This is a genomic window from Streptomyces sp. NPDC098789, assembly GCF_044759975.1.
Taxonomy (GTDB): Bacteria; Actinomycetota; Actinomycetes; order Streptomycetales; family Streptomycetaceae; genus Streptomyces.
The window spans coordinates 56,432-96,881 of record NZ_JBIWAJ010000028.1 but is presented as its reverse complement, the minus strand read 5'-3'; the positions used below and the strand labels follow the sequence as shown (position 1 = coordinate 96,881).

The window sequence follows — 40,450 nt, the reverse complement described above, 5'->3', positions numbered from 1 at the left end:
TTCGCCGCCAGCCCCGTCTCGGTCCCCTCGGATATCCCCATAGCACAACAACGACGAGCAACGACGGAAGCAACGACTTGTTTCTCCGCAGGCCCTAACCCACGGGAGGACCGGCCCGGGACGCGCCGGGGGCGGGGGAGCGGAGCTGGCGGGGGAGGGCCGGTGGGGCGTTCGTATGATGCCGGGATGATCAAGCCGATAGAACTCGTGATATTCGACTGCGACGGGGTGCTCGTCGACAGCGAGCGCATCGCCCTGCGCCTCCAGGTCGCCCTCGGGGCGGAGTTCGGCTGGCCGCTGACCGCGGCCGACGTCGTCGACCGCTTCATCGGGCGCTCCAAGGAGTCCATCTGCGAACAGATCGCGGAGCGGCTCGGTGAGGAGACGGCCGCCGTGTGGTGGGAGCGGCTCATGCGGCGCCATCGGGAGGCGGTGGACGCCGGACTGGAGGCGGTCGACGGCCTGCCCGAGGCGCTGGCCGCGATCACGCTGCCGGTCTGCGTGGCCTCCAGCGGCTCGCACGAGAAGATGCGGCACACGCTCGGCGTCACGGGGCTGCGCGAGCGCTTCGAGGGGCACGTCTTCAGCTCCAGCGAGGTGCCCCGGGGCAAGCCCGCCCCCGACCTCTTCCTGCACGCGGCGCGGCGGATGGGCGTGGACCCGGCCGCCTGCGTGGTCGTCGAGGACAGCCGACCGGGGGTCCAGGCGGCCCGCGCCGCCGGGATGCGCTCCTTCGGCTATGCGGGCGGACTCACCCCGGCCGAACGGCTCGCGGGCCCCGGCACCGTCGTCTTCGACGACATGCGCAAGCTGCCCGTTCTCATCGCGGAACAGGGGGTGTGACGGGGCGGGGGAACGGGTGTGCGGTCGTGTTAATGTCGCGCCATGTCCAAGACCGAGATCGATCGGGTGACCGCGGAATTCTTCGGTGCGTTCGACAACCGGGGCGGTAGGACAGCCGACTTGGAGCGGCTGCGACGGCTGGTCCTACCGGGTGGCGTGATCGTCATGACCGGACCCGACTTCACCGTCTACAGCGTGGACGAGTTCATCGAGCCCCGCCGCCGCTTGCTTACCGAGGGCCGGCTGGTCGAGTTCACCGAGTGGGAGACCTCCGAACGGACCGAGATCGCCGGCGACATCGCATCGAGGTTCGGCGAGTACCGCAAGTCCGGGATCCTGGACGGCGAGCCGATCGAGGGCGGCGGGACGAAGACGATCCAGTTCGTCCGCACCGCCGACGGCTGGCGCATCGCCGCCTTCTCCTGGTACGACCGGCCCGCCGCGTAGGCCGTCTGGTGCCGGCCGCCCTCCGCCTCAGAGCAGGCCGTGGTCCCGGGCGTACAGCGCGGCCTGGGTGCGGTCGCGCAGGCCCAGCCGGCCGAGGATGCGCGAGATGTGGTTCTTGACGGTCCCCTCGCTGAGGTAGAGGCGGGAGGCGATCTCGCGGTTGGTCGACCCACCGGCGATCAGCCGCAGCACGTCCACCTCGCGCCCGGTCAGGTTCTGCGACGGCTCCGGTGGGACGGGTCCGACGGCCGTCCGCACGGAGGCTGCCACCGGCGTGCTCGACGCGGCCGGGTCGGGAGCGGCCAGCGAGGCGGCCAGGCGGGCCATGACCGAGGCGTCGAGCTGGGCCACCCCGGCGTGCACGAGGCGCACCGAACGGGCGAGTTCGGCCGACGGCAGGTTCTTGAGCAGGTACCCGACGGCGCCGGCCCGCAGCGCCCGGGCCACGTAGTCCTGGTCGTCGAAGGTGGTCAGCATGACGATCCGGCAGGACGGCACCCGGGCCGTGAGCACCGCCGTGGTCTCGATGCCGTCCATGCCGGGCATCCGTACGTCGACCAGCGCCACGTCCGGGCGGTGTGCGACGGCCGCTTCCACGGCCCGGCGTCCGTCGGACGCGGTCCCCACGACGCTCACGCCGGGCTGGATGCCGAGCAGGGAGGCGATGCCCTCCCGGACGAGTTCCTGGTCGTCGACGACCAGGACCCTGACGGGCGCCGCCGCGCCGGTGTCCACCGCCGGGGCGCTCATGCGGGGCTCCCGGCGAGCAGCGGGGTGCGCGGGACCGTCATGGTGACGACGGCTCCGGACGAGCGGCCGACCGTCGGCCGGTCCTCGATGTCGACGCGCCCGCCCAGGAGTTCGACGCGCTCGCGCATGCCGCGGATCCCGTAGCCGGTCCGGCTCGGGCGGGCGGCGTTCGGGGATGCGGGGAACCCCCGTCCGTTGTCCGCGACGACCAGCCGGGCCGAGGACTCGCCGTAGGCGGCGCTCACCTCGATCCGGGTGGCCCGACCGTGCCGGTGGGCGTTGGTCAGCGCCTCCTGGGCCGCCCGGTAGAGGGCCGTGAGCGACGCGGCGTCGTAGCCGCTCTCGTCCCCGGTCACCTCCAGCGTCACCGTCAGCCGTTCGTCCCCCAGGTGGCGGACCAGATCGGCGAGCGCCCGGGTGAGCGAGAAGGGCCGGGCGTCGCGCAGGGCGCCGACCGACTCCCGTACCTCGCTCAGCGCGCGCCCGGCCGACCAACGCGCGTCGGAGACCGCCTTGGCGGCGGCCGGTGGATCGAGCGTGCGGAACGCCTCGGCCTTCTCCAACTGGATGGCGACGGCGGTGAGGTGGTGGCCGAGACTGTCGTGGATCTCCCGGGCGACCCGGCCCCGCTCGCTGGCCGTGGACAGCTCGGCCACCTGCAACGCGAAGTCGGACAACAGCTCGTGGGACTGCTCCAACTCGGTCAGGGCGCCTTCGAGTCGGGCCCGGCCCGCCTGTTCCCGCACGGCGACGGCCGCCATCGACAGCGCCAGGGCCAGCGCGAGCACGAACATCAACAGGTCGGAGACGTAGGCCGCCCGGACCCACCACGCGGGCACCCACACCGTGTAGCCGGTGACCAGGAGCACGACGCATCCAGCGCCCGAGAGCAGGCCCGCGCGCCGACCGAAGGCCAGGTGGGCCCTGAAGGGCACCAGGACGAACAGGGCCCGCGACACCCCCGACCCGTCCAACAGGGCCACCACCGAGAACAGGACGACCCGGACCGCCGCCAGGGCCGCCGCCGCACCCCGCGGCGTGCCGTGCCGGAACCGGCGGTGCTCGGCCGGTTCGAGGAGCAGCAAGAGGACCAGCCCGGACGCGAAACCGGCCGCGCGCGCCGTGTGCACGGGGCCGTCCGACACCGCCGCGTGGTAGCCGCCGCCGAGGAGGACGGCCGCGTAGAGCACGGGCGGTATCCACGGTACGGCGATGGGGGGCGAGGTCATCGGGAGTCCTCTCGACAGGGTGGCGCACGGGTCGCCGGCGCTCGCCGCGATCGGGCGCCGGCACCCGGATCCGCGCAGCACCCGGCTGTTCACCAGGAACGATACGTCAGCGCCGGTGGGCGTGGCCGTGCGCGGCGGGGCCCGTCCCAGGTGTGGCCGGAGGTCATGTGTCCTTCGGCAGGGGGGTGTTCGCGGCGGGTCATGGGGGTCGGCCCGCGGGGTGCCGGGGGATGGGCCGGTCGGCACTGCCGGGCGCCCCGCGGCGCGGCCTACGGTCGCCTCGTTCGATCACCGCACGGCCCATCCCAAGGAGCGTCCCTCGCATGTCCCCACACCGGCGATCACTGACAGCCCTCGTCACCGCCCTGTTGGCGGTCGCCCTCCTCCCCGCCGTCGACGCGAGCGCCGCCGATCCGTCGTACGCCGCGAACTCCGCGTGCCAGGGCCAGCGGCTGCGCGTTCCCGCAGCGGAGCGCTTGGTCAGCCACTGCCTGGACGACCTCACCACGGCCGCGCTCCTGCCGCGCGGTCTCACCGACGCGAACGACTACGGCGGCCTCCAGGCGGCCGGCACCGTCAACCCCTCGCACGTACCGGGCGTCCAACTGGACGGATACTTCCCGGACACCTCGACCACCAACGCCCTCCACGGCTGGAACCACGACAGCCAGTTCGTGATCCGGCTGCCCGAGCACTGGAACGGCGGCCTGGTCGTCGCGGGCCCGCCCGGCACCCGGAGGCAGTACGCCAACGACCAGATCATCAGCGACCAGGTGCTGGCCAAGGGCTTCGCGTACGCCGCCACCGACAAGGGCAACACCGGCCCCGAGCTGTACAAGGACGGCGACAAGCCGGGCGACGCGATCATGGAGTGGCACCTGCGGGTCGCCCAACTGACCGTCGCGGCGAAGGTGGTGGCCGCGCAGCACTACGGTCGCGCGCCCACGCAGACCTACGCCGCCGGGCTGTCCGCGGCGGGCTACCTGGTGCGCTGGCAGTTGGAGCACTTCCCGCAGCTGTACACCGGCGGAATCGACTGGAACGGCCTCCTGCTCACCCGGGACGCCCCGAACCTGCTGACCAACCTGCCGCCGGCGCTGCGTGCCTATCCCCGCTTCGAGCGGCGCGAGCCCGGCGCTGCGGAGGCGATGTACGCCGAGGGGTACCCGAAGGGTTCCGAAGACCTGTGGCGGGCGCACAGGGGCCTGTGGGATTCCCTCCAGCGCACGATCCGTGAGGAACTCGACCCCGATTACGACGGTCCCGTCCAGGGCGGCACCCCCTTCTGTCCCGAAGGGACGGGCGCCGGGTGCGACACCGACTACGACTACGCCTCCCGCCCCGCGGCCGTACACGACGCGGTCGAGCGGGTCTCCCTGACCGGCCGCATCTCCCGGCCGCTGATCACGCTCCAGGGGACGTACGACGTCCTGCTGCCGATCACCCGGACCGGGGACGTCTACGACAAGCTGGTCACCGACTCCGGCCGCGCGGACCTGCACCGGTACTACCGGATCGAGAACGGCACCCACACCGACGGCTTCCGCGACGTCGCGCCGAAGGCGGTCCGCTCGATGCAGTCCTGCTTCACCGAGGCGTTCGACGACCTGGTGAACTGGACGCGCGGCGGCGTCGCCCCGCCCCCCAGCCACACCGTGCCGCTGCCCGGCGAGCGCACGGCCAACGGCGAGATCCCCGCGGGCTGCACCCTCTGAAGCCCGCTCCGAACCCCTGACCCGTCGATCGCGGGCGTCGACCTCCGACGGGTCGACGCCCGCTCCGCCAACGCCCCGCCGTGCGCGCGGCGTTGACAAAATCGCCATCTGCTAGAAACCTGTGGCGCCATGGCCGCATATCTGCGATCAGATCACTCAAAAATCGTGGAATGAAGCGCAAGTTCCCGGCAGATACCCGTCGAGCCGGTCCCCCCATGGATGCAGAGGACAGCATGAGATGGATACAAGGCGGTCGGCGCCTGCTGGCCGGCCTGGTCGTCGGCGGGCTGATGGCCCTCGGACTCCTGCCCGCCGGCTCCGCCGCCGCCGCGGGCGGCCCCGACATCGCCCGGGGCAAGGCGGTCACCGCGAGCGGGTCCCTCAGCGGCTACCCGGCCGCCGGGGTCACCGACGGCAACCAGGCCTCGTACTGGGAGAGCCCCTCCGGCAGCTTCCCGCAATGGATACAGGTGGACCTCGGGAGCAGCGCCCGCGTCGACCAGGTGGTGCTGAAGCTCCCCGCCGCGTGGGAGGCGCGCACCGAGACCCTCTCCGTCCAGGGCAGCACCGACGGGAACACCTTCACCACCCTGTCGGGCCCGGCGGGTCGGGTGTTCGATCCCGCCCGCTCCAACACCGTGACCATCGGCTTCACCGCCGCCACGGTGCGCCAGGTCCGCGTCGCCGTCAGCGCCAACACCGGCTGGCCGGCGGCCCAGCTGTCGGAGTTCGAGATCTACGCCGCCGACGGCAGCGGTGACCCCGGCGACCCGGGTGATCCCGGTACCCCGCCCCCCACCGGCGTGAACCTGGCCAGGAACAAGCCGATCGAGGCGTCCTCCACCACCCAGTCCTTCATCGCCACGAACGCCGTCGACGACAGCGTCACCAGCTACTGGGAGGCGGCCGGCCAGCAGTCCACGCTGACCGTGAAGCTCGGGGCCAATGCCGATGTCACCGCACTGGTCCTCAAGCTGAACCCCGACCCCGCCTGGTCCACCCGTACGCAGAGCATCGAGGTGCTGGGCCGGGAGCAGTCGGCGAGCGGCTTCAGCTCCCTGCGGGCCCGCGCCGACTACGCGTTCAGCCCGTCCGGCAACCAGAACACCGTGACCGTCCCGGTCACCGGGCGCCTCGCCGACGTCCAGTTGAAGTTCTCCGGCAACACCGGTGCGGGCGGCGGCCAGGTGGCGGAGTTCCAGGTCATCGGCGCCGCCGCGGCCAACCCCGACCTGACCGTCACCGCCCTGAGCTGGTCGCCGTCGGCCCCGTCCGAGAGCGACCCCGTCACGGTCTCCGTCACCGTGCGCAACGCCGGTACGCTCGCCTCCGCCGCGACCACGGTCAACGTCGGCGTGGAAGGCGCGGTCGCGGGCAGCGCCCCGGTCGGCGCCCTCGCCGCCGGCGCCTCGGTGACCGTCCCGGTCGCCGTGGGCAAGCGCCCCGTGGGCAGCTACGGCGTCTCGGCCGTCGTCGACCCCACCGGCACCGTCCCCGAGCAGGACGAATCCAACAACAGCCGTACCGCCGCGACGAAGCTCGTCATCGGCCAGGCCCCCGGACCCGACCTGGAAGTCCTCTCCATCACCACGAACCCGGCGAACCCCGCCGTCGGCGCGCCGGTCTCCTTCACGGTGGCCGTGCACAACCGCGGCACCACCGGCGTGGCCGCCGGCACGGTGACCCGACTGGTCGCGGGAACGACCACGCTGAACGGCGCCACCCCGGCGATCGCCGCCGGTGGGACGGCGAGCGTGGCCGTCACCGGCACCTGGACGGCGGTCAGCGGCGGGGCCACCCTCACCGCCACCGCCGACGCCACCGGCACGGTCGCCGAGACCGACGAGACCAACAACGCCTTCGCCCGGGCGGTCGTCGTCGGGCGCGGCGCCGCGCTCCCCTACACCGAGTACGAGGCGGAGGCGGGGAGTTACACCGGCGCGCTGCTCCAGACCGACGCCGAGCGCACCTTCGGCCACACCAACTTCGCCACCGAGTCCTCGGGCCGCGAATCCGTCCGGCTGACCGCGACCGGCCAGTACGTGCAGTTCACCTCGACCGCCGCGGCCAACTCCATCGTCGTGCGCAACTCCCTCCCGGACGCCCCGACCGGCGGTGGCGCCGACGCCACCATCAGCCTCTACGTCAACGGCGTCTTCGCGCAGAAGCTGAACCTCTCCTCCAAGTACAGCTGGCTGTACGGGAGCACGGACAGCCCCGAGGGCCTGACCAACACCCCCGGCGGCGACGCCCGCAGGCTCTTCGACGAGTCCCACGCGCTGCTCGCCCAGAGCTACCCGCAGGGGAGCACCTTCCGACTCCAGCGGGACGCGGGCGACACCGCCGCGTACTACGTCATCGACCTGATCGACCTGGAACAGGTGGCCCCGCCGGCCGCCAAGCCCGCCGAGTGCACCTCGATCACCGACTACGGAGCGGTCCCCGACGACGGAAACGACGACACGGCGGCCATCCAGAAGGCGGTGACGGCGGACCAGAACGGATCGATCGCCTGCGTCTGGATCCCGCGGGGCCAGTGGCGCCAGGAGCAGAAGATCCTCACCGACGACCCGCTGAACCGGGGCCAGTTCAACCAGGTGGGCATCAGCAACGTCTCCATCCGGGGCGCGGGGATGTGGTACTCCCAGCTCTACACCCTGACCCCGCCGCAGAACGCGGGCGGCATCAACCACCCGCACGAGGGCAACTTCGGCTTCGACATCGACGACAACACACAGATCTCTGACATCGCCATCTTCGGCTCGGGCACCATCCGTGGCGGCGACGGCAACGCCGAGGGCGGCGTGGGCCTCAACGGCCGGTTCGGCAAGAACACGAAGATCACCAACGTGTGGATCGAGCACGCCAACGTCGGTGTCTGGGTCGGCCGCGACTACGACAACATCCCGGCCCTGTGGGGTCCGGGCGACGGCGTGGAATTCACCGGAATGCGCATCCGCGACATCTACGCCGACGGCATCAACTTCGCCAACGGCACGCGCAACTCGACCGTCTTCAACTCGTCCTTCCGCACCACCGGCGACGACTCGCTCGCGGTCTGGTCCAGCAAGTACGTGAAGGACCAGTCGGTGGACATCGGCCACGACAACCACTTCCGCAACAACACGATCCAGCTGCCGTGGCGGGCCAACGGCATCGCGATCTACGGAGGTTACGGCAACACCATCGAGAACAACCTGATCTGCGACACGATGAACTACCCGGGCATCATGCTGGCCACCGACCACGACCCGCTGCCCTTCTCCGGACAGACCCTGATCGCGGGCAACGGCCTCTTCCGCACCGGCGGCGCCTTCTGGGGCGAGGCCCAGGAGTTCGGCGCCATCACCCTCTTCGCGGCCAACCAGCCCATCCCGGGCGTCACCATCCGCGACACCGACATCCGCGACTCGACCTACGACGGGATCCAGTTCAAGACGGGCGGCGGCGCCGTACCCGAGGCGAAGATCAGCAACGTGACCATCGACAAGTCCAACAACGGTGCCGGAATACGGGCCCACGGCGGCGCGCGCGGCAGCGCCACCCTGTCCAACGTCACCATCACGGGCTCGGCCGACGGGAACATCGTGGTCGAACCCGGATCGCAGTTCGTCATCACCGGCGGATAGCCCGGAAACCGCGGGCGGCCCGGGCCGGTCCTGTCCTCTGGGGGGACGGGACCGACCCGGGCCAGGTCCGGCCAGGCCGGGCCGGACCGGTCAGTCGGGGTCGGGCATGCGGTGCCAGCCGCTCCACCCGCCCCCGTGGTCGCGGAGGTTGACCCACTGGTAGCCGTCGTCGCCCCGGACGCTCAGCGCGAACCTCCAGGGATCGCCGGCGCTCCAACGGTCGATCACGTAGACCTTGTCGGTGAAGACGCCCCCCATGGACTGCCAGCCGGACCACTTGCCCTTGGTGTCGGTCCAGCGGGTCCACAGGGCCCGGTCGGTGCCGATCAGGAACTCCTGCTTGGCACCGTTCGGGAGCGCGTGCGTGGTGACGCCGTACTCGCAGATGTAGACGGCGCCGCCGCCACCGTTGCAGTGGCTCAGGGCCTGGGCCGGGGTGACCGCCACGGCGAGACCCGCCAGCAGGCCGGCCGCGAGCACGGCGGCCCTGATCCTGATCCTCTTCATGTTCCCGTCGCTCCTCGCTGCGCTGCGCGGGCGCCCTTGCCGGTACCCACGACGACGACCCTGCCGTGCGTCGCTGACGCTTCACTAACGTTCCGCTGTCGTCGTCGCCGTGCCCCCGCCACAGCGCACGAGCGCCGCCCACGGAATCCGCGGGCGGCGCTCGTGTCGGGGGCCGTGCGTCAGCTCACTCCGTCTGGTTCGGCGCGAACCCGTAGGACAGGTCGCTCGCGAACGGAACGCTCCGGCCGTGGCGCAGGACGGGGCCGGGACTCTGCTGCACCCATCCGACCATCGTGTCGGGGAGGAAGTTCGACCCGTTGATGGCGATGCGGAGCTGGTAGACCCGGCCGGTGGTGGTCAGGACCTTGACGTAGGACCTTGACGTAGGCGTCGTTGCCCTGGGTCTCGATCGAGATAACGATCAGAGGATCACCGGATGTCCGGTGGCGCGGCGCATCCTGGACAAACGACCACGCGGAAGCCGGCCGCCGCGCCCCCAGGTCAGCAGTTCGGCCCAGACCGTGCGCCCACCCGGGTGCCGTACGGCCGTCCACACGGGTCAGCCGCCCGGCGCGCTGTGTCCCGTACGCGGCGGCAGCTCCATAGGGTCCCGCCGTGAAGCCGACCATCTGCCTCTGCATGATCGTGAAGAACGAGTCCGCCGTCATCGCGCGCTGTCTGGCCTCGGTCAGGGACCACATCGACACCTGGGTCATCTCCGACACCGGCTCCGACGACGGCACCCAAGAGCTCATCCGCACGGCCCTGGACGGGATCCCCGGCGAACTCCACGAGGAGCCGTGGGTCGATTTCGGGCACAACCGGAGCCTCAACATCGCCCACGCCCGCGGCAAGGCCGACTACCTGCTGCTGCTCGACGCGGACCTGGAGCTGCGCGAGGACGCGCCGCTGCCACCACTCGTGGCGGACGCCTACATGCTCCGGCACCTGGGCGACACCGAGTACCGCATCAAGCGCCTGGTGCGCGGCGATCTGCCGTGGCGGTACGAGGGGGTCACCCACGAGTACATCACCTGCGACTCCACCGAGAGCGTGGCCCACCTGGACGCCCTGGTGATCGAGGACCACGGCGACGGCGGATCCAAGCACGACAAGTTCGAGCGGGACGCCCGGCTGCTGAGCGCCGAGATGCGACGGGACCCGTCCGTCGGCCGCACCGTCTTCTACCTCGCCCAGACCATGCGCGACATGGGCGAACGCGCCGAAGCCATCCGGCTCTACGAGCGGCGCGCCGCCATGGGCGGCTGGCCGGAGGAGGTGTACCAGTCCCTCCTCCAGGTCGGCGTGCTGCACGGCGACAGCGGAGACCCGGCGGACTGGCCCGCCGCGATGGACGCGCTCGACCGCGCCTGGGAGTCCCGGCCCGAGCGGATGGAGGCCTGCTACGAACTGGTCTCCCGGTTGCGGCTGCTCGGCCGGTACCGGGCGGCCCACGCCCTGGTGCGGGCCTGCCTCGACCGGCCGGCCCCGGACGACGTCCTGTTCACCCAGCCCTGGGTCTACCGGTGGGGGCTGCTCTTCGAGTACTCCATCACCGCGTACTGGGTGGGCGACCTGGCGGCCTCGGTACGGGCCTGCGACCGGCTCCTCTCCCTGCCCGACCTACCGGACTCCTACCGGCGCCAGACCGTGCTCAACCGCGGCTTCGCCCTGCAGGGTCTCTTGGTGCCCGCGCAGTGAAGCGCAGGAGCACGGCCGCCGCACCCATTCGGGTGACGGCGACCGCCCGGCCCCCTTCGTTCCCCCTCAGCTCCCCCTCAGTTCAGGAACTCCGCGAGAGCCTCCCGCACACGAGCCCGGCCGCTGGTGAACAGCGACATCCGGTCCAGGACCAGCAGCCGGGCATCGGAAAGGTGCCCGGCCAACTGCTCGGCGGTGTCCACCGAGTGCGCCAGATCCCCACGATGGGCGACGACCAGAACCGGCGCCGTCACCCGGGCCAGCGCCTGCCGGTCGCTGACCGGATAGATCGCGCCCACCTCCCGCAACCGCGTCGCGAACTCCTCGGCGACCAGGACCTCGGCCCGGGACAGGCACCACGCCCGGGTATCGCTCTCGGGCAGCGGCGGGCAGATCCTGCGCAGCAGCGCGGCGGCTGCCGGGACGTCGCCGCGCTCCACCTCTTCGGCCAGGTCGGCGAACCACAGGTACGGTCGGTCGGCGCCGCGGTGGTCCAAGGTGGCGGGCAGCATCAGCACCGCACGGTGGAACAGGTGCGGCTGCTCGTGCAGCGCGGTCAGAACCGCCCCGGCGCCCATCGACAGGCCGACGGCTCGGGTGGCGCCCGTGTGCTCGGCCACTCCCCGCAGCTCGTTGGCGAGACGTGCGTACCGCAGGGGACCGGCAGCGGCTTGGGACCGGCCGTGTCCGCCGAAGTGGAAGAAGACCCGCCGGCCGGTGATCTTGCCGGAGAGCGGCAGGAGCTGTGCCATGGTGTCACCGAGCCCGTGGGCGAACACGGTTGACCGGGCTCCGGCCCCGTAGGCCGCGTACTCGATGCGTCGTCCCTCCAGCATCAGGTCGGTGGTGCCGCGAGCAGTGCCCGGCGGAGGCGCGGATCCGCTCATGAGGGCCGTGCCCCGGCGAGGGCGAAGTCCGCCCAAATCGCCGCGGCCTGCTCCTGGTGGGTGCCGGCGAAGGAGCGGAAGCGCATGGTGGCGAGGTCGCGTACTCCGACCGCCTCCAGGTGGGCGGCCCACTCGGCCCCGGAGCCGACCGGGGTGCAGATCCTGGTGACGACGGTGCCGAACCGCAGCGCGGCGGCGATGGCGATGTTGTCCCGGTCCGGTGCGTGCCGCATCACGGCGAGGCCACTGCGGCGGTTGTTGTGCACGCTCAGCACGCAGCGCACGTACGAGGGGTCGTCGGTGTGGTGGACGAGGGCGCCGTCCGCGCGGGCGTGTTCGGCGAGCTGCCGCGCAGGTGCGTCGTGGCCGAGGATGACGAGTCGGCGGGGCTCCACGGAGGCTTCCACGAAATATCGCAGCCCCGCGTCCTCCACGATGCGGTAGGCATGCGACCCGCTTGCGAGCAGGTGTCGCGCCTCCCGCACGACGGGCGAGCACGTGGTCAGCGGCCCCTCCGTCGCGCCCTGCGGTCCGAGCACCACGGTGCTGGCCGCCTGTCCTGCGGTCGTGGGGAACGGGGTGATCAGCGCGGCGTCGCCGCCGGCGCGCAGAACCCGCCACCAGTCGTCCGGCATGCTGCTCGCGGTCTGGAGGAGAAGGGCCGTGCACCCACCCCGTTCCGGCCGACCGTCCAGAACGGCGACCGGGCGGCGGGCAGAGAGCTCGGCAGATCGTTCGAGGACGTCCCGGAGGTCGAAGCCGTCGGGCAGCCGTCCGCCCACGGACCCCGCACGGGTCACCGCCACCGTCTGCGGTGGCAGCGTGCCCGATGCCTCCCGCAGCGGGCGGACGATCACCACCTCGTCCTGCTCCAGCCGCCAGAACTGTACGAGATCAACTATTTCTCTCATAAGTCGTTAGTTTGGAGCCGGACCCCGGACACGGCACGTCGACGTCGTGCGCACCGCCGGGCCCCGCCCGCCTCCCCGGCACGGGGCACGCCCCGGCCTACGGGCGGCGCCCGAGGGGCAGCAGGTACTGGAGGGGCTGGCCGAGGTCGTCCAGGCCGAGGAGTTCGTGCGCCAGGTCGTCGTGGAAGCCGCCGAGCGGGGTACCGACCAGACCCAGCGCCGCCGCGGTGAGGAGCAGGGTCTGGGTCAGGTGGCCGGTCTCCAGCAGGGCCAGGCGCAGCGCGCGCAGCCCGTACCGGCGCCGCAGCAGGCCCACGTCCGCGTACACGCCGAGCACCACCGGCGCGGCGTCGATGCCGATCGAGTCGGGGTCGCCCGCCGGCCGCGAGAGGTACGTCGACAGCGCCTTGACCTCCTCGATCGGGGGCACGGGCCCGACGGGGCGCAGCGTCCGGGAGGCGGGTACGCACTCGTACGTGCCCGCCGGCACGCCGGCCGTGTCGAGCACCAGCAGCCGCACCCGGGCCGTGTAGAGGGCGCCCGCGCTCGGATGGGGGCGATGGACGAGGCCGCGGGTCGAGCCGTCCGGCAGGAGCTGGTCGGAGCGCCCGCTCTCGGCGAGGGAGTGCCACAGCAGCGAGCCCAGGGTGGCGGCGTCGAGCGGTCCGCCGAGCGGGCCGCGCGCCGACGCCCGCGCCGCGAGGACGCTGGCGAACGACACGTCGGGCAGGGGGCCCGTCGGCAGCGGGACGTCGGGTCCGGCGGGCCGCAGGGCCGGCGGCGGTAGCGGCGCGGCGGGCCGCAGCGCCGTGTCCTCGCCGCGACCGACGTGGAACTTGCTGCGCTCCAGGTACTGCAGGTCGGGCGCGGTGTGCGCGGAAGGGAAGTACGAGGGCGTCCCCTCCACCCCGTCCCCGTCCGCACCCGTCTCCAACAGGGTCCGCGCCGCCAGTCGGCACACCGCCCGTTCCTCGTCGGGGATCACCCCCAGCCGGTTGAACAGCATGTGCAGCTGAGAGGCCCAGACCCAGGACCAGGGGGCCGGGGCCCCGGGCGGCGCCTCCTCGGCCGCGCCGGTGGCCCGCAGCGCGGCGTCGGCCTCGCGGACCCGGTCCGTCCAGCGGTGCAGCCAGGGCGCCGCGGAGCCGTCGTCGAGCCGGCGGCGCAGCTCTCGCGCACGCCGCAGCAAGGTCGAACGCTGCCCCGCGTAGACCGAGTTGACCCGCGCGTGTACGGATGCCCCGGGGAGCAACGGCACTTCGGTCACCCACCGCCATCCCGCCGCATGCCCGCGGAGCCAGCGCGCCGCGCCGAGCCGGTCCATGCCGAGTGCGTGCGCCGTGGCGTGCGCCAGGTCGGCCGCGACCGCCAGCCGCGCGGAACCGCCCCCGCCCTTCAGCTCCCGCAGGGCTTCGAGGACCACCTCCGTGGAGGCGACGAACACCTCCTCGGCGACCGGCAACGCGCGCTGCCCGCCGTAGCGTTCGACCTCGGGCAGGTACGGCACGCTGCGGACCTCCCCGTGGGCGGACGGCCAGGGACCCGGCACCGCGGGGACCTCGCGCGCGGCGCGCCCGAGCCGGTCCGCCAGCCGGGCCGCGGCCCCCGCGTCCAGATCGCGTACCCGGATCCGCAGGTGGGGGCCGTCCTCCCCGTAGCGGATGAAGAACCACCCGGTCGCCTCCCCGGCCGCCACGAGGCCGTCGAGGTGGGGCGCCGCGTCGCGCAGCAGGAACGCGTCGGTGTCCTCGGCGCTGGAGTGCAGGAACACGTGGGCGCTGTACCAGGTACCGGTACCGGTCGTCGTCATCTGGGGTCCTCGTCGTGGGGCCGGATCAAGGGAAGGGGTGGGGATGGACCGAGAGGTCCTCCAGACGCAGCGGCCGGTCCGAACGCCCCAGTCGGTACGGGACTTCCAGCAGCCGGGGCAGGCCCCGGACGCGGTGGTTGACGTGCCCGAAGGTCATCGGCAGCGAGCCCGGGACGATGGCCTTCACGCAGTGCAGCCCGAGCCGCTCGCGCAGCCCCGGCTCGCTCTGGTCCACGGCGATGACCTCCAACCCGGCCCGGGACAGCCGCTCCACGGTCGCCCCGAGCAGGACGGAGAGGTCGCCCACCGGCGCGGGCGCCCCCGGCCAGGCCTCCTCTACGCTCACGCGGGGCGTGTCCGCGTAGAGGAACGCCAGCCGGGAGGCCGCTTCCGGCAGGGTGCCCAGCCCGACGTGGTCGTCCAGGGTCGTCACCAGCTCCGGCCGGTCCAGCATCGGCCGCAGCCGTCGGGGGTCGCGCGGGCCGCCCTCGGCGAGCGAGCGGGGCCCCGACTCCACGACGTTGGTGACGACTTCGGCGACGGCGGAGCGGATGGCGGCGCGCGGATCGTGGTGGGCGCCCGCGGCCAGGAACATCCTGGGTGCCTCCGGGTGGGAGCCCTCGTAGCGGCAGACCGCGATGACGGCGGGGACGCCGAGGTCGTTCGTCGCGTCGAGCAGGACGAGCCGGTACCCGGCCAGGGCCGCCCGGTCCGCGAGCAGCGCGGTGTCCGGGTCGTCCGGTGGCGGGGAGATCCGGCGCAGGGGGGTCGCCGCGTACCACGCCATCAGGAACGCGTCGCGCTCGGCCACCTCGAACAGGCCGTAGAGCAGGGCCTCTTCGGGGCTGTTGCCGAGGCCGCAGCCGTTGGAGGACTCGTACACCACGCGCGGTCCGCGGCTCCCGGGCACGTCCCAGTACGCGACGTGCTCGGGGACGGCCCGCACGCGCCGCCGGGTGAGCGACCAGCCGTGCACCCAGTCCATCTCCAGCTCCGGTGCGTACGGGACGGTCGGCGACGCGGGGTGCCCGTGGTAGCGGGGGTCGGGCAGGCCGAGCCGCCGCGGGTCCACGGCCCGCTCGGGCCCGAGCCGCGCGAAGGAGGCCCGCAGCACGGTCCGTTTGCCGGTGGGGCGCATGCCCGCGTACCGCTCGACGCCCTCGAACAGGGCGATCCGCTCGCTGCCACCGAAGTCGAGGGACCGGCCGTACCCGCCGTCGTCCACGGCGCGTCCGTCGCTCACGAAGGCGCTGGTGAGGCAGAACGCCGAGTCCTCGGACCGCCGGAGCCGGCGCACCGGGCCGAACCGCTCGTCGAAGAGCGCCCCGCGCAGCCGGGCCGGCGCGGTCAGCGGATTGGGAGCGCGCAGGACGTACGGGTCCGGCAGCGGGCGCGGCGCCGACGGCAGCGGGGTGACGGCGTCCGGGGAGTCCGCCGGTAGCGGCCGGCACACCGGGCAGCCGCCGACGGCCCGGACGCGATGGGTGGACCAGGTGCCCCGACCCTGGTGGACGAGGTGCACCACGGCCGCCATCGGGTCCGGATCCGGTGCGCCCGCGCCGGGCTCCAACAGGCCGACCGCGAGTGCGCCCAGCGCGTCCGACAGGGCCGGGGATGGTACGCCGCCCAGCGCCAACTCCGGGCTGCGCCAGGGCACCCGGCCGCCCGCCGTGGCGAGCCGTTGGTACTCCGTACAGCTCAGGCAGGCCGGCGCGCCCGGCCGCAGTACCGGCCCGACGACGGCCAGGGCGCCGTCGAAGCGCACCGGGACGAGGGCCACGGGGTGCCCGAGCGCATGACGGCTCAGCTCCTCGGCGAGCCCGAGCGTCCAGCGCGTCAGCAGGACCACGGCCGGGCCGGACGTGAGCGCCGTCGCGGAGACCGCGTCGAGGACGGGCACCGGCGGCGCCCCGGAGGGCCCTACGGGCCGGAGCGGTGTCGGTGTCGGTGTCGGTGTCGGTGTGCGGGTGCTCATCGGTCCTCCTGCGGAGCGGGCAGCACGGTGAACCCGAACGCCGCCAGCAGCGCGGCGAGTTCCGGCCGCGACGGGGGCGCCGCGGGTGCCTCGGGGTCCGCGGCGGTGCCCGTGATCCGGCGCAGGGCCTCCTGGTGTGCCTCCTCGCGTCCGGCCAGGTCGGCCAGCCACCGGCCGGTACCGCCCGCGTCCTCCCAGTCGGCCGTCCGCACTCCGGCGGCGGCCAGCGGTGCGAGCGCGCCGTCCGGGACGAAGACGCGCGCGCCGGGCCGCCCCTCGGCGGCGGCGCAGATGCGGACGACGGCGCCGAGCGCGGCGAAGGCGGCCGCGTCACCGGGGGTCGCCTCGACGGCGTCACCGAGCGGCGGGGGCGGCGGCGCCGACCGGCCGCCGGGTGCGCAGGGACGTACGGCGGCGCGGTAGGCCTCCGCGCCCGGGGCGAGCCGGACCACCTCCAGCCGTGCGGCCACCCCGAGGCGGCCGGTCAGCGTGGCCCACCAGTGGCGCAGCTGGGGGTGGTCCGCCCATCGGTCGGCGGCCACGGCGTGCGGCTGCCCGGGCGCGGGCGCGGGCGCGGGGCGGCGACGGGCGGCGGCGCGCAGGGCCCGGCCCCGGGCGTGCCCGGGAGTGGCGCCGACGGTGAAGAGGCCCTCGCCCAGATGGAGTTCGGCCGCCCGGCAGAAGAGGTCGAGGCGGGCCAGGTCCAGCCGCGCCGCACCCCCGAGCAGCCCGGCCCCCGCCGACCCGGCGTCGGCCCCGGGCGGCGCGCAACCGGCCAGGGGCACGGGCAATTGCCGCAGGTCGGCCGGGAGCGGCTCGGGCAGCGCACCGCACCGCTCGTCGGTGAGGGCCGCCATCCGCCGGAGCGCCTCGCCCAGGGTCCCGGCCGGCGCGAGCCGCACCCGCCGGTCGGCGTCGATGCGGACGGGTCCCGGCCAGGTGCGGTAGTCGGCCCACAGGGGGCGGGCGTCCGCCAGCAGCACGGCAGGCAGCACGGGGGCCGGGACGGCGGACGGGTCGGATGGTGGCGCGTCCGGTGGCCGTTCGCCCTCGTCCTCGTCCTCGCCCTCGCCCTCGCCCTCGCGGGACGGGTCGGGCTGCCCGGCCGCCGCGCACAGCAGCCGGTGCGCCGCGGCGCCCGCGAGCAGGGGCAGGAACGCGGCGGGCGCGGCCCCGGACGGGGCCGGCCCCCGCGGCGGGTCGGTGCGGCCCAACCGGGCCTCCAGAGCCGCGGCGTCGGCGCCGACCTGCGCGGGGCTGCCCGGCGCGGTGGCGTAGCCGGTACCGCCGAGGTGCCCGACCGCGACGCACCGCTCGGGTCCGGCGCCGTGCAGGCGGAGCAGGACCCGGCCGGCGGGCAGCTCCGGATCGGCGGTGTGGTCGACGGGCAGCCCGCCGGCCACCAGCGCGCGCCCGGCGGCCCCGGCCAGTGGACCGTCCGGCGCGGCGGACACCACCTCGGCACGGGCCCGGGCGAGCGCCGCGGCCGCGGCTCCCGGACGCCCGGCACTCGCCCCGGTCCAGTCGGCGACCGGGCCACCGGGTGGAGCAGGGGCCGGCTCGGCCAGGAGGAGCCCGTGCGCGTCCAGTTGCCCGAGCAGGGTGTGCACGGAGGCGCGCAGGGTCGGACCGGCCGCCATCGAGTCGAGGAGCTCCGCCACCCTCCCCTCGCGCAGCGGTTCGGCGAGCAGCCGCCAGAGCGCGGGCAGCGCCCCGCTGCCCTCCAGGGTGAGGGTCCCGCGACGCCCGCGCAGGTGGAGGCCCGCGCGCAGCGGGGTGACGGCGACCCCGGGACGCAGCCGTCGGTCGGTGAGGGCCGCGCCGCTCACGACCGGCCTTCCACCGCGTCGACGGCCGCGCCGATCTCCGTCCGCCAGTCGCAGCCGGTCAGGGCGGGCACCGACCGGATCACCAGGTGGGCCGCCAGGTACCGCTCCAGCGGGCGGACGTCGCAGATCGCGAGGAGGCGGTAGAGGGCGTTCGTACCGGCGCGGTGCACCAGGTAGTCGGGCCGGTTCCACATCCTCCCGTCGGGGTCGGAGCGCCGCAGCAGGTGGTGGAAGTCGCTGAAGCCGGTCCGCTCCTCGTGGTTCCAGCGCAGGGCCGCGGCGGCGTCCCCGGTGGCGGCGGCCCGCGCCCGGTAGGCGTCGGGGTCGCCGTGCAGGTCGGCGCCCGCGTCGAAGCGGCTCTGCGTCAGCTGCCGGGCATCCGCCGAGTAGGTGGTCCAGGCCCGCTCCCACCCGCGGGCGCCGCCGTCGCGGATCCTGCCGACGAGGCGGGCGACGGCGTCGCCCGCGCGCTCCGCATGGCGCTCGAAGCGCTCCCGCAGCCCGCCACCGGGATCCTCGTGGAAGAGGAAGTCCTCCAGGTGGGAGACGTACGAGTAGTGGCCGCCGGCCAGGCCGCCGGGGTGGGCACCGGCGTGCGCGGCCAGGGCGACCACGGCGAGCTGGACCCGGGCGTCGGCGGTGTCGCCGTGGTCGCCAAGGAAGCGGGTGCCCGCGCGCAGCGGGTCCAGGCCGGCCCGCAGGAGGTCGTCGCGCAGGTCGGCGCCGGCGGCGCCGAGGAGGCCGCGCAGCGGGGCGTCGTCGACGGGCGCGAGGCGGACCGTGTTGTCGGGCACGATCGGTCCGTAGGGCGGGGCGATGAGTTCGGCGCGGCCGGCGGCGGACGCGTGCTCCAGCAGTTGGGCGTCGGTGAGTTCGCCGTGCGAGGGGTGGGTCCGCAGCCAGTCGCGGACCCGGCTCGCGGCGGCCGCCGCGGCGGCGTCGACCCGGGCGGCCGGGCCCTCCAGGCGGAGCCTGAGGTGGGGGCCGTGCAACCAGTGCCGTTCGACGTGGGCGGCCAGCCCGTCCGCCGCGCAGGACGCGGCGAGCGGCAGCAGCACGTCGCGCAGCAGCGGCGCCTTGACGGGGTGGTGGTAGTGGACGATCACGTCGAGGGCCGCGGCGGCGGGGGCCGCGCCGGCGGACGAGGGGTCGGCCCCGCTGGAGGGGGAGCTGCTGCGGGAGTCGCTCTCGGAGGGTCGCACCGCTCGTACGCTCGCTTCCACTGTCGTCGGGAGTCGCTTCATCGGAGCCGTCCGGACCGGTAGACCTCCAGGACGAGCTCCACCGCGCGGGCCGGTACGGTCCGCCCGCCCGGTGCGGGAAGGGCCTCTTCCAGGACCGCGCCGGCGTCTACGTGTCGGGACAACCACTTGGCCAGGCACCTCAGGTGGAGCGGGTTGCCGAGGTCCACGAGGTGCGGCTTGGGGCGGCTCAGCCGGTGCAGGAACGCGTCCGCGGCCCCCGCGCCGTCCGTCCCTCCCGCGTCCCCCGTGCCCGGCGCGACGGCGGCCGGGTGCAGGAAGAGCTGCTCCGGCAGGTCCAGCAGGGCGCGCCAACGGGCCGTGGCCGAGGCCGGCACCGGTTCGGTCCCGAGCTCGGCGCGCAGGGCGCGGACCACGTCGGGCGGCAGCAGCCAGCGGCGGCGGCGGAGCACCACGTGGCGGTGGCGCAGCCGGGGGGTGCGGGTCACCGGGCCGCCCGGTGCGGCGACGGGGTGCCGGGACACCAGCGACCCGAAGTCGACGGCGCCGTGGGGGTGGTCGGCCAGGTGGGCCCCGATGCGGCGGGGCAGCAGGACGGGGGCCAGGAAGCCCGGGTAGAGGACGTCGAGGTGTTCGCCCGTGCTCCGCAGCCGGAAGCGGACCTGGTCGCTCGCCTCGTCGTGGACGAGGTCCAGGTCGGCCTCGTCGATCGACGCCCAGCGGCGGTCGGGTCCGATCTCCCGCGGGACGAGCATCGGGTGGAGGTTGGCGTTGAAGCCGCCGACGGGCCGGATCTGCGCGGCCCGCGCACCGGGCCCGAGCCCGCGGTGGATCTGCCGCGAGACCTCGGCCCGGGCGCCCGGGTCCAGGGCGTCCAGGAACCGGCTGGTGAACCGGCCCCACCCGCCGTAGACGTGGTTCACGCAGAGCAGGCCGGGCTCGGGACCCGGGGAGCGCTGGACGAAGTACGCGTAGCTGAGCGGACGTTCGACCGCCCAGGTGGGCAGGCGCTCGCCGAGGCCCTTGACGAAGTCCGGCGACAGGACGACCTCGTGGACGCGCGCCCGGTCGTCCCCCGGCTCGCTCCCGTGGTCACCCGAGGCGTCGCCGACGGCCCGGACGGCCTGCGCCCGCAGGGCGGCGAGTTCCGCCACCCCGGTGGGGAAGGCGGCAGGGTCCTCGGGGGCGAGGGTCGCGGACCGCCCGGCGGCCTCCCAGGCCCCGGCGACCTCGCCGCCGAACTCCCACGGGTGGTGGCAGGTGCCGCCGGAGCCGTAGCGCTCGACGAAGCGGTCCCGCAGGAGGCGGCGGACGACGTGTCCGAGGTCGAACAGCTCCGCGAGGGCCGTTACTTCGCCGAGCGCCTCGTGGTCGGCGCCGTCGAGGAAGCCGTCGACGACCAGCGGGCGGGGGGCGACGACGTCCTCGGTGAGCACGCTGAGCGGGGCCGATGCGGGCGGGACGGGACCGCCGGCATCGGCGAGCACCCCCGCCCAGCTCCGGGACAGCCCGGCGAGGAGGGCGGGACGCTCGCCGGCGGGCGCGGCCCCGAACGTCGCTGTCATCCGGCCGAGTTCGAGGATCCGGTCGGCCAGCGCCGGGTCCGCCGGGTCCGCCGGGTCCGCCGGGTCCGCCGGGTCCGCCGGGTCCGCCGGGTCTCCCGGGTGGGCCGGGTGGGCCGGGTGTCCGGCGTTGGCCGGGGCCACGGGGTGCGCGGGGTGCGCGGGGATCTCGGGGTGGGCCGGGTCGACGGTGCGCAGCCAGGACGCGATCCGGTCCAGCGGGTCGGTGTCCTGCGGGGCGAACGGCACGCCCGGCACCAGCAGTCGGGCCTCGAAGAGCCGGTCGAGGAAGGCCGCGGCGGCCTCGGATCCGGCGCCGCCCGCCCCCTTCAGCGCGGCGGCCAGGAGGGCGGCCAACTCGGCCGGCCGGGCGGGGTTTTCGGCCCATTCGGTGATCAGGCGCAGCGGGACCCCGCGGATCAGCTCCACCTCGTCCTCCTCCGCCACCAGGAACCGGCCCCCGGCGAAGGAGGTCCGCTCCCGGGCGTACGCGGCCCGCAGGCCGGTGATCCGCGCGGTGCTGGTGATGCGGTGCGGGAGTGCGGCCCGCCGGTGCGGGGCGGCCAGGAGCGCGCGGGTGAGAGCGCTCGTGAGGGTGCGGTTGACCTTCACGACCGGGTGCAGGGCGTCCTCGAAGAGCGGCACGGTGCCCCAGTCGCGGGCGGCCCCGGCCCGCGTCGACGCGCCGAAGGCGTCCTCGGGCGTGGTCAACGGGCCCCAGCCCACCGCGGTGAACCACGACAGGGGGCTGGTCTTGGTACTGGCCCGCAGGGCGTAGCGCAGGGCGGTGGGCTCTTCCTTGCGCGCCCTGCGGTCGGTCGCTCCGGTGCCCGCCCGCTGGACCGCGCGCAGGAGGTCCGCGCTGGTGAGGGCGACGGCCCGGCCGAGGGCCGGTTCCCGGCACAGGGCGGCCAAGGACGCGCGCTCGCCGGCCAGGGCTCCTTCGGTGACGGCACCCAGCCCCGTGAGCACCTCGGCCCGCCGGGCCCGCAGCGCGAGCCAGGTGGCGAGCAGTGGCACCCGGGCCGGCAGGTCGCCGAGGCGCTCCAGCAGGGCGGGTCGGGGCTCGCGGCCGTTGTGCAGGGCGCGGCGCAGCGGGAGGACGACGTCGCGGTGGAAGGCGGGCGGATGGCCGTCCCGGCTGTCGTGGAGGGCGTCGGTCAGGGGCCCGGTGATCCGCAGCAGCCGGGCGTCCGTCCGGTGCAGGCGGTCGAGCGAGGCGCGGAAGGCCGCCGCGGGCGGGAGCTGGGCGGGATGGGCGAGCACGGTGGCGCGGACCAGCGCGTACGACGCGCTGCGCACCCGGTACGCGTCCGCCGCCCCCGGCTGTGGCCGTGGTGGTGGCTGCGGGTGTGACTGTTGTGGTGCGTGCGGGTGTGACGGCGGCGGTGACTGCGGGTGTGACTGCCGCTCCGACCGCGGCGGTGGTTGCGGCTGTGACCCACCCTGTGACCGTCCCATGGTGCTCCCTCCCCGTCCTGCCGGTCGTCGTGCGCGGTGGGCCCGCCCCGGTCGGCCCAGGGCCGCCCGGGGCCGCCGCGGTCCGCGCGCCTCCCGCCGTACGCGAAGTACGGCGGGAGGACGCGCGGCTGCGATGTGCGGGTGCGATGCGCGGCCGTGTCGCACCGCCGTGTCGCACGGCCGTGATGCGTGCCCGTGACGCGCGGTGTCGGTGCCCGGGATCTCGGCCCCGGCTACACCGTGGGGGTGTCGGTCTGCGGTTGGGCGCAGGAGGAGGAGCCCTGGCAGGAGGAGGAGCCCCAGGAGGCTCCGCCTTCGGGCAGCGCGACCGTGTCGCTCATCGAGGTGACGGTGAGGTCGTCGAGGTCGAGTGCCAGGTCCTGGAGTTCGAACTCGGTGGTGTGCGCGTTCGGCGTGGTGTCGGACATACGCGTCTCCCTGTGTGAGTGGCGGGGGTTCGTGTTTCCGTGTGCCGTTTGTGCGGCGGTCACCACATTGGTCCACCGTGCTCGCGAAGCACTGGAGGTGCGGTCCACGCGCGGTCGAGACGCGCTGGGGGACATACCGGTCGGGTGATCGAACGCCACAAGTCTTCGGTCTCTGTTCACCCGCCTGTGACCTGCGGCTTTCCCGACGGGTCGGCCGGCCCGTTCGAATGGGACCGTAAACAGGTCTGGACCATTTCATTCACGCCAAATCCATGTGTCGATCGCCGCGTTGGGCCCACTTTGGGCATGTGGTCTATACCTTTGGCGGTAGAGTGGGTCACCTGAAACCGGCACATATACAGCCGTGGGGGGCTATATGACCGTGCATCATCTTCCGCAGCCACCATCCGACGACGAGTTGTACTGGTACTTCGGCCCGCAGCGTCGCTGGGTCCTGATCAGCACTTCCCTCGCCTTCAGCTTCACCGCGGTGACGATGTTCACCTTCTCGCTGCGAACGCCCGCACTGTGGGCCTTCCTCGCGGTCCTCGGCCTCAACGTCGTGGCTCTGGTCCTCTCCTCCGTCAACAGCCTGCGCGCGCGCCGCCTGACCCGGCAGTCGCACGAGATCCTCGTCCAGGCCTGGCAACCCGCCGAACTGCCGTCCGTCGACCTCTACTTGCCGACCTGTGGCGAACCCCTGCCCGTCCTCGCCAACGCCTACCGCGCGGTCGCCGAGGTCGACTGGCCGGGCGCGCTCACCGTGTGGGTCCTGGACGACGGGGACCGGCCCGAGGTCGCCTCGCTGGCCGCCGCGCACGGCTACGAGTACGTGGTGCGCCCCGACCGGGGTCACCTCAAGAAGGCGGGCAACCTCAACCACGCCCTGACCCTGAGCAGCGGCGAGTTCATCGCGATCCTGGACGCCGACTTCGCGCCCCGGCCCGACTTCCTGCGCCACCTCGTCCCCTACCTGGCCGACCCCGCCGTCGGCATCGTCCAGAGCCCGCAGTGCTTCGACACCGACGAGGGCATGGGCTGGATCCAACGGGCCGCGGGCAGTGCCCAGGAGTGGTTCTTCCGCTGGATCCAGCCGTCCCGGGACGCCAGCGACGCCGCCATCTGTTGCGGCAGCAACGCCGTCTACCGGCGCCGGGCGATCGATCTGGCCGGGGGGTTCGCCCGGCTCGACCACAGCGAGGACCTCTACACCGGACTCGCCCTGTACGAACAGGGTTTCCGCACCCTGTACGTGCCCGTCCTGGTCGCCAAGGGCACGTCGCCCGACGAGGCCACCGCCTTCATCAACCAGCAGTACCGGTGGGCGATGGGCAACCTGCACCTGATCGGCACCCCGGTGCTGGGACGGATGCGCGCGCCCTGGCGGATGCGGCTGTGCTTCTACGAGGGCGTCGTCGGCTATCTGACGACGGTGGTGAACACCTTCGCCGCGCCGCTGCCGCCGCTGGTGATGATGTTCTGGTACCCGGACCACATCCGGCCCTGGCACGTCCTGCCGCTCCTCGCCCCGCTGTGGCTCTGGCACGTGCTGCTGCCGCGCATCAGCCGGACCCGCTGGCGGGTGGAGGTGATCCGCGCGAACGTCCTGACGAGCGTGGCCGCCGCGGTGGCGTTCGTGCACACCTTGCGCGGCCGCAGCGCCGCGTGGGTGCCCACCGGTGTGCGCGGCCCGAAGGCCTCGGGCGGGATGGCCCGGCGCGTGGTGGCCGTCTCGCTGGTGTGGCTGGTGCTCTCCAACGGCGCGGCCGCCACCGGCCTCGCCCTCGCCGTGGCCCGCAACGGCTGGGAGCCCAACTGGGGCATGCTGCTCTACCTGTTGGTGCAGTGCCAGATCAACGTCCCGCTGATCCGGGACCTGATGACCGAACTGCGCGGGGCAACGGAGCCCCGGAGCACGGCCGGTGACACCGGTTGGCTGCGCGCCCGACTGCGGACCGCCCTGCGGTCCGGCACCGGCATGCGGCCCCGTCGCTGGCCCGAGACCCTGGCCGCCTCCGCGGCCCTCCTGCTCATCGGCCTGCTGGCATCCGGGTGGGTCAACCCGATGCTTCCCTGGCTGAGTTGAAAGGCTTCGTCACCATGCCCTTCCCCGTGACTCCCGGCTTCCGTCGGAAGCACAGCACCACCCCGGCCCCGCGGCCGTCCGCCGCGGCGTCCGGGCCGCCGGCCGAGGCGGGCGGCGCGCCCGCGCGGGCCGGCTCCGGCGGCGAATCCGGACCCAGTCCGCACCGGTCCGCGTTCCGGCCCGACATCGAGGGCCTGCGCGCGGTGGCCGTCCTCGCCGTCCTCGCCTTCCACGCCGGGATCCCCGGGCTGGCGGGCGGGTTCGTCGGGGTCGACGTCTTCTTCGTCATCTCCGGCTACCTGATCACCGGCCTGCTGGTCCGCGAGGCGATCACCACCGGCCGGATCCGGCTCGGGGACTTCTTCTCCCGGCGGGCCCGGCGACTGCTGCCGTCGGCCGCCGTCGTGCTCGGCGCGGTGGCGGTGGCCGGCGCCTGGTTGACCGTACCGCTGCGGCGCGCGGTGCTGGAGTACGACGTCGTCGCGGCGGCCGTGTCCGTCGCCAACTGGCGGTTCGTCTCGCAGCAGACCGACTACCTCGCCGCGAGCCACGACCAGAGCCCGCTCCTGCACTTCTGGTCCCTGGCCGTCGAGGAGCAGTTCTACCTCTTCTGGGCCCCGCTGATGGCGGTGATCGCCCTCTGCACGGCCCGCGCGGTCCGCCGCGGCCGGGTCGTGCGCGCCGTCGTGGCGCTCGCCACCCTGCTGCTGGCCCTCGGTTCCTTCACGCTGTCCCTGCGCTGGACGGACCACTCGGTCTCGCTCGCGTACCTCGGCACCCCCTCGCGGGTCTGGCAGTTCGCCACCGGTGCGCTGTTGGCGCTGCTGCCCTGGCACCTGCTGCGCGGTCCGCGTCCGCTGTGGTTGCTGTGCGGCTGGGCCGGCGCCGTGGCGATCGGCTGGTGCGTGCTGTCGTACGACGCGACGACCCCGTACCCCGGCTTCGCCGCGCTCGTCCCGACCCTGGGCGCCGCCGCCGTCATCCTCGCCGCGATCCCCGGCCGGGGCGAGCGCAACGTCGAGGGCGCCTACGGCGTCGGGCGGCTGCTCGCGGGCCGCGCGCCCCGTGCGGTCGGGCGGCTCTCCTACAACCTCTACCTGTGGCACTGGCCCGTGCTCGTCTTCGCCGAAGCCGCCCTGGGCACCCTCGGCTGGCCCGCCAAGGTGGCGCTGACCCTTGCCGCCGTACTGCCCGCCCTCGCCGCCATGCGCTGGGTGGAGCGTCCGCTGCGCCGCAGTCGCACCGTCTCCGAACTGCCGCGCCGCGGCCTGTCGGTGGGCGTCGCGGCCATCGTCATGCCGGTCGTCCTCGCGCTGGTGGTCGGCACCACCACGCTGCGCCTGCTGGGCCCGGCCACCCCCGTCGACCTCCAGGGGCTCCCGCCGGGCGCGGCCACCGGCCCCACGCTGCTCGCCCGCGGCCCGGCGGCGCCTCCGCTCGACGGCCCGGTGGTGCCCGGTCCCGTCCAGGCGGGCAAGGACTTCCCGCCGGACGGCAACTGCGAGGTGGACCCGGAGGTCACCCGCAGTCCGGACTGCCTGTTCGGCGCGGTCGACAGCCCGGACCGGATCGTGCTGCTCGGCGATTCGCACGCCGGTCAGTGGTTCTCGCCGATGCTCGCACTGGCCTCGCAACGCGGCTGGGCGCTCCAGGAGTTGGTCAAGCAGGGCTGCCCGCTCGCGAAGCTCGCCGTGGACAACCCGCAGCTCGGCCGCGCCTACCGCGAGTGCGACACCTGGCGGGCGGACGCGCTGGACCGGCTGGCCAAGCAGCCCAAGCCCCGCCTCGTCGTGATCTCCTCGCTGGCCCGCTACACCAACGATCCCGCCCTGTTGGTCGCGGCGTGGGAGGAGACGCTGAAGCCCCTGCGGGCCCTCGGCGTGCCGATCGTCTACATCGAGGACACGCCCGTACCCGGCAAGGACGTCCCGGCGTGCCTCTCGGGCGCCGGCTCCTCCCCGGAGTCCTGCGCCTTCAGTCGGGCGGCCGCCGCGCAGCCCGACGTGCTGGCCCGGCGGATCGCCTCGGGCGCGCTGCCCGGCGTACGGAGCATCAGCGTGAACCCGGTCCTGTGCCCGGGCACCGGCGCGACCTGCCCGGCGGTGCTGGACCGGATCCTGCTCTACCGGGACGACTCCCACATCACCAACGTGGCGGCCGTCGTCCTGACGGCCCGCCTGGAGCGCCTGTTGACCGACGCCGGTGCGCTGGCGACCGCTGGAGCCGCGACCGGCGGCGGGACGCCGAGCGCGGCCGCACCGCCGACCGCCGACGGGTGGCGGGAGCTGCTGCGGGACGACTTCGACGGGCCGGTGGGCAGCCGTCCCTCCGGCGCCAACTGGCAGTACGACCTGGGCACCTGCTACCCGGGCTGCCCGGCCCCGCAGTGGGGCACCGGTGAGATCGAGACGATGACCGACTCGACCGACAACGTCCGCCTCGACGGGAAGGGCGCGCTGGAGATCGTCCCCACCCGCAAGGACGGACAGTGGAGTTCGGGCCGGATCGAGACCCGGCGCGCCGACTTCGCCCCGCCGCCCGGCGGGGTGTTGCGGATCGAGGCGTCGATCGCCCTGCCGGACGTGACGGGAGCGAAGGCGGCGGGCTACTGGCCGGCCTTCTGGACCCTCGGCGCACCGCTGCGCAACGGGTACACCGGCTGGCCGTCCGTCGGTGAGCTGGACGTCATGGAGAACGTCAACGGACGGGACGCCGTCTTCGCCACCATGCACTGCGGGATCCTCGGCGGCGGGCCGTGCAAGGAGCCCGCGGGCCTGACGTCCGGACCGCAGCCCTGCCCGGACTGCCGTACGGCGTTCCACTCCTACGCCGTCGAGGTCGACCTCACGCCCGGTGCGCAGGAGGTGCGTTGGTCGCTCGACGGCCGGGTGCACCACCGGGTGCGCGCGGACCAGATGGACCCGGCGACCTGGAAGCAGGCCGTGGACCACGGGGTGTTCCTCATCCTGAACGTGGCGATCGGCGGCAACCTCCCTCTGGCGGACGGTGCGACGGCGGGCCCGGCCACCGAACCGGGCCATCCGATGCGGGTCGACCGCGTCACCGTCTCGACCAAGGACGGGGCGGCCAAGGACGGTGCGGTGAAGCCTTCCTGACGTCGTGGTGAAGTCTTCCTGACGCCGTGACGAAGGGGGCCGGGCACGTTCGCCCGGCCCCTTTCGGCTGCTCGGGGAAGGGGTGTCGAAAGACTGGTAGGAAACTTTCCTGTTCGATAGCATTCCCGGCGGCGGCTCGGCGCGGCGCCCCCTGACAGGGGCGTGACGCGCTCAGAGAGAGTTCTGACCCGGCCGCCGTTGCGCCGCCCCCTGCCCGCGGCCGGGCCGGTGGGTGGCGCTTCGCAACGGTGCCCAGCTCTCACTCCCCCCTCAGTGCAGGAGTCCCCAAGGATGCGCCTGAACGCTTCAGTACCCGCGCCCGCCCGGCGCGGCACGGTGACCCTGGTCGCCGTCGTCCTCCTCCTCGTCGGAGGCCTGTTGTTCGCCCTGCCCGAACGGGCCGGGGCCGCCGCCGACTCCCTCATCTCGCGTGGCAAGCCCGCCACCGCCTCCTCCTCCGAAACCTCCGCCTTCGGCCCCGAGAAGGCCTTCGACGGCGATCCGGCGACCCGCTGGGCGAGCGCCGAGGGCAAGGATCCCCAGTGGATCCGCGTCGACCTCGGCGCCAACGCCACCGTGACCCGCGTGTCCGTGACGTGGGAGGCCGCCTACGCCAAGGTCTACCGGGTGGAGATATCCGCCGACGGCAGCACCTGGACCCGCCTCGCCAACGAGACCGCGGGCAACGGCGGTACCGACGACTGGACCGGCCTCGCCGGCAAGGGCCGCTACCTGCGCGTCTACGGGACCGCGCGCGGCACCTCGTACGGCTACTCGCTCCACGAGGTCGAGGTGTACGGCACCGTCGACGGCGGCACCCCGCCCACCGGCGCCTTCACCGTGGTCGCCGCCGGTGACATCGCCGCCCAGTGCACCGCCTCCGACAGCTCCTGCGCCCACCCCAAGACGGCCGCCCTGGCCCGCCAGATCGACCCGAAGTTCTACCTGACGATGGGCGACAACCAGTACGACGACGCCCGGCTCCAGGACTACAAGGCCTACTACGACAAGAGTTGGGGCGCCTTCAAGGACAAGACGCACCCGATCCCCGGCAACCACGAGACCTACGACCCGGCCGGGTCCCTCGCCGGCTACAAGGCGTACTTCGGGTCCATCGCCTACCCCCAGGGCAAGACCTACTACAGCTTCGACGAGGGCAACTGGCACTTCGTCGCCCTCGACTCCAACGCCTTCGACCAGAAGGCCCAGATCGACTGGCTGAAGGCCGACCTCGCCAAGAACGGCAAGCAGTGCGTCGCCGCCTACTTCCACCACCCGCTGTACTCCTCGGGTGGTCACGGCAACGATCCCGTCAGCAAGCCGGTCTGGAACATCCTCTACGCGGCCAAGGCCGACCTGGTCCTCAACGGCCACGACCACCACTACGAGCGCTTCGCCCCGCAGGACCCGAACGGCAAGGCCGCGCCCGACGGCATCGTCGAGATCGTCGGCGGCATGGGCGGCGCCGAGCCGTACCCCATCGAGAACATCCAGCCCAACAGCCAGAAGCGGATCAGCGGCCAGTACGGCGTGCTGAAGCTCGACTTCACGGACTCCGGCTACAGCTTCAGCTACGTCGGAACCGACGGCAAGGCCAAGGACACCAGCCCGAAGTACACCTGCCACTGATGTACCTGGCGACCACAGGCCGCCCGGACACGTCGGCCCGACCCCGCACCGGCGGGGCGGGTCGGCGGGTCCCGGGCACCGTCCTGGCACTCGGCGCGGTCAGCCTCGTCACCGACATCTCCTCCGAGATGGTCACGGCGGTGCTCCCGCTCTACCTGGTCCTCGGACTGGGTCTCTCCCCCCTCCAATTCGGCTTCCTGGACGGCCTCTTCAACGGAGCGACCGCCTTCGTACGGCTCCTCGGCGGTCACGCCGCCGACCGCGGCCACCGGCACAAACACGTCGCCGGGATCGGCTACGCGCTCTCCGCCTGCTCCCGCCTCGGCCTGCTGCTCGCCGGCGGCGCCACCGCCGGGATCGCGGCCGCCCTCGCCACCGACCGCGTCGGCAAGGGCATCCGGACGGCGCCCCGCGACGCGCTCATCACCCTGAGCAGCCCGCCCGACGCGCTGGGCCGCTCCTTCGGCGTCCACCGGGCCATGGACACCACCGGCGCCCTGCTCGGCCCGCTCGCCGCCTTCGCCCTGCTGTGGGCGACGGCCGGCGCCTACGACGCCGTGTTCGTGGTCAGTTTCTGCGTCGGCCTGTTGGGGGTGCTGCTCCTCGTCCTGTACGTGCCCGGACACCACCCGGCGCCCGGGCCGAGCGCGCCCCCGGCACCCCGCAAGGGAGCGACCTTCGCGGCGCTGCGCGACCCCGCCTTCCGGCGCATCCTCGCGGCCACCGCGCTGCTGGGCACCGCCACCGTCGGCGACGCCTTCGTCTACCTCCTGCTCCAGCAGCGCCTGGACCTGCCCGTGGGCTGGTTCCCGCTGCTCCCGCTCGGCGGGGCCGCCGCCTACCTCCTGCTCGCCGTCCCGGCGGGCCGGATCGCGGACCGGGTCGGCCGCAGGCTCCCCTTCCTGTACGGCCACCTCGCCCTGCTCTGCGTCTACGCCGCCCTGCTCCTGCCCACCGGCGACGCCCCGGCCCTGCTCCTGCTGCTGCCCGTCCTCGCGCTGCTCGGCGCCTTCTACGCCACCACCGACGGCGTGCTGATGGCCCTCACCGGACCCGTCCTGCCCGTCGACGGCACGGCGCGGGGACTCGCCCTGCTCCAGAGCGGCCAGGCCCTCGCCCGGATGCTGGCCGGAGTGGGCTTCGGCGCCCTGTGGACGGTGTGGGGCCAGGGTCCCGCGCTGTGGGCCGCGCTCTCGCTCCTGTGCGTCGCGCTCGCCGGCGGTTGGCTGCTGGTGCCGCGCACCACCCCGTCCCACCCCGAGAGGCGAACCGCATGACCGACCGCACCGGGTCCGGCCGACCCCCCACGTCGCTGGGCCCCCGGGCCCGCATCGCCGTCGTGGTGAGCGCCGCGCTGCTGCTCGCGGGCGGCGCCACCGGTTACGTCCTGCACGCCGGGGCCCGCCCGACGGCCCGGGCGGCCGCCGCGGACGCCTCCTTCACCCTGGCCGGCCCCGCCCTGTACTTCCGCGACCCCACCACCGGCCGCGTCGCCCACCGTCCGCTCTCCGGGGACGCCGACGCGCGCGTCGCCGGAGGGCCCTCGTGCGACCGGTTCTACGCCGCCGCGGACACCGCGCTGTGCCTGCGCGCCGAACCGGGGGTCCTGCCCAAGACGTACGCGATCGTCCTCGACCGACAGCTGCGCGAGGTCCGCCGGGTCACGGTGCCGGGCGTCCCCAACCGGGCCCGGGTCTCGGCTTCGGGGCGGATGCTGTCCTGGACGGTCTTCGCGAGCGGGGACTCGTACGCCACCAGCGCCTTCTCCACCCGGACCGCCATCCTCGATCTGCGCACCGGATACCTGGTGACCTCCATGGAGCAGATCCCCCTCACCCTCGACGGCGCCCGCTACCACGCGCCCGACGTGAACTACTGGGGGGTGACCTTCGCCCGCGACGACAACCGCTTCTACGCGACCGTCTCCAGCAAGGGCCGGACCCACCTGGTCGAGGGGAACATGGGGGAGTGGTCCGCGCGCGTACTGCGGGAGAACGCCGAATGCCCCTCGCTCTCGCCCGACAACACCAGGATCGCCTTCAAGAAGAAGGTCTCCGACGATCCGGCCGCACCCTGGAGGTTGTACGTCCTCGACCTGAAGTCGATGCAGGAGACCCCGCTCGCCGAGACGCGCAGCGTCGACGACCAGGCCGCCTGGCTGGACGACGGCACGCTCGCCTACGCCCTGCCGGGGGCGGACGGCAGGGCGAGCGACATCTGGACCGTGCCCGCGGACGGCACCGGAACCCCTCGGCTCACCACGCCCAACGGCTCGTCACCGGCGGCGCTGCGCTGATCGGCCCCCCTTCCGGGGGCCGTGAGGGGCGTCTAGATTGGGCCGGTCCGCTTCGCCCTCGTACGAGGGTCCGCCCGACCGAGGAACGAGCCCTGGCCTTGCACCCCGATGACGAGCCGGTCCTCAAGCGCAGCAAGTGGGGCACGAACCACTACTACGTCAACCCGCACAACCCCATCGGGCTGGCCCTGATCGTCATCGGCCTGCTCTTCACCGCGACGATGCTGATCCTCATGGCCAACCACGCGGGCCCGTGGGCGCCGCATCCCGCACCGGCGCCCACGACCTCGCCCGCCTACGACGACATCGCGCCGTTCGCCCCCAGCACGACCGGGCCGTCCCCCTCGCCCTCCGGCAGCCCGTCGGCGACCTGAGCCCGGGCCGTCAGCTGGCGGAACCCGCCGCCGAACCCGTCGCGAGGTCCGTGCCCCAGCGCGCGATCGCGGCGGGCAGGTCGAGCGCGCCGGAGCGCAGGTCGGAGTCGGCGCCGGGCCAGTCCTCGCGCGGGACGCGCCACATCAGCTCGAACTCGTTGCCGTCCGGGTCCTTGGCGTAGAAGGACTTCGAGACCAGGTGGTCGGTCGCGCCGACGAGCGCTCCGAGCGCGCCGAGCTTCTCGCCCAGCTCCCGCAGCTCGCCGAGGGTGCCGACCTCCCAGGCCAGGTGGTAGAGCCCGACCCGGCCCTGCTCGGGTCCCGGGGCGTCGGCGCCGATCGCGAACAGCCCGAGATCGTGGTCGTTGAGGCTGCCCGGCGCACTCAGGAAGGCGGCGCGGCCGGGGATCAGGTGGTCGACCTGGAAGCCGAAGACGTCGCGGTAGAACGCGACGGACCGCTCGACCTCGCGGATCCAGAGCACGGCGTGGTTCAGACGGCGGACAGACATGGCGACGGACTCCCGGATGACTCGAAGGACCTGACTCGAAGGACCCGACTCGACGGAGATGGCTCGAAAGGTCCGGCTCGATGTGTACGGTCACCAGCATACAGTTCAAATTCGAACTACCGAGTCGGCAGTCGGATCGGTTTCCGCGTCACCCCTTGCCCCCGGGGGTGAGGCCAGGGGCAAGGCCGGGGGCGACGGTGAAGGAGATCCGCTCCATGAGCGGCCGGCGCCTGGTGTTCTGGAAGGCCGCGATCCGCCACTCGCCGCCCTCGCGCACGAGGGTGTACGTCTGGACCTTGCCGAGCTTGGTCGGGCGTCCGCCCTTGTAGGTGTCGCCCCTGCTGTTCACCACGGCCGCGTCGGGCCCGTAGAAGCGGACGTCGAGGATCTCGTCCGCCAGGCGGGTGCCCTTGAGGAAGCCCGCGAAGAGGGTGCGGTGGCTCTCGGTGATGTCGCGCCGCCCCCGGTAGAAGGTGCCCACGTAGGTGGTGTAAGTGGCGTCCTCGGTGAAGAGCGCGCCGTAGGCGTCGGCGTCGTGGCGTGCCCAGGCGTCGACGAGGCGGGTGAGCAGGGCCCGGACGGCGATCGTGGGCTCGCTGGTGGACTGCATGACGGATCACTCCCCATTGGTTAGGGTGGCATTGATGCTGCATCGATGCAGTATCTGCATGCGTGCAGATATAAAGGTAGGAGGCGACCCCGAAGATGGCAACACCCAGCGGCGGCGAACCGCACGTGGTCTTCCGGCAGTACCTGGACGCGGTGGGCCTCCAGGGGCTGGCGAGCGCCGAGGCGGCCGGCCTGCACACCTCGGAGTGGTACGCCCTGAGCCTCATCACCCTGGAAGGGAGCCTGTCCTCCGGCGAACTCTCCGCGCGCACCGGGCTGACCACCGGGGCGACGACCCGCCTCATCGACCGGCTCGAACGGGCCGGTTACGCCCGCCGCGCCGCCGATCCGGCCGACCGGCGCCGGGTCATCGTGGAAGCCGTACCCGACGCACTCGACCGCATCGAAGGCGCCATCGACCCGGCCCGTCGACGCGTCGCCGAGGTGATCGACAGCTATGCGCCCGAGCAACAGGCTCTGCTCTTCGACTACTTCGCGCGCGCCGCTCCCGCGTTCCGCGCGGCCACGGAGGAGATCCGCGCCGCCACCGCACCGCGGCGAGCCAAGTCCCGTCCGCCGAAGGGGGAGTGACGACGACTCCCATGGATGACCTTGACCCCAAGGCCACTTGAGGTCATACGGTCGGACCACACGACCAGCACTGCCGACAGGAGACGCGCCATGACCCCCGCCACCCCGGTGAACCCGCCCGCCCCGGAGGCGCCCGCGGCCCCCGACCGCGCACTCGTGCTCGGCCCCGGCGGCCTGGTCGGCACGGCGTGGACGGCAGGACTGGCCGCCGGGCTGCGCCGGGCGGGCGTGGAGCTCGGCGAGGCCGACCTGATCGTCGGCACATCGGCGGGGGCGATCGTCGGAGCGCTCCTCGCCACCGACCAGGACCTCGACCGGCTCGCCGTGCCGCCGCGTCCGCCGGGCACCCCGGCCCAGCGGCCCGTGGTGGATCCCGCCGTGCTCGGGGCGGTGTTCGCCGTCCTCGGTGAACCCGGCCTGGAGCCCGAGGAGGCCCGTCGCCGCGTCGGTCGGATCGCCCTGGCGCACGGCGACGCGGAGGCCGAACGGGCGCTGCTCGCGTCGCGGCGCGCCCTGATCGGGGCGGACGCGTGGCCCGCGCGCCGACTGCTCATCACCGCGGTGGACGCGGGCTCGGGAGAGCCCGTGGTGTGGGACCGGACCAGTGGCGTGCCCCTGGTCCACGCGGTGGCCGCGAGCAGCTCCTTCCCCGGAGCGGAGCCGCCGGTGACCGTTTCGGGGCGGCGGTACATGGACGGCGCGCTGCGGTCGGGGGCCAACGTCGACCTCGCGGCCGACGCCCGCACGCTGATCGTGGTCGACCCGATGGCACACCGCTCCCCGCGCGAGCCGCTGGCGCACCAGACGGCCGCCGCGGGCGCGCGGACCGTCGTGGCCATCGGCCCGGACCCCGACGCGGCGCGCGCCTTCGGCCCCGATCTGGGCGAACGGACGAAGTGGATCCCGGCCTACCGCGCCGGCCTCGCCCAGGCGGCCGCCGAGGCCCACCGACTGCGCACCACGTGGCGCCCGGCGGCAGCCGATCGGTGACGCGGTGCCCCCGCCCCTCGGCCCGGCGACCCACTGCCCAGCGTCGACCGTGCGTCAGCCGGTCACCACGGGCACACCGCCCGGCCGCCCGGCGAGCAACGAAGCCACATGGTCCGCACACCGGATGGCCGCCGCGGCCATGGCACCCCGTGGACCGGCACGCCCGGGGTGGGGCCCCGTTCGGTGAGCGCCGGGCCGGAGCCGTCAGAGGCGTGTCGCGGTCCGGACGAGGTCGGCTACGGCTCTGGAGCGGCTGTGCGGTGGCCAGGCGATCACGGTGGTGACGTTCGGCGCGTCCAGCACGGGCACGGCGGCGAGGTCGCTGGGGAGTTGGGCTCGGCACGACTCCGGTGACACCGCGCACGCCCGACCGAGGGCGACGAGCTGGAGCAACTGTGCGTGGTCGCGGACCTGCGGGCCGGGCCCGGGCGGGTAGGTGCCGTCGGGGTCGGGCCAGCGGGGCAGCGGCAAGTCCGGCAGCCCGGTGATGTCGGCCATGTGGACGTGGGCCCGGACCGTGAGCGGATGTCCGGCCGGCAGGACCGCCACCTGACCCTCCGTGCCCAGCTCTTCGGTGTGGAACCCGGCCGTCGAGTCGAACGGCCGGTGCAGCAGCGCCACGTCGGCCCGGCCCTCGCGCAGGAGTCGTGCCTGCTCGGCCGGGCCGCACAGGATGACGTCGACGGGGACCGCGCCGGGTTCGGCGGCGTACGCGTCGAGCAGTTTCGCCAGCAGTTCGCGGGACGCGCTGGCCTTCGTGACCAGGACCAGGCCGGGACGGCCGGTCGTGGAAAGGGCGGCGCGGCGCGTCCTGCGCTCGGCGGCGTCGACCGCGTCGAGGGCCGCCCGGCCCTCGACCAACAGCACCGAGCCGGCCACGGTCAGCGTGACGGTGCGGCTGGTTCGATCCAACAGCGTCGCTCCGAGCCGGCGTTCGAGTTGCTGGATGGCCCGTGACAGGGGCGGCTGCGCGATCCCGAGTCGCTGCGCCGCACGCCCGAAGTGCAGCTCTTCGGCGACGGCGACGAAATACCGCAGTTCCCGGGTCTCCATGCGGCCACGCTACCCCAGATCAATACCCTGTCGGTATCGTTGCCCACCGGATCGGTCTTGGACCCCCGGCCGGGTCCAGGGGCAGCATGATCCCCATGAGCGAACGAACGATTGCGCTGATCACCGGTGCGAACAAGGGAATTGGCCATGAGATCGCCGTGGGCCTGGGCGCCCTCGGCTGGAGCATCGGCGTCGGCGCCCGAGACGATCGGCGCCGTGAAGCGGCGGTGGAGCAACTGCGCGCGGTGGGCGTCGACGCGTTCGGCGTAGCGCTGGACGTGACCGACGACGCGAGCGTGAGCGCCGCCGCGCGGCTCATCGAGGAACGGGCGGGGCGCCTCGACGTGCTGGTCAACAACGCCGGAATCAGCGGCGAGATGCCGCAGGAGCCCACCCGGGTCGACCCCGCCACCATCCGGACGGTCGTGGAGACCAACGTGATCGGCGTCGTCCGCGTCACCAACGCGATGCTGCCCCTGCTGCGCCGCTCCGCCTCGCCGCGGATCGTCAACATGTCCAGCAGCCTCGGCTCCCTCACCCGGCAGTCAGGAACCGCCGCTGAGCCGAACGCGGGTCCGGTGATCGCGGCGTACGCGCCGTCGAAGACCTTCCTGAACGCCGTCACGCTGCAGTACGCCCGGGAGCTGAGCGGCACGAACATCCTGATCAACATGGGCTGCCCCGGCTACGTCGCGACCGACCTCAACGGCTTCCACGGCGTGCGCACCCCCGAACAGGGCGCGGCGATCGCCATCAAGCTGGCGACCCTGCCCGACGACGGCCCGACCGGCACGTTCTTCGAGGACGCCGGCGTAGTGCCCTGGTGACGTGCCCGAGGCCCTCCTGCGCCCGGACCGCGGCCGTGGCGTCCAACGGCGCCATGTCGTCCGGGACCGCCGGTCTCGCGCGGATGAACGGTTGCCTCCGGCGGCCCCAGCCCCAGCCCCGGGCCGACGCGGAGTCAAGGCTCCCCTTCTTATACGAGCGGGGGGTTGAGGCGGGCGAAGCCCTCCTGGCGCTGGTACGGGAAGTACGGGTAGGGGGCCGTGCGGCTGCTCGCCGCGTCGAGCTTCGCCATCTGCTCGGCGGTGAGGGTCCAGCCCACGGCGCCGAGGTTCTGGCGCAGTTGCTCCTCGTTGCGGGCGCCGATGATGACGGAGGACACCGTCGGGCGCTGGAGCAGCCACCGCAGGGCTATCTGCGGTACCGCCCTGCCGGTCTCCTGGGCGATCTCGTCCAGGGCGTCGACCACGCGGTAGAGGTGTTCGTCCTCGACCGGAGGGCCGTAGTCGGCGGTGTCGTGCAGCCTGCTGCCCGCGGGCAGCGGCCGCCCCCGGCGGATCTTCCCGGTCAGCCTGCCCCAGCCGAGCGGGCTCCAGACGATGCCGCCCAGGCCCTGGTCCATGCCGAGCGGCATCAGCTCCCACTCGTAGTCACGGCCGAGGAGGGAGTAGTAGACCTGGTGGGCGACGTAGCGCTGCCGGCCGAGCCGATCGGCGGCGGCGAGGGACTTCATCGCCTGCCAGCCGGAGAAGTTGGAGATGCCGAGGTAGCGGATCTTTCCGGCCCGCACCAGGTCGTCCAGGGTGGACAGCACCTCCTCGACCGGTGTTCCGGCGTCGAAGGCGTGCAGCTGGAAGAGGTCGATGTGGTCGGTGTCGAGGCGCCGCAGGGCGTTCTCCACGGCCGTGATCAGGCGGGAGCGGGAGGTGCCGGCGTCGTGCGGGCCGTCTCCCATGGGCAGGCCGGCCTTGGTCGAGATGAGCACCTGGTCCCGGCGGCCCTTGAGCGCGGCCCCGAGCACCTCCTCCGAGGCGCCGCCGGAGTACACGTCGGCGGTGTCGAACATCGTGATCCCGGCGTCGACGCAGATGTCGACGAGGCGGCGCGCCTCCGCCACTCCCGTGGTGCCCCAGGATCCGAAGAGCGGTCCTTGTCCGCCGAAGGTGCCCGCGCCGAAGCTCAGCGCCGGAACGTGCAGCCCGGACGTGCCCAGTCGCCTGTACTCCATGACGTGTCTCCCCTCGTCCACGAATCCAGCTAATGGGTCCGCGGTTCCGTTAATATGGCGCCAGCGTAGCAAGTCGTTGCGACTAATGGAACAGGAGTCCCGTTATGGAGTCTGAGGAATCGCTGGCGCCCGGGGCCGAGCCGGGATCCGGACCCGGAGTCGGCCCCGGCGCCGGGGGGATCCGGCCCGGGGGCCGTACGGCGCGGGTGCGGGCGGCCGTGCTCCAGGCGGCCGGGGACGTGCTGGCCGAGCAGGGGTTCGCCCACCTGGACCTCACCGACGTCGCACGCCGCGCGGAGGTCGGGAAGACGACCGTCTACCGCCGCTGGGGCACGGTCACCGGCCTCGTCGCCGACCTCCTGCTGGACATGGCGCAGCAGTCCGTGGCCCGCACGGAGACGGGCACCCTGCTCGGCGACCTGACGGCCAACGCCCGGCTGGTGCAGCGCACGTTGACCGATCCCCGACAGGGCGCCCTGTTCAAGGCGGTGATCGCGGCCGCCACCTGCGACCCGAGCGCGGCCCGTGCCCTGTACGAGTTCTACGCCGTCCGGGTCGCGGAGTGGGCGCCGTGCGTCGAAGCGGCCGCCGCCCGCGGCGAGGTGCCCGACGGCACCGACCCCCACGAGGTGATCCGCGCCGCGTCCGCCCCGTTGTACTACCGGCTGCTGACCACGGCCCTGCCCCTCGACGAGGCCGCCGCCGACCGCGCGGCGACGGCCGCGACGGTGGCCGCCCGCGCGGGGGCGTACGTACGGCCCGCATGACGGTCGGGCCGGCCAGGGGGTGTCCGGGGCGACATCATGAAGACGCGTTCCGCCCACGCTTCCCGCGCGGGCGTCGACCTGGGCCGGAAACCGTGTGCCGAGGGCCGGGCGGGCACCGCCACCGGCGCGCCGTCCAGCGGCCATGTGGGGGATCGCCCCGGACCCCGGTGGCCGCGCACCGCGCGGTCCTGGCCGGATCCGGCCAGGCGCCCCGGAACGCATCGCGCAAGATCCCTCGGCGCGTGTCACCCGTGGCTTACGATCTCGGCGGACATTGCCCCGGCGGCGCGGGTCCCGTCCCGCGCCCACCGCCCGCCCCGCATCCGTGGAGGTCAACCGTGTTCCGGACGGCCAGAGGAAACCGCAGTCGCCCCAGCAGCCGCCGCCTGCGGGCAGTGGCCGCAGCCACCGCGACGGGCGCGTTCCTGCTCGCCGGGTGCTCCTCCAGCGGCGACGGCCCGGGGGAGGCGGCCGGTGGGGTGCCCGTCGTCGAGAAGGGCAAGCTGACCACCTGCACGCACCTGCCCTACCCGCCGTTCCAGTTCGAGAAGGACGGCAAGGTCGTCGGCTTCGACGTGGCCCTGGTCGACCTGGTGGCGAGCCGGCTGGAGGTCGAGCAGAAGATCCTCGACACGCCCTTCGAGAACTTCAAGACCGGTGCCTTCCTCAACTCCGGCGAGTGCGACCTCGCGGCCGCCGGCATGACGATCACCGACGAGCGCAAGAAGAACGTCGACTTCTCCGTCCCCTACTTCGACGCCACCCAGGCGCTGCTCGCCACCAAGAAGAGCGGTGTCACCTCGCTCGCCGACCTGAAGGCGAAGGGGAAGAAGTTGGGCGCGCAGGCCGAGACCACCGGCGAGAGCTATGCCAAGGCCCAGGGCTTCGACCCCGTCGCCTTCGAGAGCTCGGACGCGGTGCTGAACGGACTGCGCACCGGGCAGGTCGACGCGGTCGTCATCGACTACCCGGTGGTCCAGGGCTGGCTCAAGGACCCCAAGAACGCGGCCGAGTTCGTCCTCGGGCAGAACATCCAGACCGGTGAGCAGTACGGCTTCTCGGTGAAGAAGGGCAACTCCGCCCTCGTGGCCGCGATCGACAAGGCGATCACCGACGCCAAGGCCGACGGCACCTACAAGAAGATCTACGAGCAGTGGATCGGCCCGTTGCCCCAGGCCACGCAGTGACCTCGCGGCTGAGCCGCCGCCAGCGCCGCCGGGTGTCGCAGGGCGTCCAGTACGCGCTGTTCGTGGCGGTGCTGGCCCTCATCGCCTCCTACGCGGACTGGGGCCGGTTGCAGAACCAGTTCGCGCAGAAGGACCTGGCCCTGCGGCTCTTCCCGGAGATCATCACCACGGCGCTGCGCAACACCGTGGTGTACACACTCTCCGGGTTCCTCCTGGGCCTGGTGCTCGGCCTGGTCATCGCCATGATGCGGCTGTCCTCCGTCGCTCCGTACCGGTGGGTGGCGAGCGTCTACATCGAGCTGTTCCGCGGCCTGCCCGCACTGCTGATCTTCATCTTCGTGGGG

General features: G+C 73.6%; 32 protein-coding genes (1 of these 32 only partly in view). 17 read left to right on the top strand and 15 right to left on the bottom strand.

What is annotated here, in order from left to right; all coding sequences use genetic code 11:
- The first annotated feature begins 186 nt into the window (after nucleotides 1–186).
- Both ACIQWR_RS37490 and ACIQWR_RS37485 read left to right on the top strand, forming a co-directional pair.
- Nucleotides 187–843 carry an HAD family hydrolase gene (locus ACIQWR_RS37490; RefSeq protein ID WP_404019355.1) on the top strand — a complete coding sequence of 219 codons (657 nt, stop codon included), beginning with the start codon at nucleotides 187–189 and terminating at the stop codon, nucleotides 841–843.
- Nucleotides 844–885: 42 nt separating this feature from the next.
- Nucleotides 886–1,290: a DUF4440 domain-containing protein gene (locus tag ACIQWR_RS37485; protein ID WP_404019352.1), complete on the top strand. Its 405-nt coding sequence runs from the start codon at nucleotides 886–888 to the stop codon at nucleotides 1,288–1,290.
- A 27-nt stretch (nucleotides 1,291–1,317) separates the two neighbouring features.
- On the opposite strand, the gene ACIQWR_RS37480 is transcribed toward ACIQWR_RS37485, so the two are convergent.
- Nucleotides 1,318–2,040, bottom strand: coding sequence for a response regulator (locus ACIQWR_RS37480; RefSeq protein WP_404019349.1), 723 nt, complete (start codon nucleotides 2,038–2,040; stop codon nucleotides 1,318–1,320).
- Nucleotides 2,037–3,269 carry a sensor histidine kinase gene (locus ACIQWR_RS37475; RefSeq protein WP_404019346.1) on the bottom strand — a complete coding sequence of 411 codons (1,233 nt, stop codon included), beginning with the start codon at nucleotides 3,267–3,269 and terminating at the stop codon, nucleotides 2,037–2,039. Before ACIQWR_RS37475 ends, ACIQWR_RS37480 begins: the two co-directional genes overlap by 4 nt.
- 323 nt (nucleotides 3,270–3,592) lie before the next feature.
- On the opposite strand from ACIQWR_RS37475, the gene ACIQWR_RS37470 reads away from it, so the two are divergent.
- Entirely contained in the window at nucleotides 3,593–4,984 is a 1,392-nt protein-coding gene (locus tag ACIQWR_RS37470; protein WP_404019344.1) for a tannase/feruloyl esterase family alpha/beta hydrolase, read from the top strand.
- A 233-nt stretch (nucleotides 4,985–5,217) separates the two neighbouring features.
- Entirely contained in the window at nucleotides 5,218–8,613 is a 3,396-nt protein-coding gene (locus ACIQWR_RS37465; RefSeq protein ID WP_404019341.1) for a CARDB domain-containing protein, read from the top strand.
- A gap of 90 nt (nucleotides 8,614–8,703) precedes the next feature.
- Here ACIQWR_RS37465 and ACIQWR_RS37460 read toward each other — a convergent pair whose 3' ends face one another.
- Nucleotides 8,704–9,120, bottom strand: a complete 417-nt coding sequence (locus ACIQWR_RS37460; protein ID WP_404019338.1) for a hypothetical protein — start codon at nucleotides 9,118–9,120, stop codon at nucleotides 8,704–8,706.
- Between the two features lie 615 nt (nucleotides 9,121–9,735).
- Here ACIQWR_RS37460 and ACIQWR_RS37455 point away from each other — a divergent pair.
- Nucleotides 9,736–10,821, top strand: coding sequence for a glycosyltransferase (locus tag ACIQWR_RS37455; protein WP_404019335.1), 1,086 nt, complete (start codon nucleotides 9,736–9,738; stop codon nucleotides 10,819–10,821).
- Between the two features lie 77 nt (nucleotides 10,822–10,898).
- Here the strand turns inward: ACIQWR_RS37455 and ACIQWR_RS37450 are convergent, their stop codons facing one another.
- From ACIQWR_RS37450 to ACIQWR_RS37415, 8 genes are all read right to left on the bottom strand, one after another.
- Nucleotides 10,899–11,708, bottom strand: a complete 810-nt coding sequence (locus ACIQWR_RS37450) for an alpha/beta fold hydrolase (protein ID WP_404019332.1) — start codon at nucleotides 11,706–11,708, stop codon at nucleotides 10,899–10,901.
- Nucleotides 11,705–12,619, bottom strand: coding sequence for a hypothetical protein (locus ACIQWR_RS37445; RefSeq protein WP_404019330.1), 915 nt, complete (start codon nucleotides 12,617–12,619; stop codon nucleotides 11,705–11,707). The genes ACIQWR_RS37450 and ACIQWR_RS37445 overlap by 4 nt, the downstream gene beginning before the upstream one ends.
- Before the next feature lie 97 nt (nucleotides 12,620–12,716).
- Nucleotides 12,717–14,429, bottom strand: coding sequence for a thiopeptide-type bacteriocin biosynthesis protein (locus tag ACIQWR_RS37440; protein WP_404019327.1), 1,713 nt, complete (start codon nucleotides 14,427–14,429; stop codon nucleotides 12,717–12,719).
- 25 nt (nucleotides 14,430–14,454) lie between these two features.
- Nucleotides 14,455–16,404, bottom strand: coding sequence for a TOMM precursor leader peptide-binding protein (locus tag ACIQWR_RS37435; RefSeq protein ID WP_404019325.1), 1,950 nt, complete (start codon nucleotides 16,402–16,404; stop codon nucleotides 14,455–14,457).
- Nucleotides 16,401–18,233 carry a hypothetical protein gene (locus ACIQWR_RS37430; RefSeq protein ID WP_404019323.1) on the bottom strand — a complete coding sequence of 611 codons (1,833 nt, stop codon included), beginning with the start codon at nucleotides 18,231–18,233 and terminating at the stop codon, nucleotides 16,401–16,403. The genes ACIQWR_RS37435 and ACIQWR_RS37430 overlap by 4 nt, the downstream gene beginning before the upstream one ends.
- Nucleotides 18,230–19,435, bottom strand: a complete 1,206-nt coding sequence (locus ACIQWR_RS37425; RefSeq protein WP_404019321.1) for a lantibiotic dehydratase C-terminal domain-containing protein — start codon at nucleotides 19,433–19,435, stop codon at nucleotides 18,230–18,232. The genes ACIQWR_RS37430 and ACIQWR_RS37425 overlap by 4 nt, the downstream gene beginning before the upstream one ends.
- A 38-nt stretch (nucleotides 19,436–19,473) precedes the next feature.
- Nucleotides 19,474–22,299 (bottom strand): lantibiotic dehydratase, encoded by a 2,826-nt coding sequence (locus tag ACIQWR_RS37420; protein WP_404019318.1) that lies wholly within the window; start codon nucleotides 22,297–22,299, stop codon nucleotides 19,474–19,476.
- A 392-nt stretch (nucleotides 22,300–22,691) separates the two neighbouring features.
- Nucleotides 22,692–22,886: a thiazolylpeptide-type bacteriocin gene (locus tag ACIQWR_RS37415; RefSeq protein ID WP_354381708.1), complete on the bottom strand. Its 195-nt coding sequence runs from the start codon at nucleotides 22,884–22,886 to the stop codon at nucleotides 22,692–22,694.
- Nucleotides 22,887–23,262: 376 nt separating this feature from the next.
- Between ACIQWR_RS37415 and ACIQWR_RS37410 the strand changes: the two genes are divergently transcribed.
- The 6 genes from ACIQWR_RS37410 to ACIQWR_RS37385 all read left to right on the top strand — a co-directional run bounded on the left by ACIQWR_RS37410 (nucleotide 23,263) and on the right by ACIQWR_RS37385 (nucleotide 32,387).
- On the top strand, nucleotides 23,263–24,972 hold the full coding sequence (locus ACIQWR_RS37410) for a glycosyltransferase family 2 protein (protein WP_404019315.1): 1,710 nt from the start codon (nucleotides 23,263–23,265) through the stop codon (nucleotides 24,970–24,972).
- A 14-nt stretch (nucleotides 24,973–24,986) separates the two neighbouring features.
- Nucleotides 24,987–28,088, top strand: a complete 3,102-nt coding sequence (locus ACIQWR_RS37405; protein WP_404019312.1) for an SGNH hydrolase domain-containing protein — start codon at nucleotides 24,987–24,989, stop codon at nucleotides 28,086–28,088.
- 291 nt (nucleotides 28,089–28,379) lie between these two features.
- Nucleotides 28,380–29,717, top strand: coding sequence for a discoidin domain-containing protein (locus tag ACIQWR_RS37400; RefSeq protein WP_404019309.1), 1,338 nt, complete (start codon nucleotides 28,380–28,382; stop codon nucleotides 29,715–29,717).
- Nucleotides 29,717–30,994 (top strand): MFS transporter, encoded by a 1,278-nt coding sequence (locus ACIQWR_RS37395; protein ID WP_404019307.1) that lies wholly within the window; start codon nucleotides 29,717–29,719, stop codon nucleotides 30,992–30,994. Before ACIQWR_RS37400 ends, ACIQWR_RS37395 begins: the two co-directional genes overlap by 1 nt.
- Nucleotides 30,991–32,013: a TolB family protein gene (locus tag ACIQWR_RS37390; protein WP_404019305.1), complete on the top strand. Its 1,023-nt coding sequence runs from the start codon at nucleotides 30,991–30,993 to the stop codon at nucleotides 32,011–32,013. The genes ACIQWR_RS37395 and ACIQWR_RS37390 overlap by 4 nt, the downstream gene beginning before the upstream one ends.
- A gap of 98 nt (nucleotides 32,014–32,111) precedes the next feature.
- Entirely contained in the window at nucleotides 32,112–32,387 is a 276-nt protein-coding gene (locus ACIQWR_RS37385) for a hypothetical protein (protein WP_404019303.1), read from the top strand.
- Nucleotides 32,388–32,397: 10 nt separating this feature from the next.
- Here the strand turns inward: ACIQWR_RS37385 and ACIQWR_RS37380 are convergent, their stop codons facing one another.
- Together ACIQWR_RS37380 and ACIQWR_RS37375 are read right to left on the bottom strand one after the other, a co-directional pair.
- On the bottom strand, nucleotides 32,398–32,898 hold the full coding sequence (locus ACIQWR_RS37380) for a VOC family protein (protein WP_385780720.1): 501 nt from the start codon (nucleotides 32,896–32,898) through the stop codon (nucleotides 32,398–32,400).
- A 148-nt stretch (nucleotides 32,899–33,046) separates the two neighbouring features.
- On the bottom strand, nucleotides 33,047–33,508 hold the full coding sequence (locus ACIQWR_RS37375; protein ID WP_404019301.1) for an SgcJ/EcaC family oxidoreductase: 462 nt from the start codon (nucleotides 33,506–33,508) through the stop codon (nucleotides 33,047–33,049).
- Between the two features lie 95 nt (nucleotides 33,509–33,603).
- Here ACIQWR_RS37375 and ACIQWR_RS37370 point away from each other — a divergent pair, with 95 nt between their 5' ends.
- Nucleotides 33,604–34,098: a MarR family winged helix-turn-helix transcriptional regulator gene (locus tag ACIQWR_RS37370; RefSeq protein ID WP_404019298.1), complete on the top strand. Its 495-nt coding sequence runs from the start codon at nucleotides 33,604–33,606 to the stop codon at nucleotides 34,096–34,098.
- A gap of 90 nt (nucleotides 34,099–34,188) precedes the next feature.
- On the top strand, nucleotides 34,189–35,088 hold the full coding sequence (locus tag ACIQWR_RS37365) for a patatin-like phospholipase family protein (RefSeq protein ID WP_404019295.1): 900 nt from the start codon (nucleotides 34,189–34,191) through the stop codon (nucleotides 35,086–35,088).
- A 204-nt stretch (nucleotides 35,089–35,292) separates the two neighbouring features.
- On the opposite strand, the gene ACIQWR_RS37360 is transcribed toward ACIQWR_RS37365, so the two are convergent.
- A complete protein-coding gene (locus ACIQWR_RS37360) occupies nucleotides 35,293–36,141 on the bottom strand; it encodes a LysR family transcriptional regulator (protein ID WP_404019292.1) in 849 nt (282 codons plus the stop codon).
- A 95-nt stretch (nucleotides 36,142–36,236) separates the two neighbouring features.
- Here ACIQWR_RS37360 and ACIQWR_RS37355 point away from each other — a divergent pair, with 95 nt between their 5' ends.
- Nucleotides 36,237–36,968, top strand: a complete 732-nt coding sequence (locus ACIQWR_RS37355; RefSeq protein WP_404019289.1) for an SDR family oxidoreductase — start codon at nucleotides 36,237–36,239, stop codon at nucleotides 36,966–36,968.
- 149 nt (nucleotides 36,969–37,117) lie between these two features.
- Here ACIQWR_RS37355 and ACIQWR_RS37350 read toward each other — a convergent pair whose 3' ends face one another.
- A complete protein-coding gene (locus tag ACIQWR_RS37350) occupies nucleotides 37,118–38,152 on the bottom strand; it encodes an aldo/keto reductase (RefSeq protein ID WP_404019286.1) in 1,035 nt (344 codons plus the stop codon).
- A gap of 104 nt (nucleotides 38,153–38,256) precedes the next feature.
- Here ACIQWR_RS37350 and ACIQWR_RS37345 point away from each other — a divergent pair, with 104 nt between their 5' ends.
- The 3 genes from ACIQWR_RS37345 to ACIQWR_RS37335 form a co-directional block, all read left to right on the top strand.
- A complete protein-coding gene (locus ACIQWR_RS37345) occupies nucleotides 38,257–38,919 on the top strand; it encodes a TetR/AcrR family transcriptional regulator C-terminal ligand-binding domain-containing protein (RefSeq protein WP_404019283.1) in 663 nt (220 codons plus the stop codon).
- 395 nt (nucleotides 38,920–39,314) lie between these two features.
- Nucleotides 39,315–40,106 (top strand): ABC transporter substrate-binding protein, encoded by a 792-nt coding sequence (locus tag ACIQWR_RS37340; RefSeq protein ID WP_404019280.1) that lies wholly within the window; start codon nucleotides 39,315–39,317, stop codon nucleotides 40,104–40,106.
- Nucleotides 40,103–40,450 carry the 5' end (the start) of an amino acid ABC transporter permease gene (locus tag ACIQWR_RS37335; RefSeq protein WP_404019278.1) on the top strand. It continues 453 nt past the right edge of the window, so 348 of the gene's 801 nt are visible here — the first part of the coding sequence; the start codon lies at nucleotides 40,103–40,105; the stop codon falls past the right edge of the window. Before ACIQWR_RS37340 ends, ACIQWR_RS37335 begins: the two co-directional genes overlap by 4 nt.

Excerpts from the sequence above, each read along its gene's own strand:
- ACIQWR_RS37390 (WP_404019305.1), top strand. The coding sequence starts at position 30,991 with ATGACCGACCGCACCGGGTCCGGCCGACCCCCCACGTCGCTGGGCCCC.
- ACIQWR_RS37405 (WP_404019312.1), top strand. The coding sequence starts at position 24,987 with ATGCCCTTCCCCGTGACTCCCGGCTTCCGTCGGAAGCACAGCACCACC.
- ACIQWR_RS37460 (WP_404019338.1), bottom strand. The coding sequence starts at position 9,120 with ATGAAGAGGATCAGGATCAGGGCCGCCGTGCTCGCGGCCGGCCTGCTG.
- ACIQWR_RS37375 (WP_404019301.1), bottom strand. The coding sequence starts at position 33,508 with ATGCAGTCCACCAGCGAGCCCACGATCGCCGTCCGGGCCCTGCTCACC.
- ACIQWR_RS37490 (WP_404019355.1), top strand. The coding sequence starts at position 187 with ATGATCAAGCCGATAGAACTCGTGATATTCGACTGCGACGGGGTGCTC.
- ACIQWR_RS37350 (WP_404019286.1), bottom strand. The coding sequence starts at position 38,152 with ATGGAGTACAGGCGACTGGGCACGTCCGGGCTGCACGTTCCGGCGCTG.
- ACIQWR_RS37400 (WP_404019309.1), top strand. The coding sequence starts at position 28,380 with ATGCGCCTGAACGCTTCAGTACCCGCGCCCGCCCGGCGCGGCACGGTG.
- ACIQWR_RS37450 (WP_404019332.1), bottom strand. The coding sequence starts at position 11,708 with ATGAGCGGATCCGCGCCTCCGCCGGGCACTGCTCGCGGCACCACCGAC.
- ACIQWR_RS37440 (WP_404019327.1), bottom strand. The coding sequence starts at position 14,429 with ATGACGACGACCGGTACCGGTACCTGGTACAGCGCCCACGTGTTCCTG.
- ACIQWR_RS37380 (WP_385780720.1), bottom strand. The coding sequence starts at position 32,898 with ATGTCTGTCCGCCGTCTGAACCACGCCGTGCTCTGGATCCGCGAGGTC.
- ACIQWR_RS37480 (WP_404019349.1), bottom strand. The coding sequence starts at position 2,040 with ATGAGCGCCCCGGCGGTGGACACCGGCGCGGCGGCGCCCGTCAGGGTC.
- ACIQWR_RS37345 (WP_404019283.1), top strand. The coding sequence starts at position 38,257 with ATGGAGTCTGAGGAATCGCTGGCGCCCGGGGCCGAGCCGGGATCCGGA.
- ACIQWR_RS37355 (WP_404019289.1), top strand. The coding sequence starts at position 36,237 with ATGAGCGAACGAACGATTGCGCTGATCACCGGTGCGAACAAGGGAATT.
- ACIQWR_RS37435 (WP_404019325.1), bottom strand. The coding sequence starts at position 16,404 with ATGAGCACCCGCACACCGACACCGACACCGACACCGACACCGCTCCGG.
- ACIQWR_RS37410 (WP_404019315.1), top strand. The coding sequence starts at position 23,263 with ATGACCGTGCATCATCTTCCGCAGCCACCATCCGACGACGAGTTGTAC.
- ACIQWR_RS37470 (WP_404019344.1), top strand. The coding sequence starts at position 3,593 with ATGTCCCCACACCGGCGATCACTGACAGCCCTCGTCACCGCCCTGTTG.
- ACIQWR_RS37485 (WP_404019352.1), top strand. The coding sequence starts at position 886 with ATGTCCAAGACCGAGATCGATCGGGTGACCGCGGAATTCTTCGGTGCG.
- ACIQWR_RS37395 (WP_404019307.1), top strand. The coding sequence starts at position 29,717 with ATGTACCTGGCGACCACAGGCCGCCCGGACACGTCGGCCCGACCCCGC.
- ACIQWR_RS37360 (WP_404019292.1), bottom strand. The coding sequence starts at position 36,141 with ATGGAGACCCGGGAACTGCGGTATTTCGTCGCCGTCGCCGAAGAGCTG.
- ACIQWR_RS37475 (WP_404019346.1), bottom strand. The coding sequence starts at position 3,269 with ATGACCTCGCCCCCCATCGCCGTACCGTGGATACCGCCCGTGCTCTAC.
- ACIQWR_RS37445 (WP_404019330.1), bottom strand. The coding sequence starts at position 12,619 with ATGAGAGAAATAGTTGATCTCGTACAGTTCTGGCGGCTGGAGCAGGAC.
- ACIQWR_RS37415 (WP_354381708.1), bottom strand. The coding sequence starts at position 22,886 with ATGTCCGACACCACGCCGAACGCGCACACCACCGAGTTCGAACTCCAG.
- ACIQWR_RS37370 (WP_404019298.1), top strand. The coding sequence starts at position 33,604 with ATGGCAACACCCAGCGGCGGCGAACCGCACGTGGTCTTCCGGCAGTAC.
- ACIQWR_RS37465 (WP_404019341.1), top strand. The coding sequence starts at position 5,218 with ATGAGATGGATACAAGGCGGTCGGCGCCTGCTGGCCGGCCTGGTCGTC.
- ACIQWR_RS37365 (WP_404019295.1), top strand. The coding sequence starts at position 34,189 with ATGACCCCCGCCACCCCGGTGAACCCGCCCGCCCCGGAGGCGCCCGCG.